Genomic DNA, 56,640 nt, shown 5'->3' on the forward strand with positions numbered 1-56,640 from the left:
CCGTCATGCGTCACGGTCTTCCTGCTCCTCTCCCCGACTCCCCGACCGCCGAGGCCGTTGTGGATGTTGCGGACGTTGCGGACGCCATCCAAGCATCCTCTATTCTCGTACACCGTACGTAAATTGAGGAGGGGCCCACATGCCACCACGCACCCACGACGCCGTGCCAAGGCCGGCCCGGAGAACGCCTTCCCGGAAGCCGCCCCTGTCCTCACGGATGCTGAGGGCGACCTGGCGCGGCCTCCCGGTCAGGCGGTACGACGTCGGGTGGGAACCGGGACTGGTGGTGCCGGCCGCCGACGGCAGCCCGTTGATCACGGATCACTACTTCCCCCGTGCGGAGGGCGACTTCCCCACCCTCCTGGTGCGCTCGCCGTACGGCAGGGGGCTGCCGTGGTCCCCCATGTACGGCGTGCTCTTCGCCGAACAGGGCTTCCACGTGGTCCTGCAGAGCTGCCGCGGCACCGGCGGCTCGGGCGGTGAGTTCCACCTGTGGGGAACGAGGCCGCCGACGGCCGGGCCACGGTGTCCTGGCTGCGCGGGCAGCCCTGGTTCAACGGAACGCTGGGCACGGTCGGCCCCAGTTACCTGGGATACGTGCAGTGGGCGCTCGCCCTGGACCCGCCGCCGGAACTGAGGGCGATGGTGGTGCAGGTGGGGCTGCACGACCCCATGCCCTGTTCCACGCGGACGGTGCCCTCCGGCTGGAGAACGCCCTGGTGGTCGGCGTGGGCATGACGCACCAGCACCGGGGGGGTCGTGCCCTTCGCGAGGGCGACGCTGCGCCTGCGGCGCCGGCTGCGCGACATCACCACCGCGCGGCCGCTGCGCGGGGCGTACTCGTCCGCCATGGGAGACGACGTGCCGTGGCTGGAGGACGCGATGGCGCACCAGGACGCCGACGACCCGTACTGGAGCGGTGCGTCCCTGGCCCGGGCGGCCGAGCAGCCGGGCGTACCCACCGGCCTGATCACCGGATGGCACGACGCCCTGGCCGACCAGACCTTCGAGCAGTACGCCCGGCTGCGTCGGGCCGGATGCGACACCGCCCTGCTCGTCGGCCCCTGGACCCACACCTCCGCACTGCAGCAGGGCTGGCCGGAGGTGTTCACGGAGAGCCTCGCCTGGCTGCGCGCGCACCTGTGCGCCGAGCCGTCCGGCCTGCGCCCCACCCGCGTGCGCGTGCACGTCGGCGGCGAGGACGTGTGGCGGGACCTCGACGACTGGCCGTTCTCCCCGGTCACCACCCCGTGGTTCCCCACCCCGGACGGGCACCTCACCCGGCAGGCCGCCGCGGGCTCCGCGCCACTGGCGTCCTTGCGTTACGACCCGGCCGATCCCACGCCGTCCCTCGGCGGCCCCCTGCTCTCCCCCACGGCCGGACCCCGCGACAACGGCGCCCTGGAGGCCCGGGGAGACGTCCTGACGTTCACCGGCCCTCCCCTGGCCGAGCCCGTGGACGTCCTCGGCCCGGTCTCCGCGCGGCTGAGCGTCTCCACGGACACCGGACACGCCCACGTCTTCACCCGGCTGTGCGATGTGGACGCGCAGGGCCGCTCCACCAACGTCTGTGACGGGCTGGCCCGGCTGGAGACGGTGGGGCAGGCGCCCTCGGAGGTCACCGTGCCGATGAGTTCCACCGCCCACCGCTTTCCGGCCGGCCACCGCGTCCGGTGGCAGATCAGCGGAGGTGCCCATCCGCGCTACGCCCGCAACCCCGGCACCGGGGAGCCTCCGGTCGACGCCACCGGCTTCGCACCGACCCGCATCACGCTCCACACGGGCTCGGCGCTGCTGCTTCCCCGTGGTTCCCGGGCCGCGGACCCCTCTGGCGTGGAGCCCTCTGGCGGCGGACACCCCGAGGCGTAGACGGCGGCGCGCGGCCGAGGAGGCACCCGCCGACGTCACCGGGGCCCTGCGGGACCTGCCCGCCCGTTGAGGGGAGCCGGGCGGACGGCGGTCAGTCCGGGCCGGCCGGGGCCACGGCCCACAGGTCGTCGACGCTGCCGGACATGATCACCCGGATGTGCTCGGTGATGTGCCGGACCGGCCAGTCCCACCAGGCCAGGTCCAGGAGACGGGCGATGTCGGCGTCGTCGAAGCGGCGGCGGACGAGCCTGGCGGGGTTGCCGCCGACGATCCCGTAGTCGGGGACGTCCTCGACGACCACGGAGCCCGTCGCGACGATCGCGCCGTGTCCGATGCGGACGCCGGGCATCACCGTGGCCCGGTACCCGAGCCACACGTCGTTGCCGACCACGGTGTCGCCCCGGCCGGGCAGGCCGGTGATCAGGTCGGCGTGCTCGGCCCAGGAACCGCCCATGATCGGGAAGGGGAACGTCGAGGGGCCGTCCATGCGGTGGTTGGCGCCGTTCATGATGAACCGCACTCCCGTGCCCAGCGCGCAGAACTTCCCGATGACCAGCTTCTCCGGCCCGTAGTGGTACAGCACGTTGCGGGTCTCGAACGCGGTCGGGTCGTCCGGGTCGTCGTAGTAGGAGAACTCCCCGGCCTCGATCAGCGGCGAGGTCACCAGCGGCTTCAGCAGCACCACGCGCGGCTGTCCGGGCACCGGGTGGAGCACCGTCGGATCGGCGGGAACGGCGGGCATCACGCGTCAACTCCTCCGCTGTGCCGCGGCCGGCGCCGCGGACCGGTCCGGCTCGTGGTCGTGGTCCTCCGCCCGGGGCGCGCCGTACCAGCGCCAGGCGGTCCGGCGCGGGCGGCCGGGCAGGTCGCCGCGGCCGGTGGCCCACAGCAGGGCGGGCCAGGGGTCCGTGGCCGCCGGGACGTCCGGGAAGAGCCGGGCGAGCACCCGGGCGCACAGGTCGGCGGGCGGGTGCCACGGGAGCCCGGGCCCGAGGGTCACGTCGTGGGTGTGCACCAGGGTCTCCACGATCCCCATCGCGGCGAAGCCCTCCGGATCCGACGCCCCGAAGACGTGGTGGGCGCGGACGTCCGGGGACGTCGTGCGCACCACGGCGGCCAGCAGCGCGCCGCACGCCTCCAGCACCCGCAGCAGCCCCTCCGGCCCCGCCGCGCGGTCGGCGTGGACGGCGTTCGCCGGGCCGCCGGGCCGCCGGCTCTCCCACGCGAAGGGCACGTTCCCGTCCGGCGGCGATCCCCCGGAGCCCAGTTGGGCGGCGTACGCGAAGAGGTCGTCGCCGAGGTGCTCGACGGTCTCCCAGCGGCTCCACTCCAGCGTCCCGGCCCGGTCGTCCCAGCCGTCCGCGGGCACCTCGCGCAGGGCGGCCGCGGCGAGCCGCACGGCGCGGTCGAGGTCGTCCGCGGTGACGGGAGACGGTGAGGGCGGGGCGGGCGGGGCGGCGCCGGCTGTTCGGTACACGGCGGAGACCGTACCGGTGCCGCGGGCGTCAGGTCGCGGCAATATCCACCAGGTCCAGCAGCTCGTGGAGCGAGTCGATGTGCCAGTCGGCGGGCGCGGCCTCGGGGGTGCCGGCCCACAGGTGGCCCCACGGTCCGCGCCGCAGGTGGGCGACGCGCAGGCCGTACGCCTTGGCCGGTGCCACGTCGTTGACGGGGTGGTCGCCGACGTACACGACGGCGTGCGGGTCGGCCCGGGCGAGGTCGACGACCCGGGCGAAGAACCCGGGCGACGGCTTGGCCACGCCCCACTCGTCCGAGGTGGCGACGGCGTCCACCGGGAGGTCGAGGGCGCGCAGGAGCTGTCCGGCGCGGGCGGTCTGGTTCCCGGCGACGACGACGCGGAGCCCGGCCCGGCGCAGGGCGTCGAGGGCGGGGCGGACGTCGGGGTAGAGGTCGGTGTCGTCCAGGTGCTCGCCGCGTCCGGCGGCCTCCCGGGCGGCGTACTCGGCGCCGACGTCGATGCCGGGGCGCAGGAGGCGGAGGGCGTCGGCGCTGTCCCGTCCCTGGCCGACGACGGCGCCGACCAGGGCGGCGAGGGTGTGCCGCGGCACGCCGAGCCAGTCGGCCCAGCTCCCCCAGTACCGGTCGTCGCGGACCAGGGTCTCGCCGATGTCGAGCGCGATGGTCTTCAGCATCGGGCCAGCCTATGGTGGCCGGCGCCGGCGGCGACGGGTTTCCGCCGCGGGCGGCTCCGGGCGGCGGGCGGCTCCGGGCGGCGGCCGGTCACGTGCCGCCGAGGGCCTGGCGACGGCGGCGCAGGAAGTCGCGTTCGGCCCGGTTGCCGGTGCGGGCGATGGCCGCCTCGTACGCCGACGCCGCCTCCGCCTCGCGCCCCAGGCGCCGGAGCAGGTCGGCGCGGACGGCGTGGAGGACGTGGTAGCCGTCGAGGCGGGGGGCGAGGGCGTCCGCCAGGGCGAGGCCCGCCTCCGGCCCCTCCACCTCGGCCACGGCCACCGCGCGGTTGAGGGCCGCGACCGGGTTCGGGGCGACCGCCAGCAGGTGGTCGTACAGCCGCAGGACCTGCCGCCAGTCGGTGTCGGCCGCGGTCGGCGCGTCGCTGTGCACGGCGTTGATCGCCGCCTGGATCTGGTACGGCCCGGGGCGCCCCAGCCGCAGGCACCGCCGGACGATGGCCTGCCCCTCGGCGATCAGGCCGCGGTCCCACCGGCCGCGGTCCTGCTCGGCGAGCGGTACGAGTTCCCCGTCCGCCGTCGTACGGGCGGCCCGGCGCGCCTGGGTGAGCAGCATCAGCGCCAGCAGCCCCTGGACCTCGGGCTCGTCGGGCATCAGCTCGGCCAGCAGCCGCCCCAGGCGGACGGCCTCCGCGGCGAGGTCCTCGCGGGCGAGCCGGTCGCCCGCGGCGGCCGTGTGCCCCTCGTTGAAGATCAGGTAGACGACGGCCAGCACGGCGCGGAGGCGGTCGGGCAGGTCGGCCTCGCGCGGGACCCGGTAGGGGATGCGCGCGTCGCGGATCTTGGCCTTGGCCCGGACCAGCCGCTGGGCCATGGCCGACTCGGACACCAGGAAGGCGCGCGCGATCTCCGCGGTGGTGAGCCCGCCCAGCAGCCGGAGCGTCAGGGCGACCTGGGCGTGGGTGGCGAGGGCGGGGTGGCAGCAGGTGAAGATCAGGCGTAGCCGGTCGTCGTGCACGGGTCCCTCCTCGGCGGCTCCGCCGGCCGGTTCGCCGGCCGGTCCGCCGGTCTGTTCGCCGTGGGCCCGCAGCAGGGCGGCCCGGGCGTGCCGCTCCTCGCGGACCGCCTCGCGGCGCAGCCGGTCGATCGCCCGGTTGCGGGCGGTGGTGATGATCCAGCCCGCCGGGCTCGGGGGCACTCCGGTGACCGGCCACCGCCGCACCGCCTCGGTGAACGCCTCCTGGACCGCCTCCTCGGCGGTGTCGATGTCCCCGAAGCGCCGGACCAGGGCGGCGACCGCGCGTCCGTACTCGGCACGGAACACGCGGTCGATCTCGCCGGCGGGCAGGACGGGCACGCCGGGGTCAGCCCTCGGCCACGGCGTCGAACGGCCGCACCTCGATCGGGAGGGTGGTGGCGCGGGCGAGCCTGCTCCCCCAGGCGAGGGCGGCGTCCAGGTCGGGCACCCTGATGACCGTGAACCCGCCGAGGTGCTCCTTGCCCTCGATGTACGGGCCGTCGGTGGTGAGCACGCCGTCGCCCTCGGGCCGGAGCACGGTGGCCGTCTCCGGGGCGTTCAGGCCCCCGCCGAAGACCCACACGCCGGCCTCCGCCATCTCCCGGTTCAGGGCGTCGACGTCCCGCATCACCGGCTCCAGGATCTCCGGCGGGGGCGTGCCCCCGTCGGGCTGGTACACGCTGAGCAGGTAGTGCTTCATGGCTGTTCTCCTCGGGTTCTCCACGGGTTCGCCGGCGGCGCCGCGCCGGCTCCTCACCCCCTATACGAACGGCCCCTGCCCGGATCGACACCCTGACACGACCGCGTCCCGGATTTTTTCCGGCGGACGGCAGGGGGCGGGTCCCGGCACCGGCCGGACCCCGGTGGGCCGGCGCCCCGTCCGGTCGCGTCCCTCCGGTGGAACCGGCCGGGGCGGTCCCCCGTCCGGGCGCCCCGAGAACGGGTGACCCGTGGTTAGCGGGCGGTGAGCGGAGGTACTGGGAGCGCTGACCCACGAGGGGAGCGCAACGACGATGAGCACAGCGCAGCGGACGGACGGACACAGGCAACGGAGCGAACGCTCCGTCGGGGAGCTGGTGGCACAGGCCACCGCGCAGGTGTCCCAGCTCGTACGGGAGGAGATGCAGCTCGCCCGGATGGAGATGACCGAGAAGGGCAGGCGGGCCGGGCTGGGCGGCGGGCTGCTGGGCGGCGCCGCGACGGTGGCCTTCCTCGGGATGCAGGCGGGAGTCGCGGCGGCGATCGCCGGTCTGTCCACGGTGTGGCCCGTGTGGCTGTCCGCCCTGGTCGTCATGGCGGCGCTGTTCCTCGTCGCCGGGGTGCTGGCCTACACGGGCCGGCAGCAGGTGCGCAGGGCGACGCCGCCCAAGCCGGAACGGGCGATCCAGGGCGTGCACGAGGACTTCGACGAGATCAGGGCGAGGGTACGGCGATGAGCGTTCCAGAGACTCCGGGCATCCCCCGTGATCCCGACACCCCGACGGAGCTCCGCGCGCGGATCGAGCACACGCGCCGGGAACTGGGCGACACGCTGGAGGAGCTGGCGGCCAAGGCCGACCTCAAGAGCCGTGCGCAGCAGAAGGCCTCGGAGGCGATGCGGACCGGGCGGAGCAAGGCACGGCCGCTGGCCATGGCGGCGGGCGGCGTCGTCCTCGCCCTCGGCCTGGCGGCGGCCCTGGTGCTGTACCGGCGGCAGCAGGGGCACCACTGATCCGGCCCCCGGTCCGGGGTGCCCCACCCGCTGTCCCGGTCCGGTGTCCCGGTCCGGTTCTCAGTCCGGCGCCCGGCCGGAGGGACCGGGGGCGCCGGAGGGATCGGGGGCGCCGGAGCGGGGCTCGCCGGACGCCTTCCGGTCCCGCTCCTCCCGCTTCTCGCGCCGCTTCCGCCCGCGGCGCCCGATCTCCCGCCGCAGCGAGCGCGGCCACCTGGTGGTGTCGCGCGGCTCCACGTACGGCTCCTCGCCCGGCGGGAGCCCGCTCTCGTACGCCTGCCTGCGGGCCAGTTCCGCGTCCAGCTCCAGGCCGAAGAGGATGGCCAGGTTCGACAGCCACAGCCAGACCAGGAAGATCACGACCCCGGCGAGCGTGCCGTAGGTCTTGTTGTACGAGTGGAAGTTCGCGGTGTAGAGCGCGAAGCCGCCCGAGGCGGCCACCCACAGCAGCACGGCCAGCAGGCTGCCGGGCGCCATCCGCAGGCCCCGCAGCCGGGCGTTGGGCGCGGTCCAGTAGAGGATGCTGATCATCGCCGCCACCAGCATCACCAGCACCGGCCACTTGGCGATCGACCACACCAGCAGCGCCTGGTCGCCCAGGCCGACGGCCGTGCCGACCTGCTCGGCCACCCCGCCCGTGAACACCACGATCACCGCGCTCAGTGCGAGCAGCACCATCAGCACCAGCGTGACGCCGATCCGCAGCGGGGTGAGCTTCCACACCGGGCGGCCCTCGGGGATGTCGTAGACGTGGTTGGCGGTGCGGATGAACGCCGCCACGTAGCCGGACGAGGCCCAGACCGCGGCCAGCAGACTGACGGCGGCCAGGAAGCCGCCGCCGGTGCTCTGCCGCAGTTCGCCCACGGCGTTGCGCAGGATCTCGCGGGCCGGGCCGGGGGCGAGCTGCTGCAGGTTGTCCAGGATGTGCTTGGTCGCCTGCTCGCCCACCACGCCGAGCAGCGAGACGAGCAGGAGCAGGGCCGGGAAGATCGACAGCACGCCGTAGTAGGTGAGGGTCGCCGCCCGGTCGGGGATCTCGTCGTCCAGGAACTCCTTGACCGTGCCGCGCAGCAGGCCCCACCACGTCTTCGTCATGCACTACTGGTTTCCTGACCGGGCCCGGTCATGTGCGGGTCACGCGGAGGAGGCGGAGCGGTCCGCCGGCTCAGCCGCCCCCGGGCACGGGGCGCATGCCCCCGTACCAGGCCGGGTCGTACGCGGAACCGGGGTGTCCGCCGGCGAATTCCGCCCATGCGTCCTGCGCCGCCGGGCCGCCGCCGCTGTCGGCGAACAGCAGGAACCACAGCAGGCGCGGCACCACCGCGCGCAGCAGCGTGACGGCGACCGTGGCGGTACCGCCGGGCGGCCGGCGCTCCCCGCGCCGGCCGCCCGTACCGCCCGTACCGCCTCCGCGGCGGATCACAGGATGCGGGTGAGCCGCGCTCCCACGCCCGGTTCGGCCTTCTCGTCCTGCACCGCCACCGGCACCCGCACCTGGCCCGGTCCGCTGCCGACGGTCAGGGTGCCGACGGTCTCGCCCGCCGCCGCCTCGTGCGGCACGCCCTTGCCGCCGTCGGTCAGGGCCAGCTTCACCTTCAGGCCGGGCCAGCCGACCGCCGTGACGTCCTCGGTCGCCACCAGCGGGGTCCGGCCGCCGAAGCCGTCGTCCACGTAGCCCACCACATCGCCCTTCCGGACGATCTTCTCCGTCTCCAGGACGCCCTGCGCGGAGAGCATGAGCTCCTTGCTCTCGGCGATGACCGTGTCGATGATCGCCGGCCGGTACTGCCCGAGGACCGCGCCGACGATGAGCTGCGTGGTGCCGCCGATCTTCTTCTCGGCCGCGAAGAGCAGGTTGCCGCCGGCGGCGGTGCTGGTGCCGGTCTTGATGCCGACCGCGCCGTTGAAGGGGACGAGGCTGTTCCAGTTGCGGTGGTTGGTGCCGTGGCGGTCCTCGTAGGAGGGCAGCTTGACGATCTCCCGGAAGACCTCGTAGTCCATCACCTTCTTGCCGAGCTTCACCTGGTCGGCGGCGGTGCTGACGGTGTCCTTCCGCAGGCCGCTGGGGTCTGTGTAGGTGGTGTTGGTCATCCCGAGTTCCTTGGCGGCGGCGTTCATCTTCTTCACGAACGCCTCCTCGGACCCCGAGTCCCAGCGGGCGAGCAGCCGCGCCACGTTGTTCGCGGATGCGATCATCAGGGCGTTGAGCGCCTCGCGGAGGGTGATCTTCTCGCCCTCCTTGACCTCCACGGTCGACTCGCCCTGGGAGACGAGGCCCGCGTCCTTCTCGGCCTGCCGGTCGACGGGTATCTGCGGGCCCTCCTCGCCCTTCTTCAGCGGGTGCTCGCGCAGGATGACGTAGGCGGTCATCGTCTTCGCCACGCTCGCTATCGGTACCGGCTTCTGCTCCCCGTAGGAGCCGAGCGAGCCGAGCCCCTCGACCTCCACGACGGCCTGGCCCTCCGGCGGCCACGCCATGGACGGCTTCTCGCCGTCGAACGAGTACGTGGCGGCGGCGGTGAGCTTCAGCTCCGGCTCGGGCAGGGGCCGCAGGAGCTGGACGACGGAGAAGATGATCACCAGCAGCACGACGAGCGGCGACCAGATCTTGACCCGCCGCAGGGCGACGCGCAGCGGGGTCTCCGGCGGGGCGGGCTTGTTCGTCAGCTCGGCCAGCAGTTCCAGCGGCTTGTGCGGCGGCAGCGGCTGCTGCTTCGTCCGCTCGGCCTCCGGCAGCTCGGCGGGGCCCGACGACCGCGACCGCTCGGACGACGCGGTGGATTCGGACGCGCGGGGGGCGTCGGTGGACCGCAGCGGTACGAAGCGGCTCGTCCGCTCCGCGTCGCCCTCCTCGCTCCCCTCGCCCTCCTTCCGGTCCTCCGGCTTCCCCGCCGGCTTGGGAGCGGCCGCGGGGCGTACGGCCCGGAACATCGCGGTGGGCTGGTCGCCCGGGTCGGCGTCCGGGGTGTCCTTCCCGGCCTTCTCGGCCTTGCCGGCCTCGTCGTCCTTCTCGGCCTCGTCGTCCTTGTCCGCGGTGTCCCCGGTCGCGCCCTTGGGCACGCGGAACACCGCCGTCGCCTGGTCCACCACCCGCCCGGACTTGGCCTCGGACTCCGCGTCTCCAGCCTTCTCGGTCTTGTCTGCCTTCTCGGTCTTGTCGGCCTTCTCAGCCTCGTCCGCGGCGTCCCCGGTCGCGCCCTTGGGCACACGGAACACCGCCGTCGCCTGGTCCACCACCCGCCCGGACTTGGCCTCGGCCCCGGCTTCCGCGTCCCCGGCCTCCCTGGCCTCCTCCGCCTTGCCGGCCTTGTCCCCGTCGTCCGCGGCGTCCCCGGGCTCCGCATCGCCGTCCGCGCCGTCCGCCTCCCGGGCATCGGCATCGGCATTGTCGTCGGCGTCAGCGTCAGCGGTGACGTCGGCATCGGCATCGTCGGTGGCGCCGTCGCCCGCGGCGTCGTCCGCGCGGTCCTCGTCGCCGGCCTCTCCGTCCGTCTCCTCCGCCGTCTCGGCGGTCCCCCCGGAGCCGCCACCGTCCGGCGACGGCTCCTCGTCGCCGTCGGCCTCCGCGGTGCTCCCGGCGGTCTCCTCGCCGTCCCGGGGCGGTTCGCACAGCGCCACGCGAGGGTCACGAGCCCGTTCGGGAACCGTTTCCACCTTTCCCGTCGTCTCCCCCGACGACATCTTCCGTTCCGACCTGTCGGGGGACTTGCCCGCCACCGAATACCTCCCGCTTGTGTCCGCCACTCGTCGTATCAGTAAACAGTGTCCTGAACACCGGTTCGGACCCGGCGCTCCGGCCCCGTTTCGGACCCGCGAGGGCCCGCTAAATTGCCAGACGGTAACGACATACCTACTGGTTCCATGACAAAGCCCTCAGGCACTCTCGACAGACCTCTGTGAGAGGGGTCACCCTGTCATGCATCCACGCGGGGAGGCATGGATGGGCAGGAGCCGCAGAACACTTCCGGAGGAGCTTCTGCTGCTGGCCCTGGACCCGGCCACGGGTACCACGGCGCAGCCGCAGTCGCTCGACCTCGGCCTGGCCGGGGCCCAGCTCGTCGAGCTGGCTCTCGCAGGACGGATAGCCCCTGACGGGGATCGAATAGCCGTGGTGCTGCCACGGCCGACCGGAGATCCGACCCTGGACTCCGCACTGGAACTGCTGCGCAGGCGCGGCAGCCCCGTGCGGGCGGTCCACTGGATCGGTGGGCCCAGGCTGGGTCTACGCCAAACCTATCTCACGCACCTGGAGCGCTGCGGCATGGTGCACGCCGTATCGAGCCAGATGTGCGGGGTGTTGCCGACGACTCGCTACCAGGCGACGGACACGGCCGTCAGCCGGGAGATCAGGGCCCGGCTCGACAATGCGATCCGCACCGGTGTTCCCCCGGACCCGCGGACCGCCGCGCTCGCCGCGCTGGCCCATGCGGTCGGCCTCGGCAAGCACCTCTATCCCGGCAACGAGGGACGGTCATCCCGTTCCAGACTGCGGGATCTGATCAGGCACGACCCGATGGGCGGCCTCGTCGCGCACGCCGTGATGGACGTGCAGAACGGCGTGGCGGCCCAGCCGCGGCGTGCCGCTCCGGGCAGGGGCGGTGCGGGCGGTTCCGGAGGCCGGTCGGTGGCGCGGTCGTCCGCGTCCCAACCGCTTCCCGGGCAGAGCCGGCGCGGGGGCATGGCCCGCGCGGGCGTCCGCTGACTTCCGCACCCACACGGATTCCACAGTCCGGCCGAGCCCGGTCCGGGAGCCGCGAAGCGCGGGGTGGCGGTCCACACGCCGGAAACGGCGGTGGCACCGCCACCCCGCGCGTGCGTGTGTGCACCCTCTGTGGCTATTTCCCAGCGGAACCGCCATGGTTGGTGGCAACCTGCTTGAGGGGTAGTCGTATTAAGCGTAAGCGGAGGTGTACGCACCGTGGCGTCCAACGTCAATCCCACCGTCAGACGGCGTCGGCTGGGTCAGGAGCTGCGTCGGCTCCGCGAACTCAAGGGCATGACGGCCGAGGAGGTCGCCGACCGGCTGCTGGTCTCCCAGTCCAAGATCAGCAGGCTGGAGAACGGCCGCCGCAGCATCAGCCAGCGCGACGTCCGCGACCTGTGCGGGGTGTACGAGGTCGAGGACCGGCGGATAGTCGAGTCGCTGATGCAGATGGCCAAGGAGTCCAGGCAGCAGGGCTGGTGGCACGCGTTCGGGGACATCCCCTACAGCGTGTACATCGGCCTGGAGACGGACGCGGCGTCCCTGCGGGTGTACGAACCGCAGGTGGTGCCGGGCCTGTTGCAGACCCAGGCGTACGCGGAGGCCGTCGTCGCGGGCGCGCTCCCCGAGGCGTCGGCGGCGGACATCGAGAAACGCGTGAAGGTGCGGCTGCGCAGGCAGGAGCGCATCCACGACACCAAGAACCCGCTGCGGCTGTGGGCGGTGATCGACGAGGCCGCGCTGCGCCGGAGGGTCGGCGGGCGGCAGGTCATGCGGGAGCAGTTGGAGCAGTTGGTCGACCTCTCACAACTCCCCCATGTGACGGTGCAGGTGATGCCCTTCTCCATGGGAGCGCATCCGGGGGTCAACGGCCAGTACGCGATCCTGGAGTTCCCGGACGCGGCGGACTCGACGGTGGTCTACCTGGAGGGCGTCACCAGCGACCTCTACCTGGAGAAGGCCAGTGACGTCCACAGCTACAGCGTGATGTACGAGCACCTGAGGGCGCAGGCGCTCAACGCCGACCAGACGCGGGAGTTCATCGAGGACATCATCAAGGAGTACGCCCGGGGTTGACGGCCGGGCGCCGCACCCGGTGTCGCACTCCGCGCCGGAAGGACGGCGCGACAAGTTACACCGCACGATGTGCCCATGTGAAGAGCTGCTCGGAATATGCCATCCGACCGAGTGAACAGGGGCTTCGGCGAGCCGAGTTGACGGGTACCGTCGGCCGCACGCCGGGCCAGCCCGGCTCTTTCCACCGTCTGGGAGAAACCGGAGCAGACATGGCAATCCGACAGGGCATGACCGATCAGTGGACCAAGTCCAGCTACTCCACCGGGAACGGCGCGTGCGTGGAGGTGAAGTCCCCGGCGCCGCAGGCGGTCGCCGTGCGCGACTCCAAGGTCCCGCAGGGGCCGTCGCTGGCCTTCGTCCCGGGTTCGTGGACGGCCTTCGTGGGGGCCGTCGGCCGGGGCGCGCTCACGCGCGGCTGATCGTTCCTGCACGGACGCGCGGCGCGGCGGTGCACGTACACCTCATGACACCCCTGTGCCCCACCGCCTCGTGACGCGTCCCGTCACCAACCGGAGCCCTCTCGTCTGGTCCGCCGTCCCGGCCGAGAGGGCTCGGCCTCGCCCCGGCCCCGCCCCGGGCGCGTCAGGCCCGCGGATAGCGGGTCAGCCAGCCCGGTGAGCCGGTCGGGGTGGCCGGGCTGTGGAGGGCCGGCCCCTGGGTCATCTCCATGGCGAAGTCGTCGGCCAGTTCCAGGATCGTGGCCCGGCCCTCCAGTTCGGCCACCCAGTTGGGCGGCAGGGCGGTCTCCCCGTGCAGGACGCCCAGCAGGTTGCCGCAGATCGAGCCGGTGGAGTCCGAGTCGCCGCCGTGGTTCACGGCGAGCAGCAGGCCGTGCCGGACGTCCTCGGCGACCAGCGCGCAGTACACGCCGATGGCCAGCGCCTCCTCCGCCGTCCAGCCCTGCCCCAGCGACTCCACGCGCTCCGCGGTCGGCAGCCCCTGGCGCACGGCGCCGAGCGCCTGCTTGAGGGCGTCGGTGGTCTCCTCGTGGCCGGGGTGGGCCGCGAGGTGGACCAGGGCGCGCTGTACGGCGGCGTCCAGGCTCTCGCCGCGGGCGACGGCGTGGACGATGACGGCGAAGGCACCCGCCGCCAGATAGCCGGTCGGGTGGCCGTGGGTCTGGACGGCGCACTCGATCGCGAGCTGGAAGACCAGGTGCGGCTCCCAGCCGACGAGCAGCCCGAAGGGCGCGGAGCGCATCACGGTGCCGCACCCCTTGGAGTCGGGGTTCTTCGGCGACTCGATCGTTCCCATCCGGTTGTCGGCGAGCCCGGTCAGGCAGGCGCGGCCGGGGGCGCGCTGGGAGTACAGCCACTCCTGGCGGGCCAGCCAGCCGTCCTCCTTCCGGCGCTCGTCCGGCCCCCAGTCCCGCTGGGTGGCGGCCCAGCGGCGGTACGCGGCGTGCACGTCGGTCGGCGGGTGCCAGGCGCCGGTGTCGCGGCGCACATGGGCGCGGATGAGCCCGTCGACGGTGAACAGGGTCATCTGCGTGTCGTCGGTGATGGCCCCGCGCCGCCCGTAGGCGGGCACGTAGTCGGTCACCCCCTCGGGGCCGTGGGCGCTGCGGATGGCGTCGAGCGAGTCGAACTCGATGCCCGCACCGAGCGCGTCACCGATGGCCCCGCCGAGCAGGCAGCCGCGGACCCGGCTGCGGAAGTCCTGCTGCTCGGCACGCCCCCATATGCCCCCGCCCGCTGTCGCGGTCACTGCGCCGCCCCCTCCGTACGTCCAGTCCGCACGTGCAGTGCTCTCCTCCGCACTCGGTCCGCACTGTAATCGACCACCGGCGGTCGGGAGGGAACGGAAGCGGACGGGGACCGGGAGATGACCGCGCGGACGGCCGGAAGGCGCCGTACGGCCGCCGGCCGCGCGATCCGGCGGCCGTTCCCGGCGGCGGTCTCAGTCGTCGAGTACCGGCAGCAGCTCCGGGAGGTGACCGTCGGAGGCCAGGGCCGTCCGCACGCGCTCCTCGGGCACCTCGCCGTAGGTGGTGGTGCGGGGGCGGGCCGGGCGGCCGGCGGCCTCGGCGATGGCGACCAGGTCCCGCACGGAGCGGTACGAGCCGTAGGAGGAGCCCGCCATGCGGGAGATGGTCTCCTCCATCAGCGTGCCGCCCAGGTCGTTGGCGCCCGAGCGCAGCATCTCGGCGGCCCCCTCGGCGCCCAGCTTGACCCAGCTCGTCTGGATGTTGGTGATGTGCGGGTGCAGCAGCAGGCGGGCCATGGCGGTCACCGCGCGGTTGTCGCGCACCGTCGGCCCCGGGCGGGCGATGCCCGCGAGGTAGACCGGGGCGTTGGTGTGGACGAACGGCAGCGTGACGAACTCCGTGAAGCCCCCGGTCCGCTGCTGGATCTCGGCCAGGAGGCGCAGGTGGCCCAGCCAGTGGCGCGGCTGGTCCACGTGCCCGTACATCATCGTGGACGAGGAGCGGATGCCCAGCTCGTGCGCGGTGGTGATCACCTCGACCCAGGTGGCGGCCGGCAGCTTGCCCTTGGTGAGGATCCAGCGCACCTCGTCGTCCAGGATCTCGGCCGCCGTGCCGGGGATGGTGTCGAGCCCGGCCTCCTTGGCGGCCGTCAGCCAGTCGCGGATCGACATGCCGGTGCGGGTGGCGCCGTTGACGACCTCCATCGGGGAGAAGGCGTGCACGTGGATGTCCGGCACGCGCTCCTTCACCGCCCGCGCGATGTCGAAGTAGGCGGTGCCGGGCAGGTCCGGGTGGATGCCGCCCTGCATGCACACCTCCACCGCGCCGACCTCCCACGCCTGCTGCGCGCGGTCGGCGACCTGCTCCAGGGAGAGGGTGTAGGCGTCGGCGTCGGTGCGGCGCTGGGCGAAGGCGCAGAAGCGGCAGCCGGTGTAGCAGACGTTGGTGAAGTTGATGTTGCGCGTGACGATGTACGTCACCTCGTCGCCGACGGTGTCGCGGCGCAGGTCGTCCGCGATCCGGCAGAGCGCGTCCAGGGCCGGGCCGTCGGCGTGCAGCAGGGCCAGCGCCTGGTCGTCGGTGAGGCGGGTGGGGTCGTCGGCGGCGGTGGAGAGCGCGGCGCGCACCTCGGCGTCGATGCTCCCTCCCCGCCCGCCGCCGGACGGCGGGGGCTCGGGGGCCATGCCGGGCGCGGCGCGCTCGCGCAGCTCCTCCCAGTCGCCGTACACCTCGTCGAAGTCGGCGCGCCGGTCGCCCGTCCGCCCCTCGGTGTCGATGGTGCGGTGCAGGTCGGTGCGGCCGGTGGCGGTGAACGTCTCGTCGGGCTCCTGCCAGGGCAGGCCCCGGGGCACGGCCCCCTCGCGGGCCAGGCCCGTGTCCGGATCGGCCAGGGCGGTGACGTGCGGCAGCAGCCGGGGATCGAGCCAGGGCTCGCCGCGCCGGACGAACTCCGGGTAGACGCACAGGCGTTCGCGCAGCTCGAACCCGGCCGCGGCGGACCGCTGGGCGAGCAGGTCGATCTGCGGCCAGGGCCGCTCCGGGTTGACGTGGTCGGGCGTCAGGGGCGACACCCCGCCCCAGTCGTCGATGCCGGCGGCGATGAGCCGTCCGTACTCGTCGTCCACCAGGTTCGGCGGGGCCTGGAGGCAGGCGGACGGTCCCATGATGTGCCGGGCGACGGCGACCGTGGCGACGAGGTCGTCGAGTTCGGCGTCGGGCATGCCGCGCATCGCCGTGTCCGGCTTGGCACGGAAGTTCTGGATGATCAGCTCCTGGATGCCGTGGTACGCGCGGGCGACGCGGCGCAGCGCGAACAGCGACTCCGCCCGCTCCTCGTACGTCTCCCCGATCCCGATGAGCAGCCCGCTGGTGAACGGCACGGAGGAGCGGCCCGCGTCCTCCAGGACGCGCAGCCGGACGGCCGGCTCCTTGTCGGGGGAGCCGTGGTGGGGCCCGCCCGGCTCGCTCCACAGCCGCTCGGCGGTGGTCTCCAGCATCATCCCCATGGACGGGGCGACCGGCTTGAGCCGCTGGAAGTCCGTCCAGGACAGCACGCCCGGGTTGAGGTGCGGCAGCAGCCCGGTCTCCTCCAGGATGCGGATGGCCGTGGCCCGCACGTACGCGATGGTGTCGTCGTAGCCGTGCGCGTCCAGCCATGCGCGGGCCTCGGGCCAGCGGTCCTCCGGCTTGTCGCCGAGGGTGATCAGCGCCTCCTTGCAGCCCAGTTCGGCGCCGCGGCGGGCGATGTCCAGGACCTCGTCCGGGGACATGAACATGTCGTGGCCCGCGCGGCGCAACCTGCCGGGGACGGTCGCGAAGGTGCAGTAGTGGCACCTGTCGCGGCACAGGCGGGTGAGCGGGATGAAGACGCTCTTGGAGTAGGTGATCACTCCCGGCCGGCCGGCCGCCTCCAGGCCGGCGTCCCGCACCCGGGCGGCGGAGGCCATCAGGTCGGCGAGGTCGTCGCCGCGCGCCTGGAGCAGCACGGCGGCCTCGGAGACGTCCAGCGCGACCCCGTCGCGGGCGCGTCTGAGCGCGCGCCGCATGGCGTTGGCGGTGGGGGCGGCCGGGGTGCTGCTCGACGTCATGGCCCGAGCATACGAGCGTCCGCCGACAGCGGCCGGAAGCGGCGGCTGCGGGCATTCTCACACCTCGCGGGCGCTCCGCGGCGTTTCACGGGCGCGGACCGGTACGGAGCAGGGCCGGGTGGGGCGCGGGGTCGGGTGGGGCGCGGGAGGAAAACGGGGGTGGTGCCCCGCATCCGCGGGCGCCTCCGGTGGCGTCTACGGTTCCGGATCCCGGACCTCGGGGTCCGTCCGCGTCCGCTCTCCGCCACCCCGGAGGCGGCCGGTTTCCGCTTCCGTCCGCACCCGGGGGATCCTCATGCGCATCGCGACCGTTCTCGCCCTGCTGGGCGCCCTGCTGGTGGGCGCACCCGCCGCCCATGCCGCGTCCAGCGCGTCCACCGCCTCCAGCGCGTCCACCGTGTTCGCCGCGCGGACCGCCGCTGCCGTCGGGGACGCCGGGGACGCCGGCACCCGGGCCGCGGCGCCCGCCCGCTCCTCCGGCGGCAGCGGGGGCAAGAGCAGCACGTCCAGGAGGTCCGGCACCTCCGGGGCCGCCGACACGGCGAACGAGTCCACGGCCACGTCCAAGTCCAAGGGGAAGAAGTCCAGGAAGAAGGGGAAGGGCTGGATCATCGCGGTGGTGGTCGCCGGTCTCCTCCTGCTCGTCCTGCTCCTGGTGCTCCTCCTCGTCCGCAGGGGGAAGGGCGACCGGCGCTGAATCCTTCTCGCCCCGGTGGGTGTGACACGGCGTCACGGGTTGTCGGCCGGGTTATCCACAGGCCTTTCCCCGACCGTCAGGTGCGCGTAGAACAGTGACGCGCACCACATCCGACACGACAGGGCGGGGTTTCGGCATGGAACGGCGCGATGTACTGAGGCTGTCCGCCGCGGCGGGGGCCGCGGGCGTGCTCACGCTCCCGGCGGTGTCCTTCGCGCACGCGGAGAACGACGGCGGGGCGGAGCGGGGGGAGGGCGAGGAGACGCGCACGGTCCGGGGGCACCTGCCCACCGGCGCGCCGGATTTCGTCTACCTGCCCGTCGAAGTCCCGCGCGGAGTGCGGGAGATAGCCGTCTCGTACACCTACGACAAGCCCGCCGTACCCTCCGGCACTCCCGGCAACGCCCTGGACATCGGCATCTTCGACGAGCGCGGCACGGCGCCGCCCGGGCACGGGTTCCGGGGCTGGTCCGGCGGCTTCCGCACCGAGTTCGCCATCAGCGCGGAGAGGGCGACCCCCGGCTATCTGGCCGGCCCGGTGCGGCCCGGCACCTGGCACGTGGTCCTGGGCCCGTACACCGTCGCCCCGCAGGGCATGGAGTACGAGGTCGGCGTCACACTGCGGTACGGCGAGCGGGGCAGCACGCCGAGGCCCGCGTATCCGCCGCACCGGGCGAGGGGCCGGGGGCGCGCCTGGTACCGGGGCGACTGCCACCTGCACACGGTGCACTCCGACGGGCGGCGCACCCCCGAGGAGGTCGCGGCGGCCGCGCGGGCGGCCGGGCTGGACTTCATCGCCACCACCGAGCACAACACCACCTCCGGGCACGGCGCCTGGCAGGGGCTGTGGGGGGAGGACCTGCTCATCCTGTGCGGCGAGGAGGTGACCACCCGCAACGGCCACTACCTGGCGATCGGCACCGATCCGGGCACCTTCGTGGACTGGCGCTACCGGGCGCGCGACGACGCGTACGGCCGCTACGTGCGGACCGTCCACCGGGCGGGCGGGCTGGTGGTCCCGGCGCATCCCAACTGCCCGTACGTGGGCTGCCAGTGGAAGTTCGGCTACGCGGGCGCGGACGCGATCGAGGTGTGGAACGGGCCGTGGACGGCCGACGACGAGCTGGCGCTGGCCGCCTGGGACAACATGCTGGCGGCGGCCGGCCGGGAGCGGGCCGGCGGTGGGGAGGGCCGGTGGACACCGGCGATGGGCAACAGCGACGCCCACCGCGAGCCGCAGGTCGTCGGGCTGCCGCAGACGGTCGTCCACGCCGAGGACCTGTCGCGTGCGGCCGTGCTGGAGGGCATCCGGAGGGGCCGGAGCTGGCTGGCCGAGTCCTCGGGGATCGAGCTGGCGCTGTCGGCCACCGGCCCGCGCGGTGAGCACGCCGGGATCGGCGAGCGGCTGCGCGTGGCGCCGGACGCGGAGGTGACCGTACGGCTGGAGGTCTCGGGCGTTCCGGACGGCACGGCACGGCTGCTGACCGACCAGGGCGAGATGCGCTCGGAGCGGCTGCCCGCCTCCGGCTCCGGCACGGTCGCCTGGCGCACCACCGCGTCGCTGGCCTCGTACGTCCGCGCCGAGATACGCCGCCCCCGGCCGGGCGGCGCCTCCCCGGAACTGCCGGGGCCGATGGCGGCGATGACGAACCCGCTCTGGCTGGATGTGCATTGACCGCACTCCACGGCAGAGTGATATGACGATACGTCAGGCATCGGTGCATCTGTCGGGCCGTCGGCCATCGGTTGTGTCGCGGGTTTGCGGCGACTGTGGGGAGAGGGGGAGACACGGCTGACGCGGCGGTCCTTGACAAGGCACACTGACGGCTGCGGGTCGACACACTTCGCAGGGGGCACCATGGACGGCGAGGAGCACATGGGGCGCGAACTACAGCGTCAGCCGGACAACAGCCACCACCGGCTGCGATTCGCCGTGCTCGGGCCCGTACGCGCCTGGCGTGACGGCGAGGCGGTCAGTGTCGGCTCCCCGCAGCAGCGCGCCCTGCTGGCGGCCCTGCTGCTGCGCGGCGGGCAGACGGCCACCGCGCAGGAGCTGGTGGACGCGCTGTGGGGCGAGGAGCCCCCGCAGCGGGCCCTGGCCGCGCTGCGCACCTATGCCTCGCGGCTGCGCAAGGCGCTGGGCGCCGAGGCGCTGATCAGCGAGTCCGGCGGGTACGCGATCCGGCTGGGCCCGGACACCGAGCTGGACGTGGACGTGGCCACCGCCCATGCCGTCGAGGCGGAGAAGGCGGCCTCCGGCGGGGACCGCCGGCGGGCGCGGGAGCTGTACGGCGCGGCGCTGGCCTGCTGGGACGGCGAGACGCTCGCCTCGGTGCCGGGGCCGTACGCCGAGACCCAGCGGACCCGGCTGGAGGAGTGGCGGCTGTCGATGCTGGAGCACCGCCTGGACCTGGACCTCCAGCTCGGTTCCCACGCGGAGGCGGTCAGCGAGCTGACCGCGCTGACCGCCGCCCACCCGCTGCGGGAGCGGCTGCGCGAACTGTTGATGCTGGCGCTGTACCGCAGCGGCCGCCAGGCCGAGGCGCTGGCCGTCTACGCCGACACCCGCCGGCTGCTCGCCGAGGAGCTGGGCGTGGACCCCCGCCCGGAGCTGGCGGAGCTCCAGCGCCGCATCCTCCAGGCCGACGACGAGTTGGTGAGACCTCCCGAGAACTCCACGCCTCCGGGCACCGCCACCTTCGTACGGCCCGCCCAGCTCCCGGCCACCGTGCCCGACTTCACCGGCCGGGCGACGTTCGTCGCCGAGCTGAGCGACCAGCTCGTGACCGCCGAGAGCCGGATCATGGCCGTCTCGGCGGTCGCGGGCATCGGCGGCGTCGGCAAGACCACCCTGGCGGTCCACGTCGCCCACACCGCGCGGGAGCGCTTCCCCGACGGCCAGCTCTACGTGGACCTCCAGGGCGCGGGCCCGTCCCCCGCCGAGCCGGAGGCCGTCCTGGGCGCCTTCCTGCGCGCCCTGGGCACCCCGGACTCGGCGATCCCCGAGGGAGTGGAGGAGCGGGCCGCGCTCTACCGCTCCCTGCTGGCCGGCCGCCGCATCCTGACCCTGCTGGACAACGCGCGCGACGCCGCCCAGGTCAGGCCCCTGCTGCCGGGCACCGAGGGCTGCGCGGCGCTGATCACCAGCCGGATGCGGATGGTGGACCTGGCCGGCGCGCACCTGGTGGACCTGGACGTCATGAGCCCGGAGGAGGCCATGGCGCTGTTCACCAAGATCGTCGGGGAGGAGCGGGTCGGCGCGGAGCGCGAGGCGGCCATGGACGTGGTCGCCGCCTGCGGCTTCCTGCCGCTGGCCATCCGCATCGCGGCCGCCCGGCTGGCCGCCCGCCGCACCTGGACGGTCTCGGTGCTGGCCCGCAAGCTCGCCGACGAGCGCCGCCGGCTGGACGAGCTCCAGGCCGGGGACCAGGCGGTCAAGGCCACCTTCGAGGTCGGCTACGGCCAGTTGGAGGCCGAGCAGGCCCGCGCCTTCCGCCTGCTGGGCCTGGCCGACGGGCCGGACATCTCCGTGCACGCCGCCGCCGCGATGCTGGACCGCTCCCCGGAGGAGACCGAGGACCTGCTGGAGTCCCTGGTGGACACCTCGCTGCTGGAGTCCGCCGCCCCGGGACGCTACCGCTACCACGACCTGGTGCGCCTGTACGCGCGCGCCTGCGCCGAGCGCGACGAGCACCCGCCCTCGGAACGGGAGGCGGCGCTGTCCCGGCTGCTGGACTTCTACCTGGCCACCGGCCACGGGGTGTTCGCGCTGTCGCGCCCCGGCGACCGGACGGTGGCGCACCTGACGGCCGCCGAGCGGCCCGGGCTGGCCTTCGACGACCGCACCGCCGCGCTGGACTGGCTGTTCACCGAGGCCGACTGCCTGCTGGCCTGCGTGGAGCAGGCGGCGGGCAACGGCGTGCTGCGCCGCGCGGCCGACCTGCTGATCCTCGCCAAGGACCTGGCCGATTCCGGCGTCCACTCGCTGCGCTACGAGCGGGCCGCCACCGCCGTCTGCCGGGCCGCGCGGGCCGCCGGGGACGCCTGGGCCGAGGGCCGGGCCCGGATCATGCTCACCCACGTGGGCACCGTGACGGGCCGTTTCGACCAGGCCGACGACAACGCGCGGCGCGCCATGGAACTGACCCGGTCCACCGGCGATCCACTGGCCGGCGGCTACGCCCCCAACGACCGCGGCATCATCGCCCTCTCCCGCGGCCGTTACGCGGAGGGCGAGACGTACCTGGAGCGGGCGATCGAGGTGTTCCGGGCGGACGGCAACCGCCCCAGCGAGGCCAGCGTGCTGTGCAACCTCTCGCGGACCCATCTGGGGCTGGGCCGGATCGACAGCGCGATCCGGCTCGCCGAGCAGGGCGTGGCCATCTACGCGGACATGGGGATGACCATGCGGCTGGCGAACGCCCGCTACGCCCTGGCGATGGCCCTGACCGGGGCCGGACGCACCACCGAGGCGCTGGACCAGCTCAACCAGGCCCTCGCCCTCTTCCGCGACAGCCGCCAGCCGATGTGGGAGGGAGCGACCCACCTGCGGATGGCCGAGGCCCACCTGGCGGCGCAGCGCCCCGCGCAGGCGGCCGCCCACGCCGAGCGGGCCCTGGCCCTGCGCGTGGTCGGCGGGGAGTGGCGCCGGGGGAACGTGCTGGTGGTGCTGGGCCGCGCGCTGGACGCGCTGGGCCAGACGGGCCGGGCCCGGGCGTGCTGGCAGGACGCGCTGGACGTCTTCGAGTCCCTGGACTCCCCGGAGGCCGCGACGGTGCGGAAGCTGCTGTCGCCGGCCGTGGCCGCGTAGGGCCGAGCGGGCCGCACGGCCGCCGGCAGCGGACGTTCATCGATTGTTTATCGCCCCCCGCCATGCTTATGCATAACGATCCGCCGCGTCGGGGGGCAGGCGGGTCGGGGGCCCAGACCCTGCACCAACGGGATGAGTGGCCCGGAGAGTACGCCTGGCGGCCCACGGGGGAGCCGCCGGGCGTACTCGGGACCTCCCGCCACCAGAACCTAGGAGTTGGCCCGCATGAGCGACACCGCCAAGAAGATCAAGAAGGACGGCCCGCAGCTCGAGAACCACGCTCCGACTCCCGGCGACGGCGCTCCGACGACCCAGGAGAACCACGCGTCGGGCGGTGAGGTCACCACCCTGGAGAACCACGCTCCCAGGGACGGCGCGAAGTAACCCAGGACCACGCCCTACGGGGGACACAGGGGACCGGTCCCGGCGGCGCAGAGGGGGAGCCGCCGTGACCGGTCCCTGTCATGTACATCGAGGCGATTACCGGACAGTCGTGTGCGGGAAAGAGAAACATACGCCCGGAAGAGTTACCTTCGCCCCTGCGAACCACGGAGTTCCCACCCCCCGGCCCATCCCTAGGAGTTGGCATGACCCGCGTGAAGAAGTTCCTGGCCGTCCTGGCGATAGCGACGGCAATGGTGGGCCTCGGTACGGCGCCGGCCCTGGCCGAGAACCACGTGCCGAGCCCCTCGCCGTCCCAGCCCCTCGGCGGCTGAACCAAGGCCCCTGTCCGGGGCGTGAGGAGCCGATCGGGGCGGGACCGCATCACGGTCCCGCCCCGAATCGCGTCGTACGGGCCGTCGTACGGCCCTCGCCTGCGGTCAGTACCTGGTGGCGCTGGTGACCTCGCACCGGGTGACCTCGGAGCCGTCCCGGCCCCCGGTGTACACCCCCTCGGCCTCGACGGTCGAGACCTGCCCGGCGGGCACCCGGTGACCGAAGACCGAGGCGGTGCCCCAGGAGAGGCCCTGTGCGTCCTTGAACTCGACGGTGATGCCGTAGGTCATGGCCGTGCCCGCATCGGGGTTGTCGATCCGCAGCCGTGCGACCACCTTCCGTTCGGCGTTCACCTTGCAGTCCGCGATGGTGACATCCCGCGTGGCGCTGTCGGTGCCGCTGCCCCCGGTGCCGCTGCTACCGCTGGAGGAGCCACCGCTGGTGACCCCTCCCGAGGTGGACGTCGACGAGCTGCCGCTGTCACTGTCGCCGGAGCAGCCGCCCCCGCCCGACCTCCGGGCGCCCGTCAGTGCCACCAGGACCACGGCGGTGACGGCGACCACCCGAACATGGCGAAGCTTCACGCTTCATCCCCCTAGAGAACAGTGCGCTGGGCATGAGTGTCATGCCCATGCCACCCCATGGGGCGCATTGCCCCCGGGTGGCTTCGGACACCCGGAAACCACGCGCCAGAGCCCCCGGCGGTTCCGCCCCGCCCTCACACGACCCGGTCGAGCCGGCAGTCCTCCACCCGGGAGGCCACGCCCGGGGCGCCGGGCTCCACCTCGACACGCTCGGTCCCACCGGCCCTCAGGCGGACGCGTTCCGATCCGGTGTCCACCACGGGGCCGTCCTCGTCCAGGAAGTCGACGTAGACCGTGTACGTCTCGGTCCGGCCGTTGGAGACCGGCCCGACCACGGCCTTCCCGCCCGCGCCGGCGCAGCCGACGACCTCGGCGTCCGGCTCGCGGTCGCGGGAGGAGCCGGACCCCGAACGGGTGCCGCAGGAGCTGCCGCCGCTCGTCGTGTACCGGTGGCCGCCGCCGTCGTGCGACCCGCCGGAGCTGCCGGAACCGTCCTTGCCGCAGCCACAGCCGCAGCCCCCGCCGCCGCTCCCCCGGCCCTTGCCCCCGCCCCCCGAACCGCGGGCGTGGCTGAACCCGGTCAGGCCGGCATGACCACGGTGACGACGGCGATCAGTTTCAGACGGCGGTTCATGCCAGGCCCCCCGATGCGTCCGGGATCCCCCGGCGGCGCACGGCGTGCGCCTGCTCGCGTTCCTGTCGCGAGCGCCCCGACTCTCCACCAGCCCCGTGGAACCCCGGCCACCGGAGCCCGTTCGACGGACCGTCAGGAGCGGTCCTGCCCGGTGCCGTAGACCGCGTCCAGCGCGTAGACGCAGCGGTCCCGGCTGCATGCGTAGACCGCGCCGCCCGCCACGACCGGGGAGCCGGTGATCTCGCCCTCCGTGGCGAGCTTCCAGCGGAGCCGGCCCCCGACCGCGTCCAGCGTGTACAGGCAGTGGTCCGCCGAGCCGAAGTGGACGCGGCCGTCCGCCACCACCGGGGCGCCCACCACCTCGCCGCCCGTGGCGAAGCGCCAGCGCGGGGTGCCGCTGACCGCGTCCAGCGTGTAGAGCGCGCTGCCGCTGCCCAGGTGGACCAGGCCGTCGGCCACCACCACCGGCTCGGTGGACTGGCGCGACTCCGTGGCGATCCGCCAGCGGTCGTGGCCGTTGACCGCGTCCAGCGCGTAGACGGTGCCCAGGTAGTCCGCCAGGTAGACGCCGCCGCCCGCGATCGCCGCGCCCGGCACGAAGGCGGGCGGGCACAGGAACGCGGCGGGCGCGTCGAAGCGCCACCGCTCCGCGCCGCCGGCCGCGTCCAGCGCGAAGACGCGCGAGCCCGCGCTCACGTACACCACGCCGTCGTCGGCGGGCAGCAGCCGCACCGGAACGCCGCCGGTCATCGAGGAGTCCCCGACCGGGTACGACCACCGCTCGGAGCCCGTGCGCGCGTCCAGCGCGTACAGCCGTCCGTCACCCCACACGTAGACCGTGCCCGCCTTGATCACCGGGCCCGCCTCGGGGGTCTCGAAGTCGGTCTGCGCGCCGGACAGCTCCCACAGCCGCTCGCCGGTCGCGGCCTCCCACGCCTGGACGCCGCCGCCCCGGGTGCCCGTGACGACCGTGCCGCGGTCGGCCCGGAGCGCGTACACCCAGCCGTCCGCCGCCTGCCGCCAGTGCTCGGAGCCGTCCCTGGCGCTCAGCGCGTACAGACCGGGGCCGTCGGAGGCGTGGATGCGTCCGCCGCTGACCGCCATCGACCACGCCACCTCGCGGGTCTTGAACTGCCGCCGCCCGGTCGCCACGTCCAGCGCGTGGACCTCGAAGGAGGTGACGTACAGCAGGCCGTCCGCGACGACGGGCGTGCCCCACACGTCGTTCGACATCCGGAACCGCCACGGCCGCCAGCGCGGCGGCGCGGCGGTGTCGCCCGGGGACGGGGTGCGGGTCACGGTGGCGCCGAGCCGCCCGGCACCCCCGGTGCCGGGACCGGTGCCGGGACCGGGGCCGGGGGCGATGCCGGGGCCGGGGGCGGCGCCCGCACCACCGGTGTCGCCCTGGAGGCCCGGCGCGCGCAGCACCCACGACGCACCGCCGCCGATCTCGGGTTCCCGGCCCAGCACCCGCCGCGGACCGGGCCCGATCGGCACCTGGACGCCCGGCAGCCGCACCGGCCCGTCGTGGGGAGCGGGCTGGGGGACCGGGGCGGGGGCGTGCGGGGGCGGCGGAGGTACGGGGGCGCTCCGGGGCGGCGCGGCCACGACCGCGGCGGACGCTCCCCCGCCGCGCGGGTCGGCGGCCGGCGGCCGCCAGTCGGCGCCGGGCCCGGCGGGCGCGGCGGCAGCGGCGGCAGCGGCGGGTGCAGGAGCGGGTGCGGGTTCCGGTGCCCGGTGCCGGGGCTCCGGACGGGGCTCGTGCCGCGGCTGCGGCTCCGGTGCGGGAGGGCGCACGGGCCGCGACCGGCCGCCCCGGTGGCGCTCGATCAGCGCCACCGCACCGGCCGGCAGCCACGCCGACGCCGTACCGCTGTCGTCGCCGCCCGAGGAGAACAGGTGCGGGGCGAGCTGGGCCTGGAGGTCCGCCGGGGTGGGCCGCTGCTCGGGCTCCGGCCGCATGCACGCCTCGATGAGCGGTCTCAGCTCCTCCGGCAGCCCTTCCAGGTCCGGGCTCTCGCGCAGCAGCATGAAGACGGTCTCGACCGGGTTCGCGCCGTGGAAGGGCGGATGGCCGGTGGCGGCGAACACCAAGGTGGAGCCGAGGGAGAAGACGTCGCTGGCGCCCGTCACGCTGCGGGAGTCCCGCGCCTGCTCGGGCGACATGTAGGAGGGGGTGCCGACGGCCACGTTGGTCATCGTCAGCCGGGTGTTGGACACCCCGGAGGCGATGCCGAAGTCGATCACCCGCGGGCCGTCCTCCACCACCAGCACGTTGGAGGGCTTCAGGTCGCGGTGGACCAGGCCCGCCCCGTGGATGGACTGGAGCGCCTCGGCGACTCCGGCGGCCAGCCAGCGGACGGCCTGCACCGGGAGCGGCCCGCACTCGTTGACTATCTCCTCCAGGGACGGCGCGGGCACGTACGCGGTGGCCAGCCACGGCACCGCGGCGCGCGGGTCGGCGTCCACGACGGCGGCGGTGTAGAAGCCGCTGACCGCGCGGGCCGCCTCCACCTCCCGGGTGAAGCGGACGCGGAAGAGCTGGTCCTCGGCGAGTTCGGTGCGCACCGTCTTGATCGCCACGCGCCGCCCGGACGCCGAACGGGCGAGGTAGACCAGCCCCATCCCCCCGGCACCGAGCCGGCCGAGCACCTCGAACGGGCCAATCCGCCGCGGATCGTGCTGCGTCAGCTGCTCCACCACTTGCCTGCCACCTCCCCGTAGGGGCCAACCCATGCCGCCCCGTGCAGCTTCCCACCGCCGTACCGGTCGTCCCGCGGTCCGACTGCGATTCTTCCTGGCGGAGCCCGTGGTTGCGAACCCGGGGGCGGTGAGTCGCCCGATCCGGGTCCGGCGGGGGTCGCCGCCGCGTCCGCCGCGCTCCTCAGGAGGCCGCGGACGTGTCGAGGACCCCGAAGCGCGCCCCCTGGTCGTCCACGAGGACGGCGTAGCGGCCGAAGGGCGTGTCCCGGGGTTCCTCCGCCACCCGGCCGCCCAGGCGCGCGGTCGTACGGGCCGCGGCGTCGCAGTCGGCGACCGCGAAGTAGACGAGGAAGTGGGCGGGCATCTCCACCGGGTACGTGTCGTCGATCATGGCACGGTCGCCGATGGCGTGCTCGTCGTCGGCCGGCTGCCCGGCCGGGACCCAGACCATGACGTCCGGGGGCTCCTCGCCGGCCCCGGTGTCCCCCGCCCCGGAGGTCCCGGTCACCCCGGGCGCCCCGAACTCCCCGGGAACCTCGGACTCCCCGCGAACCCCGGCAGTCCCGGTCGCCTCCGGCGTCCCCGCCTCTCCCGGGGCCGCCGCGGTCTCCCCGCCGCCCGCACCGCCTCCGTGGCCGGCCGGGTACATGCCGTAGCCGAAGACCTCCGCGTAGAAGGCGTCCACGGCCCTCTTCTCCCGGGTGAAGACCTCGGTCCACACGTATGCGCCGGGCCTGCGCAGCGCCTCGAAGCCGGTCAGCGTGCCCGGCTGCCACAGGCCGAAGGCCGCGCCGCCCGGGTCGACGGCGGTCGCCGCGATCCCGGCCCCGCCCATGGGGAGCGGTTCCGTGACGAGCTGTCCGCCCGCCGCGCGGATGCGCTCGGCGGTCGCCGCGGCGTCGGGCGTCGCGAAGTAGACCGTCCAGACCGTCGGCAGCCGGCCGTCCGGCTTGCGCGCGAGCCCGGCCACCCGTTCGCCGTCGAGGCGGGCCAGGGTGTAGGAGCCCTGCTCGGGCGGCGCCGGATCACCGTACGTCCAGCCGAACAGCTCGCCGTAGAAGCGCTTGCCCGCCTCCAGGTCGGGCAGCATCGCGTCGGTCCAGCAGGGCGTGCCCTCGGTGAAGGCGGTGCCGGCGGCGGTCATCGTCCGCTCCTTCCGTGCTGTCCTGTCCCGATACGGGAACGCTATCCGCGGATCACCTCGTGTGCAGGGGATCACCCCATTTGGGGTCGGTCGAATCGCGGGCCGATCATCCCTCGGTAAGCTGACGACATGACAGGACAAGTACGAACTGTTGACGGTCGGGTGGCCGGGCGTCGCGGTCAGGAGACGCGGCAGAAACTGCTCACCTGCCTCGACGAGATGCTCAGCTCGTCGCCGTACCGCGACGTCAGGGTCATCGACGTGGCGCGGCGCGCGGGGACCTCCCCCGCCACCTTCTACCAGTACTTCCCGGACGTGGAGGGCGCCGTCCTGGAGCTGGCCGAGGGGATGGCGAAGGAGGGCGCCTCCCTCGCCGACCTGGCCACCGGACGCTCCTGGGCCGGGAAGGCCGGCTGGCAGGCGGCGGAGGAGCTGGTGGACGGCTTCCTCTCCTTCTGGCAGAAGAACGACGCGATCCTGCGCGTGGTGGACCTGGGCGCGGCGGAGGGCGACAAGCGGTTCTCCAAGATCCGCGCGAAGGTCCTGAACAGCGTCGTGGGTCCGCTGGCCGAGTCCATCGAGCAGCTCCAGGCCAGGGGCCGGGCCGACCGGGGCATCAGCCCGGCCGCCGTCGCCGGCTCCCTGGTGGCGATGCTCGCCGCGGTGGCCGGGCAGCAGAAGAGCGTGCAGAGCTGGGGAGCCAAGCGGGCGGACCTCAGGCCGAACCTCGCCTACCTCCTCTACCTGGGCGTCACGGGCCGCAAGCCCACCAGGTAGGCCGCCGCCCCGCCCCGGCCGTGGCCGCACCCGTTCCGTTATTCCTGTCAGTTCCTGTCACTTGCCTGTCGGCCTCAGTTCCCTCCCCGCCGTTCCCGCCGCCCCCGCCGTCCGGCGCCCCGGACGACCGGCTCCTGTCACCGGTCGTCCGGGGCACCCGGGACGGCCCGCGGGAAGATCCCCGAAGGCCCCGGAGACTCAGAAGCGGCTGTGGAGCAGCCGGTTCGGCGAGCCCGTCCCCGCGTCCGTCACCCGGCCGGCGGTCGCCGCGTCCAGCAGCGCCTTGGTCACCTGCGCGGGAGTGGCGGTCGGGTGCTCCGAGACGTAGAGCGCCGCGGCGCCCGTCACGTGCGGCGCCGACATCGACGTGCCGCTCATCGTCCTCGTCGCCGTGTCCGACTCGATCCCGGCCGAGAGGATGGACGCCCCTGGCGCGAACACGTCAACACAGGAGCCGTAGTTGGACCAGCTCGGCCGCGAGTCGTCCCGGGCCGTCGAGGCGACCGTGATCACGGACGGCTCCCGGGCGGGCGACTGCTCACACGCCTCGACGGCCTTGTTGCCCGCCGAGACCGCGACGGTGAGCCCCGCCCGGACCATGGCGCGCACCGCCGCGTCCTTGGCGTCGCTCGCGCTGCCGCCGATGCTGACGTTGACGACGGCGGGCTTGACGGCGTTCTTGACGACCCAGTCGTACCCGGCCAGCACGCCCTCCGTGGTGCCGGAGTTCTCGCAGTTGAGCACCTTCACCGCGACCAGGTCCACCCCCTTGGCCACGCCGTGGGTCCCGCCGCCCACGGTGCCCGCCACGTGCGTGCCGTGCCCGTGGCAGTCCTCGGCCGTCCGGTTGCCGTCCACGAAGTTGTAGCCGTACGAGGCGCGCCCGCCGAACTCCTCGTGGCTGATGTTGATGCCGGAGTCCACGATGTACGCGGTGACGTTCGACGCCGTGGTGTCGTACGTGTAGCTCGCGTCCAGCGGCAGGTCGCGCTGGTCGATCCGGTCCAGGCCCCAGGTGGCGCCGACCTGCACGTCCAGCAGGCCGTCGCCCCGCTCGACGCGGTTGGCCTCGACGTACGCGACCTCCGGGTGGGCGGCCAGGCGCCGGGCCTGCCGCTCGGTGGCCTTCAGCGAGAAGCCCTTGAGGGCCGAGGCGTACGTGCGCTCCGCCCGGCCGCCGAAGGCGTCGGTCAGCTCCTCCGCCTTCTCCTTCACGCCCGCCGGCGCCCGGAGCGTACGGGCGGCGGCGCCGGAGTCCTTCAGCACCACGATGTACTCGCCGTCCAGTGCGTTCGGCGCCTCGGCGCCCCGGACCACGCCCAGCGGCGCGGGCTCGGGGCCGGGGGCCGCGGCCCCCGCGGTGGCGGCGGTGGTGCCGGTGAGGGCGAGCGCCGCCGCGGCGGCGCCCATGGCTATGCGGGGTCTTCTGGGTCTCTTCACCGTGTGAGTCTCTCTTCGATGGGGTTCCGCTGGGAGAGTGCTCACGGTTGTAGTCCATGACCGGCGCCCGCGGGGCACTGGGGTGCCATGGCACACCCGTGCACACCGTGCACGGCCGGGGCGCGGCTCACAGCCAGCCCCGGCGCTGCGCCTGGAGGGCGAGCTGGAAACGGCTGCCCGCACCGGCCTGCGCCATCAGCAGCTCCATGCGGCGGAAGAACGTACGGCGGCTGACGCCCAGTTCGCGGATGATCTGGCTGTCGGGCACCCCGGCCACGAGCATCGCCAGGATGCGCCGCTCGACCGGGCCGGGCCGCACCCCGCCCGCCGCGGTCCCGCTCTCGGGGTGGATGGGCAGGGCCCGCTCCCAGTACGCCTCGAACAGCGCCCGCAGCGCGGCCAGCAGCGCGCTCGGCCGCACCACCAGCAGGCTGCGGCTGACGTCCACGTCCGCGATGGACATGGACACGAAGCCGACCCGGTCGTCCACGACCATCAGCTTCACCGGCAGCCCGGACACCACGCGCGCCTCCTCGCCCGCGTCCAGGCACGGCTGGACGTTCTCGGTGAGGTAGCCGGGGTGGGCGAGCGAGGCCCGGGTGTACACCACCCGGTAGCGCACGCCGCGGCGGAGCTGCGCCGTCTCGTCCTTGGCGCCGCGCTCGATGTCCCAGAAGTACGGCGGCGAGTCGAACCGCAGCACCTCCTGCCGCGCCCCGCCGAGCGCCTCGCCCAGCACCCGCTCCATGTCGTCCCCGGTCACCTCCTCGGCGACCGTGTCGCCCACGGCCGACGGCGTACGGCGCCGGTACCGCTCGTACGCGCGCGTCACCGCCGAGCGGGCCTCCTCCAGCCGCAGCGCCTCCCGCCGGGTCAGCAGTTCCAGCGCGGAGGCGGGCGGTACGGGGACCAGCCCGGCCGCCGCGCCCGAGCCGCCGTCCCGCCCGCCGGTGTCCGGCACCTCGGCCGCCAGGCCGAGCGCGAGCAGGGTGCGCCGCGCGCCGGGGGACACCGGGGGCGCGGTCCCGCCCGTCAGCAGCGCCACGTACAGGGCGACGGCCTCGTCGTCCACGCCGAGCGCGGACAGATGGGCCGTCAGGGCGTCGGGCCGCGGCTCGTCCGCCGCCGCTGCCCCGCCCGCGTCACGCCTCATGGCGCGGCACCTTAGTGCCGCTGTCCCACAGGTGTCACCAGCCGTCCGCGTCCTGGGGTAGAACGGACGCACGGCCCGCCCGGCGGCCGGCTCGCAACCCCGGCCGGCGGGCGGTGTGCCACCACCTCCGTGCCATCGACCACGGCCCGGCATCCGTCCGGTCTCACCGGGTGCCGCGCAAGCGCGGAGGCCCGGTGGCGACGACCCTGTGTGTCCGGGCTCCAGAGCGTCGGTCCCACGCTCGGGGCACCGGGCGCACGGGGGAGGAAGCGGGGTGCGGGAGCCGCCCCGCGAGCGGTGCGAACGGCGGTGTCTCCCCGCACCACGGGCGGGGGCCGCCGGGGTCTGGCGGCCCCGGCGGCCTCCGGCCGCCCGCACGTCCGCGCGGTCATGCCGGGCGACTGTCCGGATCATGACGGCGGTTCGGGCGGTAATCCTCCCTTTGACGGCCTGTGCGGGCGGGCCGGGTGGCGCCGTGTCGGCCAGTCCGGCACCGGTGCGGCATGCCGGACGCGGTCGCTGAGCACAGAAGAGAAGGTGAGGACGACAGACACGAGTGACGACCGCCGCCCCGCCGAACCGCTTCCGGTGGTACGCCTGCCGGAGTTCACCCGGGCCGATCTGGACGAGCTGTCCGGGAACGCCGACGACCCCTTCGGCATCGCGGAACTGCCCCTGGAGTGGCGGTCCAAGGACGAGCACTTCGGCATCCGCCGCGACGGACGCCTGGTCGCGCACGCGGGCCTGGTGACGGTGCCGGTGTCGGTCGGCGGCGTCCGCACCGACGCGGTGGGCCTCGGCGGCGTGATCGTCGCGCCGGACCTGCGGGGGCGCGGGCTGGCGCGGGCGGTCGTCACGGCCGCCGTGGAGCACGCCCGCGGCATGGGCCCCCGGTTCGGCCTCCTCTTCTGCCTGCCGGACCGGGTTCCGCTGTACGAGCGGCTCGGCTGGCGGGTGCTGGAGCGGGAGGTCCTCGTCGAGCAGCCCGGCGGGCCGGCGGTCATGCCGCTGCGCTGCATGTGGACACCGCTGCGCGAGGGGGCCCACTGGCCGCCCGGCCCGGTGCGCCTGCTGTCCCTGCCCATGTGACGCGCGGGTGGCGCCCATGTGACGCGGCGTCGGCGCGGGTTCCGGTCCGGCGGGGGCGTTGCCGGGCCGGGGCCGGGCGCCGGGCGCGCGGGGGGCGGGAACGGGTCTAAGCTCATCGCCATGCCCATGTCCGACAGCAGCAGACCCGTGCACGTCATCGGAGGAGGGCCGGGGGGACTGGCCACCGCGGCGGCGCTGCGGGAGCACGGCATCCGTTCCCTCGTGCTGGAGAGGTCGGACGCCGTCGGGGCCTCCTGGCGCGGCCACTACGACCGGCTGCGCCTGCACACCACGCGCCGCTGGTCCGCGCTGCCCGGGCTGCCGATCCCCCGCTCGTACGGGCGCTGGGTGGCCCGGGACGACCTGGTGCGCTACCTGGAGGAGTACGCCCGCCACCACGAGCTGGAGGTGGCCACGGGCGTGGAGGTCAGCCGGATCGACCGGGCCGACGGCGGTTCCGGCGGCTGGCTGCTGCGGGCGAACGGCGGGCGGCTGCTGCCCGCCCCGGTGGTCGTGGTGGCCACCGGCTACAACCACACCCCGCGCGTGCCCGACTGGCCGGGCCGCGACTCCTACCGGGGCGAGCTGCTGCACGCCCGCGAGTACCGCAACCCGCGGCCGTACCAGGGCCGGGACGTGCTGGTCGTCGGCACCGGCAACACGGGCACGGAGATAGCCCTGGACCTCGCCCGGGGCGGCGCGGCCCGGGTGCGGCTCGCGGTCCGCACCCCGCCGCACATCGTGCGCCGCTCCACGCTGGGCTGGCCCGCCCAGGCCGGCGGCATCGCGGTGCGGCGGCTGCCGACGCGCCTGGTGGACGGCATGGCCCGGGGCATGGCCAGGGTGGCCGTCCCCGACCTGGCGGCGTACGGCCTGCCGCGCCCGAGGACCGGGCTGTACTCGCGGGTGCGGCAGGGCGCGATCCCGGTCCAGGACACGGGCTTCGTCAAGGCGGTGCGCAAGCGCCTGATAGAGCCGGTGGCGGCCGTGGAGTCCTTCGACGGGCCGAGGGTCGCCCTCGCCGACGGCAGCACGATCACCCCGGACGTCGTCATAGCGGCCACCGGCTACCGGCGCGGACTGGAGGAGCTGGTCGGCCACCTCGGCGTGCTGGACGAGCGCGGGCTGCCCCGCGTCGGGGGGCGCCACACCCTGCCCGAGGCGCCGGGGCTGTACTTCACCGGCTTCACCAACCCCATCAGCGGCATGCTCCGCGAACTGGCCATCGACGCGCGGAGGATCGCCCGGTCCATCGCCCGTACGACGGCCGGCTGAGGCCGGCCGGGCGCCCGCCTCACGCCGTGGCGGCCACCGGGGTCTCCGGGGCTTCCGGGCTCCCCGGGGTCTCCGAGCGCCTGCGGATCACCAGGGCCATCAGGGCCGCCATCGCGCACAGGGCGCCGGAGGCCACCCACACCAGGTCGTAGGAGCCGAAGGCGTCGCGGGCCATGCCGCCGACGACGGCGACGGCTCCGGCGCCGACCTGGTGGGAGGCCAGCACCCAGCCGAAGACGATCGCGCCGTCCTCGCCGTAGTGCTCGCGGCACAGGGCGATGGTGGGCGGGACGGTGGCCACCCAGTCCAGGCCGTAGAAGACGATGAAGAAGATCATCGGCGGGCGGACGTCCGGCGCCAGCAGCAGCGGCAGGAACATCAGCGCCACACCGCGCAGCGCGTAGTAGACGGCCAGCAGCCGGCGGGAGTCGAAGCGGTCGGTGAGCCAGCCGGAGGCCACCGTGCCCGCGATGTCGAAGACGCCGATGACGGCCAGCAGGGAGGCGGCGGCCGTGATCTGCATGCCGTGGTCGTGGGCGGCGGGCACGAAGTGGGTCTTGATCAGGCCGTTGGTGGAGGCCCCGCAGATGGCGAAGGTACCCGCGAGCAGCCAGAAGGGGCCGGTTCCCGCCGCGTCCCGCAGGACGCGCACGGCGCGGGACGCGGCGCCGGACACCGGCGCCGGTCTGGGCACGAACTCCTTCGCCCCGTACGGCGGCAGGCCCACGTCGGCCGGGTGGTCGCGCAGCAGCAGCCAGACGAACGGCACGACCACGAGCGCCGCCAGGGCGACGGTCAGCGCGGCGGGCCGCCAGTCGTGGCGGTCCACGATCCAGGACAGCAGCGGCAGGAAGACGAGCTGGCCGGAGGCGCCCGCCGCGGTGAGGAGACCGGTGACCAGGCCGCGGCGGGCGACGAACCAGCGGTTGGTGACCGTCGCGGAGAACGCCAGCGCCATCGAGCCGCTGCCCAGGCCGACGGCCACGCCCCAGCTCAGCACGAACTGCCAGGGCTCGGTCATCAGGACGGCCGCGCCCGCCCCGGCGGCGATGAGGGTGAGGGCGCAGACCACCACGCGGCGGATGCCGAAGCGGTCCATCAGGGCGGCGGCGAAGGGCGCGGTCAGCCCGTAGAGGGCGAGGTTGACGGAGACGGCGAGGCCGATCGTGCCGCGCGACCAGCCGAACTCCGCGTGCAGCGGGTCGATCAGCAGGCCCGGCAGGGAGGCGAAGGCCGCCGCGCCGACGATGGTCACGAAGGTGACGGCGGCCACGTACCAGGCGGGGTGCACGCGCGGGGGGCGACGGACGGGATGCACGGGGAGGGCGCCCGTCCCGTTCTTCGGGGACAGTGTCTGGGTCACGCCCCCACCCTGGTCCGCGGAGCGGAGCGGAACGAGTGGCCCGAAGGACATGATGTGCAAGGATCGGGCCATGAGCCCCGCCGAAACCGCCGCCTCCCCGGCCACTCCTCCCGCCGAGACCGCCGCCCCTCCCGCATCCCGCACCGGCACGGCCTTCCGCCACCCCGGGCGCCACCGGGTCGCCGTCCTCGTCCGCCACGGCCTGCTGCCGATCGAACTCGGCATCCCGCACCGGATCCTGGGCAAGGCGCGGTCGGACGGGGGCGAGCCGCTGTACGAGGTCGTCACCTGCGCCATCGAACCCGGCCAGGTGCGCACCGAGGCCGACTTCACCGTCACCGTCGAGCACGGTCCCGAGGTGCTGGCCGAGGCCGACACCGTGATCGTCCCGGCCTCCCACGAGGACGACGCGCCCCACACCGAGGGCCGCCTGACGCCCGCTCAGGAGGACGCGTTCGCCCGCATCCGGCCCGGCACCCGCATCGCCTCGATCTGCACCGGCGCCTTCGTGCTGGCCGCGGCCGGGCTGCTCGACGGGCGCCGGGCGACGACGCACTGGGCCTCCTGCGACCACCTCCAGCGGCTCCACCCGGCCGTGAAGGTCGATCCGGACGTGCTGTACGTGGACGAGGGCGACGTCCTGACCTCGGCCGGGGTCGCCTCCGGCATCGACATGTGCCTGCACCTCGTCCGCAGGGACCACGGCGCGGCGGTGGCCAACGACGTGGCCCGCCGCTCCCTGGTGCCGCCGCACCGCGACGGCGGCCAGGCGCAGTTCGTCCCGCGGCCCGTGCCCGAGCCGCAGATCCACACCACCGGGACCGCCCGGGAGTGGGCGCTGCGGCACCTCCACCGGCCCGTCACCCTGCGGGAACTGGCCGAGAAGGAGTCGATGAGCGTGCGGACCTTCACCCGCCGCTTCCGCGAGGAGGTCGGCATGAGCCCGCTGCGGTGGCTCACCCAGCAGCGGATCGAACGTGCCCGGCACCTGCTGGAGAGCAGCGACCTGCCGGTGGACCGGGTGGCGGCGGAGGCGGGCTTCGGTACGGCGGCCTCGTTCCGCCAGCACTTCCAGGCGGCCGTGGGCGTGTCCCCCAGCGCGTACCGCCGCACCTTCCGCGCGACCGCCGACCGGTGACGGGCGACCGGTGACGGCCGCGGGGAACGGCGAGGCGGGTGGCGGCGCGCCCCTGCGCACCCCGAGCGCGGCACGGCGGACCGCCACCCGGCTCCGGCGCTCAGGCCCTGCCCCTCCTGCCGGAGCGGCTGGCGCCGGACCGCGGACCCGTACTCGCCAAGGCGCCGCCACGGGCGCTTCGGCGTCCCCTCGCGACGGGACCGCTCATCCCAAGGGTGAGCAAAACGGACTGTTTCGTCAACACCCGCCCAAAGACGGGGAGTTGTCCGGTCGTCAGGCGCGGAGCGCCCGGGTGCGCGATTGTTCGCGGGCCGCGTCCAGAAGCGTTTCAGCAGATCCGGACCTCCCGGTGTCCGCGGCGCCCGCGCCCGCCGCCCGGGCGTCGCGGCCCCGGTCCAGCTCGCACCAGACGCGCTTGCCGGTGCCCTCCTGTCGCCAGCCCCAGCGGTCGGCCAGCCCGCAGACCAGCTCCAGACCGCGGCCGCCGGTGTCGTCGCCGTCGGCCCGCCTCCGCCGCGGCGGACTGCTTCCGGTGTCGACGACCTCGATCCGCACGGTCCCCCCGCCCGCCACGAGGCAGCCGGAGAGGGCCATGCGCAGCAGGGCGGGGCGGCCGGTGTGGACGACGGCGTTGGTGACCAGCTCGGAGACCAGCAGGACCAGCGTCTCCAGCAGGGAGTCGTCCGCCTCCACACCGAACCCGGCGAGCCGCGCCCGGGCCCACTCGCGGGCCCTTCCCACCTCCCTGGGATCGGTTCCGACCTCCAACTGCACCTGAAGCATCTGCACCTTTCACACCACCCATGCCCGGGAGCACATGGCCGCGCTTCGGCGCGCGGCCACCGTCCGTTCCCCCGGTGCAGGACAGCCTGAAGGACCCGTGATACGGCAACAAGCGCTTCGGGCATATTCCGGCGCAAAGGATTAGCGACACCGCATACTGTGCGACGCCCGGGGCGGCGAGTCGAACACCCGAGCCCGGTCGCCAAGGTCGCGGCCCGTGGGGCGGCGCCCCGCGCGACGGCCGGCGGTCGCCGGCGCACCGGTGGTCCGCGGCGTACGGAGGGCCCGGCGGGAAAGCGCCGGGGAAACGGCTCCTGACCGGGCGTCAGTCGACCGGAACCGGACCGCGGCCGGCCGTCAGGCGCTGAGGGGGCTCGCGGCGTCGTCCGTGGCGGCGGCGAGGTCCGGGTAGCAGTCGAAGAGCCGCCGGACGCCGAGAGCGGTGAGCACGCGGTTGACGTGGGAGCCCTCCACCGCGCCCTGGGCGGGGAGGATCAGCCGCAGGCGCCCCGCGCACGAGCGCATCAGGCGGCGCGAGGCTATGAGGACGCCGACGCCGCTGGAGTCGCAGAACAGCACCTGCGACAGGTCGAGCACGAGGCTGCGGCGGCCGTCGGCCACGGCGTCGTGCACATGCTGACGGACCGCCGGGGAGGTGACGAGGTCCAGCTCGCCCGACACCCGCAGGACGGCCCACTCCCCCCGCTCCTCCTCGATCACCTTCAACGACACGTGTCCGAAGTCCCTTCATCCGTCGCCGACACCGAGCGGAACAGTCCCTTCCCGCACTCTCCCCCGCCTCGGCAGTGCTGCCGATCCCCGTCCGACCAGGTATAGAGCACGACCCTATGCCGAAACAGGTCTCCACCTCGCCCCACTTCCGGTCACACCCGCGTAACGCGGCACCGGATTCGGACAGGAACGAACCCGACCATCCTCAGGAAGGCGCACAAAGTGATGGTGCTGCCACCATGCGCTACCACTCCGGTGGGCAGATTGCCGTAAAGAGAGGCATCTTGTCAGCCACTGCCATTACATTCGAGATGAGCGAGAGGGCTGGGGGTGGGAATGCCGGACGAGACGCCGAACCAGGCACCGATCGAGACACAGCCTCAGGGAGACCGCGCGATGCGCAGGCGGCTGGTGCGGGGCGAGGAGTCCGCCCTGGGCGAGCTGTACGACCGGCACGCCCCGCTGGTGCACGGCCTCGCCCTCCGCTTCCTGGCCGACGAGGAGGCCGCGGAACGGGTCACGGGCGAGGTCTTCGCCGAGGCGTGGGAGCACCCCCTGGCGTACGAGCCGGCGCGGGGCTCCCTCCGCTCGTGGCTCACCGAACTCACCCACCGGCGGGCCGAGCGGCACCTGCGCGAGCGCATCCGCGGCGAGGAGTCCTACGCGCGGTTCGAGGAGCGGCTCCGCACGGCGTCCGCCGCCGCCCGCGCGGACCGGATGGTCACCGCCATGCCCGGACCGCTGCGGACCGCACTGGAGCTGGCGTACGTCCGGCGCCGGGACTACCGCGCGGCGGCCGCCGAGTTGGGCGTGAGCGCGGACGAGGCGCGGCGGCGGCTGCGGCTCGTGCTGCAGATGCTGTCCACGGCCGTGGCGCGCACGGTCGCGGAGCCCGGCACCGGGAGGGCCTCGTGAGCCGTCCCGGAAACCGGTGGTCCGGCGGCGGCCGCGGCGGGGACGTCCCGCGCATACCGCTGCCGCGCCCGGCCGCCGACGACCTGCCGGCCGGGGCGGACGCCCCCTCCGCCGGCGGCGACCCGGTGGACGGCGCTCCGGTGGACGGCGGCCCCGCGGACGGCGAACCTCCGGATGCCGGGAGCGGTCCGCACCGGCACGGCCGCCCCGACCACTTCACCCTCAAGTCGCTGCTCGGCGTGTGGGCACTGGCCGTCTGCTCGCCCGAGGAGACCGCCGCCGTCGAGGCGCACCTGGCCGACTGCGCGGCCTGCGCCGACGAGGCGGTGCGGCTGCGCGAGGCCGTGGAGCTGATGCACCGCGAGGAGACCCTCGACCTCGACCCGCTGCTGCGCTCCCGGGTGCTGGAGGAGTGCCTGAGCCGCCGGCCGGCCGCCCTGCCCCTGCCGCGCTGGGCGGCGCCGTACGACGCGGAGACCGCGCGGCTCGACGCGCTGCTGGGCGACATGGGCGACGCCGAGTGGAACACCCCGGTGCGGCTGCGCTGGGCGACGGGCGAGCGGACGCTGTCGCTGTGCGGGGTCCTCGCCCACCTCGGCTCGGTGGACGGCATCGTGGCCACCGCGCTCGGCCTGGCCGATCCGCTCGGCCCCGGCGCCCCGCGCACCATGGGCGACCGCACGGAGGCGGCGATCGAGCGCTGCCGGCGGCACGGGCCGCCGTTCGTCCGGGACAGGTGGCGGACCCAGACCCGGGACATCGTCCGCGCGGTGGGCCTCGGGGCGCCGGAGGCGGCCGGTCTGCCGGTGGACTTCGTCGAGTTCCGGCGGCCGGTGCGCGACGCGCTGGTCGGCCGGGCGTTCGCGTGCTGGATCCACGCGGAGGACATCGCGGCGGCGATCGACTACCCGTACGAGCCGCCCGCGCCCGAACACCTCGCCCGCATGGTCGACCTGGCCGCCCGGCGCCTGCCCGTGGCCCTCGCGGACCGCCGCCGCGCCGGACTGGCCGCCCCGCCGCGCCGCCTGACGGCGGCGGGCTCGCCGGGCCGCACCCTCCACCTGGAGGTCGAGGGCCGCGGCGGCGGCGACTGGTACATCCCCCTGGACTCCCCGGCCGCCGTCGGCACCCCGGAGCGGACGGTCGCCCGCCTGGCGCTGGAGGACACGGAGTTCTGCCACCTGGCGGCGGGGCACGTACCGCCCCAGGAGGCGGCCGCGGGCCAGGAGGGCGACCGCGAGGCGATCCGCGACGCCCTGTGGGCCACGGCGTCCCTCTCGCGCATGTAGCCCGCCCGGCCGGGGTCCGGTCGGGCGGGGAGGCTCAGGCGAAGACCACCGTGCGCCGGCCGTTGAGCAGGACGCGGTGCTCGCTGTGCCACTTCACCGCGCGGGCCAGCGCCTGGCACTCCACGTCGCGGCCGATCGCCACGAGCTGCTCGGGCGTGACCTCGTGCCCCACGCGTTCCACCTCCTGCTCGATGATCGGCCCCTCGTCCAGTTCGGCGGTGACGTAGTGCGCCGTGGCGCCGATCAGCTTCACGCCGCGCGCGTGGGCCTGGTGGTACGGCCGGGCGCCCTTGAAGCTCGGCAGGAACGAGTGGTGGATGTTGATGATCCGGCCCGACAGCTCCTTGCACAGGTCGTCCGAGAGGACCTGCATGTAGCGGGCCAGCACCACCAGTTCCACGCCCTCGTCCCGCACGAGCCGCAGCAGGCGCGCCTCCGCCTCCGGCTTGGTGTCCTTGGTGACCGGGATGTGGTGGAAGGGGATGTTGTAGGAGGAGACCAGCTCCTCGAAGTCCGTGTGGTTGGAGACCACGGCCGCGATCTCGATCGGCAGCGCGCCGATGCGCGTGCGGAACAGCAGGTCGTTCAGGCAGTGGCCGAACCTGCTGACCATCAGGATCACGCGCATCTTCTCGTCGGCGCGGTGGATCTGCCAGTCCATCTGGAAGGAGTCGCCCACCGCCGCGAAGCTCGCCCGCAGCTTCTCCAGGGTCACCGGCGCCCCGGCGCTGAAGTGCACCCGCATGAAGAACAGTCCGGTGTCGCGGTCCCCGAACTGCTGGCTGTCCTCGATGTTGCAGCCGGTCATGAAGAGGTAACTGGAGACGGCGTGCACGATGCCCTGTTTGTCCGGGCAGGAGAGCGTCAGGACGTACTGCTCGGACTGCTCGGGCGCTGCGGCGGATTGCGGCTGGGTCATGTGCACAAGCCTGGCACACCCGGAAGGGTGATCAGGCCGCCCTCAACATCATCGCCAGCACGTCGAGCGAGTGGGGCGGCCCGTCCGGGTCCTCGCCGTCGTTCGTGGCCAGCAGCACGTGGGCGTCGCGCGCCGCGCGGACCGCCTCCGGCCAGCCGGGGTGCTCCAGGTACGCCGCCACCGGGGCGTCCGCCCCCACCTGGTGCATGATCCGCAGGACGCGCAGCACCGCGACGTCGACGAGCGCGGCCTCCTGGGCGTCGCGGAAGATCGTGCCTATGTACTTCTCGGCGGACCAGTTGTCCAGCCAGGTGTCCTCGACCAACCGGTAGACGGCATCCGTCACGTCGCCGTACCCCGGGCGGCCCGCCAGCCAGCACTCCCGCTGGAACACCGGGTCGGAGAGCATGTGCAGCGCGGAGCGCACGTTGCTGCGCCAGCGCCACCACGGCATGTCTTTGCACGGCATGCCGTCCATGGTGCTGGAACGACCGCCACGGCGGGAAGACCTCTCCGAATCGTGCACGGTCACCGATCGTACGTTCCGCCCGGGAACGATCTTCAGACCCCCCTCTGTTCACCCCTCCGTTGCTCTGGGTTGGGTCTTCATCACTCGTCCGTTACAGCCGGGGCGGAATCGTGTGGGCCCATGACCGCATGGCGCCGCAAACGTTCCGCCAGGACCATGACCGCCCTCGCGGCCGCCGCGGGGGCCTGTGCGTCGCTGCTCACCGGCTGCGGCATGCTGCCCGGTGACGCGAGGGCCGACGAGGGCACCGTCACCGTGATGACGTGGGCCCCGCAGGACACCAAGGCCACCAACATGCCGGGCATGCCCGCCATGGCGGAGGCATATGCGCGCTGGGTCAACGCCACCGGGGGCATCAACGGCCGCAGGCTCCGTGTTCTCACCTGCAACGACCACAACAATTCGGTGAGCGCCGCCCGGTGCGCCAACCGCGCCCGCGCCGAGGGGGCGGTCGCGGTCGTCGGCTCGTACAGCCAGCACGGCCGTACGTTCATGGCGGCCCTGGAGTCCGCCGGCATCCCCTACATCGGCGGATACGGCATCGCGGACGAGGAGTTCACCAGCCCGCTGTCGTACCCCGTCAACGGCGGCCAGGTCTCCCTGCTCGCCGGGAACGGCCACCAGCTCGCGGACCACTGCGCGCGGGTCTCCCTCGTCCGCCCCGACACCGTCGCGGGCGACCAGCTCCCCGAGCTGCTGAACGCAGGCCTGGCGGCGGGCGGACGCGGCCCGGCCGCGGACATCCGTGCCCCGGAGGACGCCTCCGACTACACCCGGCACGCCGGGCGCGCGCTGGCCGGCGTGGGCCTGGCGGCCGACGGGCGGACCGGGAGCGCCGGCGGTGCCTGCGTCACGGCCGTGCTCGGCGGACGCACCGACACCTTCTTCGACTCCTTCCGGCGGCTGCGCCAGGACGGCCCGCCGGTGCGGATCGCCTCGGTGCTCGGCAGCGTGCAGCAGTCGCTCGTGGACCGCACGGGCGGCCCGGAGAGCCAGTGGGAGGGCGCGTACGCCACCGGCTGGTACCCGGTCCCCTCCGACCCGCGCTGGGCGCAGATGAAGAGCGTCGTCCGCGAACACGCCTTCGGCGACAACCGGATCGACCCGGCCGACCCGGGCGTCCAGACGACGTGGATCGCGTACACCGTGCTGCGGGCCGCGCTGGAGCACGTGGACGGGGCGGTCACGGCCAGGACGGTGCAGCGCGCCATGGAGACCATGCCGCCGGTGGACACCGGCGGTCTGACGCCGCAACTGAGCTGGGGCTACGACGACATGCTGGCCGTCCGCGACCATCCGCGGCTGGTCAACACGACGGTGACCTTCCAGCAGGTCAGGGACGGCACGCTGGTCCCGGTGCGGAAGGGCTTCGTCGACGTGCAGGGCACCCTGGAGGCCGCGTCGGCCGATGGCTGAGGTCCGCGTCGGCCGATGGCTGAGGTCCGCGTCGGCCGACGGCTGAGGTCCGCGGTTCCCGCACGACGGCGGGCCCACCGGCCGTTGACGGCGATCGCCGCCCGGTTGCCGCGCAGGCCGGGGGCGAAGGCGCCGATGCGCGGCCCCGGTTGCTCGGGTTGCTCGCCGGGGGTGGCGGCGGTGCCGCGTGCCCCCTGCGCGGCCCGGTCGATCCGCGGGGAGACCTCGGAGTTGTACGGGGCCGCCGCCTCCGGGGGAGGCGGCGGTCTCCCCGGAGGCGGTGATCCCGCTTCCGCCCGGGGAGAGAGGCTCCTGCGGCCCCTGCGAGGGACTTAGAGTTCGCTGAACTGGCGCTCGGGCAGCCCGTACTGGCGGGCAGTCGGGTTCCACAGCCCGGCCGCCTGCTTCTTGGCCGCCGTGGCCTCGCCGCTGGCGCGGTTGCCCTGGGCGGTCTGGCCGGTGTTGCGCGCCTTGCCCTTGTGGCAGCCCTTCTTGCCCGCGACCTGGTCGGCCCATGCCGCGTAGTGGTTGTCCGCCGCGGCCGACGCCTTCCACGCCTTGGTGAGGGAGTCGGCCAGCGCCTGGTGGTTGGGCAGCTCGTCGATCTCGATCTGGCCCAGCCGGGTCACCAGGTCGTTGCGCTGGCGGGCGGCGTCGCGCAGGTCGGTGGCGGCCTTGGCGAGGTTCTTGCACTGCCTGATGTTCTCCACCGACCGGATGACCGTGGTGCGGCTGTTGTTGCTGTCGGCGAGCAGCTTGTCCAGCTCCTTCGCCTGCGCCTCGGCCGGGTCGGCGGAGGGGGACGGCGCCGCTCCGTCCGGTGCGGAGGGCGACGCCTTCGCCTCCTGCCGCTGCCCGGCGGGACGGTCGTCGTCGCCGCCGCTGAGCGCCGCCCCGGCGGCCAGTCCGGCGACGGCGCAGCCCGCGACGACGATCCCGACGACCGCGGCGCGCGGCAGGCCGCGCCGCCCGCCGGAGCGGCCGGAGCGACCGGGCCCGCCGGGTCCGCCGTGCCCGCCGCCGTACGGCGGCGGGGCCGGCTGCGCCGGGGGCGGGGCGGAGGCCGGGTTGTAGGGGGGCAGTTGCTGGGTGGCGTCGGCGGGCTGTGCGCCCGGCGACCGGAACAGGCCCTCGAAGTCCGCGTGCGGGGGACGGTCGGCGGGGGTGCCGGGCCGTATCCCGTACGGGGCGCCGGCGGGCGGCGGCGGGGCCGCGCGCCGCGGGGCGGCGGGAGCGGCGGACGCGGAGCCGGCGGCGGGCGCGGGCGCCCCCTCGGGCGGCAGCGGCCTGCGGAGCAGCGTCGTGCTCTCGGTGTCCCGCTCCGGGGTGGCGCCGGAGACGGGCCGCAGGACCCGGGTGGCGTCGTCACCCGGACCCGCCGGACCCGCGGGGCCTGTCGGGGCCATCGGCGGCAGGAGCTGGGTCTCGTCGGCGGCCCCGGGCACAGCGCCCGCCGCCGGGGGCTGCTGCGGCGCGTGCGGGGGCATCTGCTGCGGCTGCGGTGCGTGCTGGGCCGGGGCCGCCGGCTGCCCGGGCGGCGACTCGGGTCCCCACGGCTGCCCCCAGGGCTGTCCTGCCGGCGGGCTCACCTGGGAGTCGCCGCGGCCGGGAATCCACGGCTCACCATTCGACGGCAGGACAACACCCTCACGCGCCTCGTCGCCCTGTCGGCTGTGCGTCGTCACCGGGACTCCTCGTTCGCCTGACTGTCACGATCGTCGGCTCACGCTACCCGGTCACTCGCACACTCGACCACGTCCCCGGACGTGACGGCGCATCCTTCCCGTTCCCGGCCGGGGCGAAACCCCCAAGATCACCACGTGTTCACGCCGGAACCGCCTCCGACTCCAGCCGTTCCGAGAACTCCCTGACCACCGCCTCGTCCCGGTACGGCTCCAGACGTCCCCGGAAGTCGTCCAGGTACTCCGAACCCCGCTCCGAACGCAGCCCGTTCAGCAGCTCGGCCGCCTGCGCGCCCACGTGGCAGGCGTGTTCGAGTTCACGCTGCTGCACCCGCGCCGTGGCGAGCAGCAGCATGTCGATCGCGCGCCGCCGCGTCCGCTGCTCCGGATGGCCCGCCAGGGCCTCCTCGGCACGGCGCTGGGCGGGTATGGGCTGGTTCAGGTCCCGGTGGCAGTGGGCGAGTTCGTCGGCCAGGTAGGCGGCGTCGAAGTGGGCGATCCAGTCCGGGTCGTCGCCCGCGTCCGTCGCCGACTCGGCCCGGTCGAACGCCGCCAGGGCCCGCCCGGCGGCGAGCTGGCAGGTGCGGGCGTCGCCCAGCAGGGCGTGGCCGCGCGCCTCCGCCGCGTGGAACATCGCCTGCACCCGCGGGGTCACCCGTCCCCGCGTGCCCTCCTGCGCGGCGCGCGCGAGCTGGGCTATCTCCCGCGGGGTGCCGAGCGAGACCGCGAGGTGGCTCATGCCCGCGGCCAGGACGTAGCCGCCGTACGCCCGGTCGTCCGCGGCCTGGGCCAGGCGCAGCGCCTGGATGTAGTACCGCTGTGCCAGGCCGGGCTGGCCGGTGTCCACGGCCATGTAGCCCGCCAGTTCGGTGAGCCGGGCGACCGCGCCGAACAGCTCGCGCCCCACCGACTCGCTGTAGGAGCCCGCCAGTAACCCGGAGACCACGCTGTTGAGGTAGTGGACGACGACCGGCCGCACGTGGCCGCTGCCGTAGCGGTGGTCCAGCTCCGACAGGGCCGCGGTGGTGTCCCGTACGGCCGCGACGTCCGACGCCCCGACCCGGGGCCCGGAGGCGCGCGCCACCTGGGGGTCGGGGCCGGTGATGAGCCAGTCGCGGCTGGGTTCGACCAGCGCGGAGAAGGTCGCCGGCTGGGCGGTGAGGAGGTCGCGGCGCCCCACGTCGCTGCGCCACAGCTCACACGCCTGCTCGATGGCGCCGGACACGGTGGGCGCGAACTGCAGGCCGACGCCCGCGGCCATGTTCCGGCCGCTGGCCATGCCGATCTCCTCGACCGTGACGGTCCGGCCGAGCTTTCGGCCCAGGGCCTCGGCGATGATGGCCGGCGCCCGGCCGCGCGGCTGCTGACCGCGCAGCCAGCGGGCGACGGAGGTCTTGTCGTAGCGCAGGTCGAGCCCGTGCTCGGCGCCGCACATGTTGACGCGGCGGGCCAGTCCCGCGTTGGAACAGCCCGCTTCCTGGATGAGCGCCTGCAACCGTTCGTTCGGCTGCCGCGCGACCAACGGCCTTGCGGCCATGCGGTCCCCCTCCTGGTTCTGCTGGTGGCCGGTGCCCCGGGAGCACGCGGGGCGCCCTCCGGGACGACTGGGACGGCCGGACGACGGGGACGCTCCCCACACGTCCCGCCCGCCCTGCCGGGCGCATATGCCAAGATTTCCGGCGTTGCGCCCGGCAGGGAACTACCCATTCGCGGCCGTCCGTTCATGCACGCGCCCCCGCCCGTGCACCCGTGCGCCCCGCGTGCGGGAACGATGCTTCTCCGCGAATCGATCCCCAGGCCGTAACCCTTGGTCACCGGTAAAGTTGTGATGGTCGTGGAGGAGGCCATGAACATCACAACAACGACAACGTCCGTCACGACTGATCCGCAGCTCCCCCAGCAGCGCGGCGAACCCCTGACCGGCCAGATGGTCGACCATGCGGTGCGCTACGCGGGCGAGCGGCACTGGGACGTGTTCCCCGGCGCGTGGCTGGAGTACGAAGGGGGCGTGCCGCGCTGCTCCTGCGGCGAGGCGGACTGCGAGGCGCCCGGCGCCCACCCCGTGGAAGAGGACTGGGCGGCGCAGGCGACCGGCAGCGTGACGGTCGTGCGCCGCATGTGGTCGGAGCATCCGCAGGCGTCGGTGCTGCTGCCGGTCGGACGGACTTTCGACGTCATAGAGGTGCCGGAGACCACCGGCTGCCTGGCCCTGGCGCGGATGGAGCGGATGGAGGTGCAGCTCGGTCCCGTCGTCAGCACACCGGACGGGCGGATGTTCTTCTTCGTCCTGCCGGGCGTCGCCGCCAAGGTGCCCGGCCTGGTGCGGCAACTGGGCTGGTCGCCCGACGGTCTCGGGATGACCCCCCGGGGCGAGGGCGACTGGCTGGCGGCGCCGCCGAGCCGGCTGGGCACCCGCGGCCCGGTGCTGTGGGTACGGGAGCCCACGGCGGCCAACCGCTGGCTGCCCGACGCCGAGGAGATCGTCCCGCCGCTGGCGTACGCCTGCGGCCGGGACGCCGCCGCGGCGCGCGAACGCTAGGGGCGGCGGCCGTCGTGCCGCCGTCCGGACACCCTCTCCGGTCTGGGCGCCCGCACCGGGCGTTCAGGCCGGGAGCGCGTCCTGGAGGAAGGGCTCGACGACCTCCCGCCACCGTTCCGGCTGGTCGTAGTGGACGAGGTGGCCCGCGTCGGGCACCTCGGCGTAGACGCCGCGGGGCAGGACGCGGACCATCTCCTGCGCCTCTGCGCGCCCCAGTTCGCCGTCGATGCCGCGGACCACCAGGGCCGGGCACTGCACCAGGGCCAGCTCCTCCCAGTGGGCGTCGTGGACCCAGGTCTCCCGGATCATCAGCACCTGGCGGCGGGAGAACACCGGCCGCCAGCCGTCCATGCGCTCGGCCATCACCTCGGCGAAGAAGTCGCCGCGCGAGGGGGAGGGGCGCTCCAGGACGGGATCCTCCTCGCCGAACCACCTGCGGACGTCCGCGAGCGTGGCGAAGGGCACCGGCCAGGTCGCGAGCCACTGCTCCCACTCGCGCTGCGAGCGGGCGCCCAGCGCCGAGGCCCGCATGTCGCAGAGCACCACGGCGCGGACCAGGTCGGGGCGCTTGGCGGCGAGCTGCCAGGCGGTCAGCGCGCCCATGGCGTGGCCGACGAGCGCCACGGGGGCGAGGCCGAGCTGCTCGATCGCGGCCTCGGCGTCGGCGACGTACGCCTCGCGGTCGAACGGACCGTCAGTCGGCTTGTCGCTGCGGCCGTGACCGCGCTGGTCCAGGCCGACGGCGCGGTAACTCCCGGAGAGCCAGCGGGCGGTGACCGCCCAGTGCGAGGCCCGGCCCATCAGACCGTGCAACAGCAGTACGCCCGGCACCTTCCGGTCGCCCCCCGCCTGCACGCCCTTGGGCGGGTCGGCGAACTCCCAGGCCGCGAGCCGCAGACCGCCCGCTCCCCTGATGTTGATGCGTCGAACCATGCGTCCTGGCACCCCCATTCCTCCTGTCCGCTCGTCCGCTTGCCTCGTCGCCTGCCGGCGACCACGCTATCGAACCTTTATTCGAACAAGCCCATCTGACGTGCAACACCCCTCTTTTGAGTGACGCTCAGCGAGTGTCGTCCGGTCGGACCGAGGGGAGACAGCTACCGGGAGGCGGACCACTCGGGGACAGGGGTCCGCGGGGAGCGACCCTGGGAGTTCGGGGCTCAGGGTCGCACCGGGGGGCAGCGGGAAGGGGGGACACGGGGAGGCGGGATCCCGGCGGCCCACGCCGCCGGGATCCCGGTGGCCCGGCAGGTCCCGGGGGTCCGGCAGGCCCATGGACGGCCCCTTCCGTCTGCTTCCGTCCGCGCATCCGTCCGGGAAAGCGTGTCACGAGGCGGCCCCCCGCCGCTCACGTTCCGGCAACTCCGGCGACGCCATGGCGCCGGAGACCGGGTGCGCACGGGGAGACAACGCGTCGGAGCCGCCCGGAGTGCCCAGGGCGGCGGCCGGCGGACGCTGCGGACGCGGGACGGCCGGTACGGGAGCGAGGGCCGGTGCGGGGCTGCCGGTACGGGACGGGCCGTCGCTCAGCGCTTGGCGACGAACACGTGCGTGGCGACCTCGGGGGACAGCTCCGCGGTCTCCCCGCTGCTGCCGACGTGCACGCCGCCGCCCGCGCCCGCCGTCACGCTGACCACCGCGCCCGGCTGCACACCGGCCCGCCGCAGCGTGTACATGAGCTGGGCGTCCGTCTGGATCGGCTCGCCGATCCGGCGCACCACGACCGTCTTGCCGTCGGGGCCCGCGTCCAGCTCGGACAGGCTCACCATGTCGTCGCTCAGGAACGGCGCGGCCTCCGACGTCTCGCCCAGCTCCTCCAGGCCCGGGATCGGGTTGCCGTACGGCGACTCGGTGGGGTGCCGCAGCAGCTCCAGCACGCGGCGCTCGACCGCTTCGCTCATCACGTGCTCCCAGCGGCAGGCCTCGGCGTGCACCTGCTCCCACTCCAGGCCGATCACGTCGACGAGCAGGCACTCCGCCAGCCGGTGCTTGCGCATCACGCGCGTCGCCAGCCGCCGGCCCTCCTCCGTCAGCTCCAGGTGTCGGTCGCCGGCCACCGTGAGCAGCCCGTCACGCTCCATGCGCGCGACCGTCTGGCTCACCGTCGGACCACTCTGGTCGAGCCGCTCGGCGATGCGGGCACGCATGGGGACCACGCCCTCCTCCTCCAGCTCCAGGATGGTGCGGAGATACATCTCCGTGGTGTCGATGAGTCCGGACATGCGTGCCCCTCGTCGGTTCGTGCGGTGGCCCTGGACTCAATTCTGACGCATGGCGCGGACAACCGGATCCGATCCGTCGAACGCCGCCCGCACGGTCACGCGGTGTTGACAGCGCAGTGGTCCAGACCTCACCGTGATCGCCGTGTCCCGGGGGCTCCGGGACGTGTGCCGGGGCATGTGCCGGGGCGTGGTGCGACGACGGGAGGCCGTACGGGATGAGCGGGAACGGGCTGGCGGAGCGGTTCATCGACGCGGCCATCGGTCTGCTGCGGCGGGTCCGGGAGGAGGAGGCCGACAGCATCGCGGCGGCCGGGAAGCTGATCGCCGACGCCTTCGCCTCCGGCGGCCGCGTCTTCGCCTTCGGCGCGGGACACTCCTCGCTGCCCGCCCAGGACGTGGTCTACCGGGCCGGCGGCCTCGCCGTGATGAACCTCCTCCCCGTCCCCGGCACCGTCGGCGTCGACGTCGTGCCCGCCACGCTGGGCAGCGCGCTGGAGCGGGTGGAGGGCCTGGCGTCCGCCGCGCTGGAGGCCGGCCCGGTGCGGGCCGGCGACGTCCTGGTGGTCATCTCCCTGTCCGGCCGCAACGCGCTGCCCGTGGAGATGGCCTCGCGCGCCCGGGAGCTCGGCCTGAAGGTGATCGGCGTGACCTCGGTGGCGTACGCGGACGCCACGACCCCGCAGAACCCCTCGGGCACCTTCCTGAAGGACCACTGCGACGTCGTCGTCGACAGCAAGATCGCGGTGGGCGACGCGGAGCTGACCGCGGAGGGCATCGGCGCCCCCTTCGCCCCCGCCTCGACCGTCGTGACGAGCGCGGTCATGCAGGCGGTCGTCGCCACGGCGGCGGGCGAGCTGGCCGCCCGCGGCATCACCCCGCCGCTGCTGCGCTCGGGGAACGTGGACGGCGGCCACGAGTGGAACGGCCGCGTCATGGAGGAGTACGCGGACCGCATCTTCTACCGCCGCTGACGGCGCCGGCCGCGCCGCCCGCACCGCGTCCCGGCCCCGCCCGCGGGGCCGGGACGTCAGGACAGGGCCCGGGCGAGGTCGACCGCCGCGGCGACGCGGTCCGCGACGCCCTCCGCGTAGACGGCGTCCGAGCGGTCGAACGCGCGGCGGCTCGGACCGCGCAGGAAGGTGAGCACGCCCAGCGAGCGGCCCCGGCTGCGCAGCACCACGCACAGGCCGTGCACCGTGCCCTCCGGCCACTTGCGGACCCGCGCCCACTCCGGGGCCGCCGGGCCGCCCACGCTGGTGCGGACCGGGCCGCACCGCTCGTACGCCTGGAACGCCGGATGGTCCTCCGGGTAGCGCACCGGGACGCCCGTCGCCGTCGTGCCCGGGGCCGGGGCCTCCGCCACCCGCACCAGCCGGACCGGCGGGTCGCCGGACGCCACGTCCAGCAGGGCGTGGTCGGCGAAGCCCGCCAGGGCGAAGTCCAGGTGGACCGCCGCCGCCTCCATCGGGTCCTCGCACTCGGCCGCGGCCCGGGTCGCCCGGTGGAGCTGGTTGCCGCGGAAGCGGGAGCGCGCCGCGTCCTGCTCGGCCCGCTTGGCGTCGGTGACGTCCTGGAAGAACCACGCCACGCCCAGCGGCACCGGCGTGTCCTCCGCCATCGGGGAGACCAGCCGCAGGAAGCCGCTGCGCCAGCAGCGGCGCGCGTCCCCGCCGCCCCTGCTCCCCCGGTCCCCCCTGCCGGGCTCCCCGCGCAGCGTCACCCACAGCTCCGCCGGGGCGGGCGGCGGGCCCTCCGCCAGCACGTGCTGGAGCGCGCTCTCCAGCTCCTCCAGCCCCTGCTCCACCAGCTCGCCCAGCGGCCGCCCGAGCATCGCCGTGCGGCCGACCCGCAGCGCGCGGGCGGCGTGGACGTTGACGACGGCCGGGCGCAGATCGGCGTCGACGAGGACCACCCCCCAGGAGGCGTCCTTGAACAGCGCCTCGCTCAGGGCGATCGACCGCTCCAGGTCGATCTGCGTGTGCACCTCGCTGAACGCGCAGTACACGCCGGTCGGCCGGCCGTCCGCGCCGCGCACCCCGGAGGACTGGGTGCGCACCAGCACCCGTCCGCCGTCCTTGCGCAGCAGCGCGAACTCGTGGACCTGACGGCCGGACGCGGTCATCGCGCCGAGCAGCCGCGCCTGGACGTCCGCGGCGTCGGCCGGACGGACCGCCCAGCCCGCCAGCCCGCGGCGGCCCACCGCCTCCTCCTGCGTCCAGCCCAGGATGCGCTCGGCCTCGCGGTTCCAGTGGGTGACGACGCCGTCGGCGTCGAAGGCGCACAGGGCCGCGTCCATGCCGTCCAGGAGGGCCGCGAGCAGCAGCTCGCCGTCGGTGCCCCCGGCGGCCCCGGGGCCGGGGGGCGGCGGCACGGACCCGGTGGGACCGCTGCGGACGTCACCCCCGTCACCGGCGCCGTGGTCGAAGTGGATCTCGGAGTGAGCGGTCACCTGACACCCCCAGCCGGACGCTGTGCACAACCGCGCTCCCGATCATTCAACTCGAACGTGACGCAGCCCACACGGGATTCCGGGAAATCGTTGCGGCCCCGAAATTCGCTTGTGGGCGGCGCCGGGGGCGCCTAACGTTCCAGGTACACGAGAAGGGAGGTGGTTCGGCAGATGAGTGAAAACCGGACGCGTGAGGTGGCTGCGGCCTAGGGGCCGACGTCACGACGTGATGCCGGCACCGCCGGCCAATCCCAAGCAGTCACCCGACCCGCGGGCTGTCGGTACGTCCGACCGACCCCCGTCGCGCAGCGCGCGACCGGGGCCAGGCCCGCGGGTCGTCTGCGTCCCCGGCGCCTCGCGCCGGGGCGCCGGGGACGCCTGAACATCAGGGGCAGAGGCGTTCGACCGCCCAGGCCGTGCCCCTCCTGACGTAGCGCAGCCGGTCGTGGAGGCGGTTCTCGCGGCCCTGCCAGAACTCCACCGTCTCCGCCGCGACGCGGTAGCCGCCCCACTGCGGCGGCACCGGGACGTCCTCGGTCTCGGGGTAGCGGGCCGCCAGCTCCTCGTACGTGCGGTCCAGCTCCTCGCGGGAGGCCACCTTCGAGGACTGCTCGCTGGCCCACGCGCCGAGCTGCGAACCGTGCGGGCGGGTGCGGAAGTAGGCCGCCGTCTCGTCCCGGCCGGTGCGCTCCGCCGTGCCCGAGACGATCACCTGGCGGGCGATGGCGTGCCAGGGGAAGAGCAGCGAGACGTAGGGATTCGCCTCGATCTCGCGCCCCTTGCGGGAGCCGTAATTGGTGTAGAAGACGAAGCCGCGCTCGTCGAACTGCTTGAGCAGCACCGTGCGGGAGCTGGGACGGCCGCGGCCGTCCGCCGTCGAGACGACCATCGCGTTCGGTTCGTGCAGCCCGGCGGTCACCGCCTCCTCGAACCAGCGCAGGAACTGCCGGTACGGGTCGTCGGCGAGGTCGTGCTCGTCGAGGCCCTCCGCGCGGTACTGGGCCCGCATCGTGGCGGGGTCCAGGTGGGGGCGGTGGGCGAGGGCTTCGCGGGCTGCGTCGTCGGCTTGGGGCACGCGTTCATCTTGCAACATGGCCGTCACACGACCGCGGGCGGCGGCGGACGAGTTTGCCCGTTCCGCGTCCCGCGTACACCTGGGCCCGGGTAAACGCGGAGTGTGCCGCATCTCACCCTTCCCCGCACCTGCCGGACCCGACAGAATCGCTCGCTGGACCACTGTGGCCTTCGCACATCGCGGGCTATCGTGTCCGACCACCCGCTGCCGGTGACCACCAGCAGCTTGGGCACGACCGGGGACCGGCCCGGACCGCCGGCCCCCCGTGACGGCGGAACCGCTCCGGTGGACCCGTCGAGAGCCGATCGGCCCCCTCGGGTCACCCGCCGTCGCCCTCCCGCCGAACCACATACGAGGAGCCGCCTGATGTCCGACTTCGTACCCGGCCTCGAGGGTGTCGTCGCGTTCGAGACGGAGATCGCAGAACCCGACAAGGAGGGCGGCGCCCTCCGCTACCGGGGCGTGGACATCGAGGACCTGGTGGGCCACGTCTCCTTCGGGAACGTGTGGGGTCTGCTGGTGGACGGCAGCTTCAACCCCGGCCTGCCCCCGGCCGAGCCCTTCCCCATCCCGGTGCACTCCGGGGACATCCGGGTGGACGTGCAGTCCGCGCTGGCGATGCTCGCGCCCGTGTGGGGTCTGAAACCGCTGCTCGACATCGACGAGGAGCAGGCCCGCGAGGACCTGGCGCGCGCCGCGGTGATGGCGCTGTCCTACGTCGCCCAGTCGGCGCGCGGGCAGGGCCTGCCGATGGTCCCGCAGAAGGAGATCGACAAGGCCGAGACCGTCGTGGAGCGCTTCATGCGCCGCTGGCGGGGCGAGCCCGACCCCAAGCACGTCGCGGCCGTGGACGCCTACTGGACGTCGGCCGCCGAGCACGGCATGAACGCCTCCACCTTCACCGCCCGCGTCATCGCCTCCACCGGCGCCGACGTGGCGGCGGCGCTGTCGGGCGCGGTCGGCGCGATGTCCGGCCCGCTGCACGGCGGCGCGCCCTCCCGGGTGCTCGGCATGATCGAGGAGATCGAGCGGACCGGGGACGCCGTGGCGTACGTCAAGCGGGCCCTGGACCGCGGCGAGCGCCTGATGGGCTTCGGCCACCGCGTCTACCGCGCGGAGGACCCGCGGGCGCGCGTGCTGCGCCGTACGGCGAAGGAGCTGGGCGCGCCGCGCTACGAGGTCGCCGAGGCGCTGGAGAAGGCGGCGCTGGAGGAGCTGCACAACCGGCGCCCGGACCGGGTGCTGGCCACCAACGTGGAGTTCTGGGCGGCCATCGTGCTGGACTTCGCCGAGGTCCCGGCGCACATGTTCACCTCGATGTTCACCTGCGCCCGCACCGCCGGCTGGGCCGCGCACATCCTGGAACAGAAGCGCACCGGGCGCCTGGTGCGTCCCTCCGCGCGCTACGTCGGCCCCGGGCCGCGCAGCCCGCAGGAGGTCGAGGGCTACGCGGACATAGTCCGCCGCTGACCAGGCGGCCGCGTCCCGCCGGTCACCCCTTCCGAAGGGACCGGCCGCCGCGCCCGTACGCCCGCCGGCCCCGGCGGCGGAGGTGTCCGCCGCCGGGGCCGGCGGGTTCCGGGGCGTGGCCGTCGGCACGGGCCTGCTCCCGCGCGGTCCCGCGCCGCCCCGTCCCTCTCCCGCGCAACCGGCTTGACCTCAAGTCGGCATGAGGTTCTACGGTCCTGTCGTGTCCCGGCGAACACGCAGCGGATGGTGTGCCGGGAGAAGTGTCGGGAGAAGGAGCAGAACATGACCGTCCTGGTGACGGGGGCCACGGGGAACGTCGGCCGCCATCTGATCGCCGAGCTCCTCGCCGCCGGCCGGCCCGTACGCGCCCTGACCCGGCACCCGGAGCGGGCGGACCTGCCCGACGGGGTGGAGGTCGTGGAGGGCGACCTCACCGTTCCGGAGTCCCTCGGCCCGGCGCTGGACGGGGCCACCGCCCTGCACCTGATCACGACCGGCGGCGACGGCTTCGCCCCGCTGCGGACCGGGCCGGACCTCGTGAAGCTGGCCACCGGGGCCGGGGTGCGGCGGGTCACGGTCCTGTGGAGCGGCGTGAAGGGGCCCGTGGAGGAGGCGGTGGAGGCGTCCGGCCTGGAGTGGACGCTGCTCCAGCCGGTCGAGTTCATGTCCAACGCGCTGCAGTGGGCCGAGTCGATCCGCACCGAGGGCGTGGCACGGGAGCCGTTCGGCCGGCAGCGCGCCGCCGTGGTCCACGAGGCGGACATCGCCGGCGTCGCGGCGACCGCCCTGCTGGAGGGCGGCCACGGCGGCAGGAGCTACACGCTGACCGGCCCCGAGGCGCTGACGGTGCCCGAGCGGGTCGCCGCCATCGGGGCGGCCATCGGCCGGGAGCTCCGGTACGTCGAACTGACCGAGGAGGAGGCCCGCGAACGGATGCGGCGGCTGGGCGCCACGGAGGAGGTCGTCGACTTCGTCGTCGGCTGGCACGCCGACCCGCCCGCGTCGGCGTACACGGTGGTCCCGACCGTCGAGGAGGTCACCGGCCGCCCCGCGCGCACGTTCGCGCAGTGGGCCGCCGAGCACGCCGACGCGTTCCGCGCCTGAGGCCCGCCCCTCACCCCGGCGGGGCGTCCCCCAGCGCCTCCGCCAGGACCTCCGCCAGGTGGCGGGCGCGGTGGCCGCCGAGCTGGGCGAGCTGGGTGCGGCAGGAGTAGCCGTCGGCCAGGAGTACGGTGCCGGGGGCGGCGGCGCGCACCGAGGGCAGCAGCTTCTCCTCGGCGCAGGCCCGGGAGACCTCGAAGTGTCCCTTCTCGAAGCCGAAGTTGCCCGCCAGGCCGCAGCAGCCGTCGCTGAGTTCGCCCGTCAGCCCGGCCCGTTCCCGCAGCCGCCGCTCCGCCGCGTCGCCCAGGACGGCGTGCTGGTGGCAGTGCGTCTGGCCGGCGACCGGGCGGTCCAGGCGCGGCGGGGTCCAGTCGGGGGCGCACTCCTCCAGGACCTGCGCGAAGGTGCGGACGGCGGCGGCGAGCCGCTTGGCGCGCGGGTCGTCCGGCAGCAGGTCGGGGGCGTCGGTGCGGAGCGCCGCCGCGCACGGCGGCTCCAGGACGGCCACCGGCAGGCCCGCGTCCAGGACCGGCTCCAGCCGGTCCAGGGTGCGGCGCAGCACCGTGCGGGCGCGGTCGAGCTGGCCGGTGGAGATCCAGGTCAGGGCGCAGCAGATCCGGCCCGCGCCCGGCGGCGGCACCACCTCCAGGCCGGCCGCCTCCAGGACGCGGACGGCGGCGGCGCCCGCCTCCGGTGAGAGGTGGTTGGTGAAGGTGTCCGGCCACAGCACGACGCGCCGCCCGCCGCGTCCCGCCCCGCCGCCGCGCGTCCGGCGCCGGTGCCCGCGCCACCAGCGGACGAACGGGGTGCGCGGCAGCGGCGGGAGGTCCCGCTCCGGGGCGATGCCGCCCAGCCGTTTGGCCAGGGCCGCCGGCGGGGTGCGGGCGGCGGCGTTCAGCAGCGGCGCGGTGCGGGTGGCGGCCACCGCGCGCAGCCACACCGGCAGCCAGCCC

General features: G+C 74.6%; 49 protein-coding genes and 1 pseudogene (1 of these 50 only partly in view). 22 read left to right on the forward strand and 28 right to left on the reverse strand.

Annotated elements, in window-relative coordinates; all coding sequences use genetic code 11:
* Positions 1 to 217 precede the first annotated feature (217 nt).
* Positions 218 to 1,869: pseudogene (locus tag VE546_RS25850) on the forward strand (CocE/NonD family hydrolase).
* Between the two features lie 91 nt (positions 1,870 to 1,960).
* Here VE546_RS25850 and VE546_RS25855 read toward each other — a convergent pair.
* The 5 genes from VE546_RS25855 to VE546_RS25875 form a co-directional block, all read right to left on the reverse strand.
* Entirely contained in the window at positions 1,961 to 2,611 is a 651-nt protein-coding gene (locus VE546_RS25855; RefSeq protein ID WP_324926446.1) for a CatB-related O-acetyltransferase, read from the reverse strand.
* Positions 2,612 to 2,617: 6 nt separating this feature from the next.
* Positions 2,618 to 3,346 (reverse strand): DinB family protein, encoded by a 729-nt coding sequence (locus VE546_RS25860; RefSeq protein ID WP_324926448.1) that lies wholly within the window; start codon positions 3,344 to 3,346, stop codon positions 2,618 to 2,620.
* Between the two features lie 28 nt (positions 3,347 to 3,374).
* The gene (locus VE546_RS25865; RefSeq protein WP_324926450.1) at positions 3,375 to 4,022 is read right to left on the reverse strand and encodes an HAD family hydrolase; all 648 of its coding nucleotides are present in this window, start codon (positions 4,020 to 4,022) and stop codon (positions 3,375 to 3,377) included.
* 88 nt (positions 4,023 to 4,110) lie between these two features.
* On the reverse strand, positions 4,111 to 5,376 hold the full coding sequence (locus VE546_RS25870; RefSeq protein WP_414720589.1) for an RNA polymerase sigma factor: 1,266 nt from the start codon (positions 5,374 to 5,376) through the stop codon (positions 4,111 to 4,113).
* 7 nt (positions 5,377 to 5,383) lie between these two features.
* Entirely contained in the window at positions 5,384 to 5,737 is a 354-nt protein-coding gene (locus VE546_RS25875) for a YciI family protein (RefSeq protein ID WP_324926452.1), read from the reverse strand.
* A gap of 313 nt (positions 5,738 to 6,050) precedes the next feature.
* Here VE546_RS25875 and VE546_RS25880 point away from each other — a divergent pair, with 313 nt between their 5' ends.
* Together VE546_RS25880 and VE546_RS25885 are read left to right on the forward strand one after the other, a co-directional pair.
* Positions 6,051 to 6,473: a phage holin family protein gene (locus VE546_RS25880; RefSeq protein WP_324926454.1), complete on the forward strand. Its 423-nt coding sequence runs from the start codon at positions 6,051 to 6,053 to the stop codon at positions 6,471 to 6,473.
* Positions 6,470 to 6,748, forward strand: coding sequence for a DUF3618 domain-containing protein (locus VE546_RS25885; protein WP_324926456.1), 279 nt, complete (start codon positions 6,470 to 6,472; stop codon positions 6,746 to 6,748). The genes VE546_RS25880 and VE546_RS25885 overlap by 4 nt, the downstream gene beginning before the upstream one ends.
* A 60-nt stretch (positions 6,749 to 6,808) precedes the next feature.
* On the opposite strand, the gene VE546_RS25890 is transcribed toward VE546_RS25885, so the two are convergent.
* The 3 genes from VE546_RS25890 to VE546_RS25900 form a co-directional block, all read right to left on the reverse strand.
* A complete protein-coding gene (locus VE546_RS25890; protein ID WP_324926458.1) occupies positions 6,809 to 7,843 on the reverse strand; it encodes a YihY/virulence factor BrkB family protein in 1,035 nt (344 codons plus the stop codon).
* A gap of 70 nt (positions 7,844 to 7,913) precedes the next feature.
* On the reverse strand, positions 7,914 to 8,171 hold the full coding sequence (locus VE546_RS25895; protein WP_324926460.1) for a hypothetical protein: 258 nt from the start codon (positions 8,169 to 8,171) through the stop codon (positions 7,914 to 7,916).
* Positions 8,168 to 10,429, reverse strand: a complete 2,262-nt coding sequence (locus VE546_RS25900) for a serine hydrolase (protein WP_414720592.1) — start codon at positions 10,427 to 10,429, stop codon at positions 8,168 to 8,170. Before VE546_RS25900 ends, VE546_RS25895 begins: the two co-directional genes overlap by 4 nt.
* A 259-nt stretch (positions 10,430 to 10,688) precedes the next feature.
* On the opposite strand from VE546_RS25900, the gene VE546_RS25905 reads away from it, so the two are divergent.
* The 3 genes from VE546_RS25905 (at position 10,689) to VE546_RS25915 (ending at position 12,946) form a co-directional block, all read left to right on the forward strand.
* The gene (locus VE546_RS25905; RefSeq protein ID WP_324926579.1) at positions 10,689 to 11,450 is read left to right on the forward strand and encodes a GOLPH3/VPS74 family protein; all 762 of its coding nucleotides are present in this window, start codon (positions 10,689 to 10,691) and stop codon (positions 11,448 to 11,450) included.
* Between the two features lie 216 nt (positions 11,451 to 11,666).
* A complete protein-coding gene (locus tag VE546_RS25910; protein ID WP_324926464.1) occupies positions 11,667 to 12,527 on the forward strand; it encodes a helix-turn-helix transcriptional regulator in 861 nt (286 codons plus the stop codon).
* Positions 12,528 to 12,736: 209 nt separating this feature from the next.
* A complete protein-coding gene (locus VE546_RS25915; RefSeq protein ID WP_324926466.1) occupies positions 12,737 to 12,946 on the forward strand; it encodes a DUF397 domain-containing protein in 210 nt (69 codons plus the stop codon).
* 163 nt (positions 12,947 to 13,109) lie between these two features.
* Here VE546_RS25915 and VE546_RS25920 read toward each other — a convergent pair whose 3' ends face one another.
* Both VE546_RS25920 and VE546_RS25925 read right to left on the reverse strand, forming a co-directional pair.
* Positions 13,110 to 14,234 (reverse strand): ADP-ribosylglycohydrolase family protein, encoded by a 1,125-nt coding sequence (locus VE546_RS25920; RefSeq protein WP_324926468.1) that lies wholly within the window; start codon positions 14,232 to 14,234, stop codon positions 13,110 to 13,112.
* A 192-nt stretch (positions 14,235 to 14,426) separates the two neighbouring features.
* Positions 14,427 to 17,042 (reverse strand): bifunctional FO biosynthesis protein CofGH, encoded by a 2,616-nt coding sequence (locus tag VE546_RS25925; RefSeq protein ID WP_324926470.1) that lies wholly within the window; start codon positions 17,040 to 17,042, stop codon positions 14,427 to 14,429.
* Positions 17,043 to 17,337: 295 nt separating this feature from the next.
* On the opposite strand from VE546_RS25925, the gene VE546_RS25930 reads away from it, so the two are divergent.
* The 5 genes from VE546_RS25930 (at position 17,338) to VE546_RS25950 (ending at position 23,265) form a co-directional block, all read left to right on the forward strand.
* The gene (locus VE546_RS25930) at positions 17,338 to 17,739 is read left to right on the forward strand and encodes a hypothetical protein (RefSeq protein WP_324926472.1); all 402 of its coding nucleotides are present in this window, start codon (positions 17,338 to 17,340) and stop codon (positions 17,737 to 17,739) included.
* Between the two features lie 136 nt (positions 17,740 to 17,875).
* On the forward strand, positions 17,876 to 19,414 hold the full coding sequence (locus VE546_RS25935) for a CehA/McbA family metallohydrolase (protein ID WP_324926474.1): 1,539 nt from the start codon (positions 17,876 to 17,878) through the stop codon (positions 19,412 to 19,414).
* Positions 19,415 to 19,615: 201 nt separating this feature from the next.
* Positions 19,616 to 22,549 (forward strand): AfsR/SARP family transcriptional regulator, encoded by a 2,934-nt coding sequence (locus VE546_RS25940; RefSeq protein ID WP_324926581.1) that lies wholly within the window; start codon positions 19,616 to 19,618, stop codon positions 22,547 to 22,549.
* 225 nt (positions 22,550 to 22,774) lie between these two features.
* Positions 22,775 to 22,933, forward strand: a complete 159-nt coding sequence (locus VE546_RS25945; RefSeq protein WP_324926476.1) for a sigma-like protein — start codon at positions 22,775 to 22,777, stop codon at positions 22,931 to 22,933.
* 203 nt (positions 22,934 to 23,136) lie between these two features.
* Entirely contained in the window at positions 23,137 to 23,265 is a 129-nt protein-coding gene (locus VE546_RS25950; protein ID WP_324926478.1) for a hypothetical protein, read from the forward strand.
* A gap of 105 nt (positions 23,266 to 23,370) precedes the next feature.
* Here the strand turns inward: VE546_RS25950 and VE546_RS25955 are convergent, their stop codons facing one another.
* The 4 genes from VE546_RS25955 to VE546_RS25970 all read right to left on the reverse strand — a co-directional run bounded on the left by VE546_RS25955 (position 23,371) and on the right by VE546_RS25970 (position 28,331).
* Positions 23,371 to 23,850 (reverse strand): hypothetical protein, encoded by a 480-nt coding sequence (locus VE546_RS25955; protein WP_324926480.1) that lies wholly within the window; start codon positions 23,848 to 23,850, stop codon positions 23,371 to 23,373.
* 134 nt (positions 23,851 to 23,984) lie between these two features.
* A complete protein-coding gene (locus VE546_RS25960; RefSeq protein ID WP_324926482.1) occupies positions 23,985 to 24,185 on the reverse strand; it encodes a hypothetical protein in 201 nt (66 codons plus the stop codon).
* Between the two features lie 431 nt (positions 24,186 to 24,616).
* The gene (locus tag VE546_RS25965) at positions 24,617 to 27,187 is read right to left on the reverse strand and encodes a PQQ-binding-like beta-propeller repeat protein (protein WP_324926484.1); all 2,571 of its coding nucleotides are present in this window, start codon (positions 27,185 to 27,187) and stop codon (positions 24,617 to 24,619) included.
* A gap of 181 nt (positions 27,188 to 27,368) precedes the next feature.
* The gene (locus tag VE546_RS25970) at positions 27,369 to 28,331 is read right to left on the reverse strand and encodes a VOC family protein (RefSeq protein WP_324926486.1); all 963 of its coding nucleotides are present in this window, start codon (positions 28,329 to 28,331) and stop codon (positions 27,369 to 27,371) included.
* Between the two features lie 129 nt (positions 28,332 to 28,460).
* Between VE546_RS25970 and VE546_RS25975 the strand changes: the two genes are divergently transcribed.
* Entirely contained in the window at positions 28,461 to 29,108 is a 648-nt protein-coding gene (locus tag VE546_RS25975; protein ID WP_324926488.1) for a TetR family transcriptional regulator, read from the forward strand.
* 198 nt (positions 29,109 to 29,306) lie between these two features.
* Here VE546_RS25975 and VE546_RS25980 read toward each other — a convergent pair whose 3' ends face one another.
* Positions 29,307 to 30,548 (reverse strand): S8 family peptidase, encoded by a 1,242-nt coding sequence (locus VE546_RS25980; RefSeq protein ID WP_324926490.1) that lies wholly within the window; start codon positions 30,546 to 30,548, stop codon positions 29,307 to 29,309.
* Positions 30,549 to 30,675: 127 nt separating this feature from the next.
* Entirely contained in the window at positions 30,676 to 31,701 is a 1,026-nt protein-coding gene (locus VE546_RS25985; protein WP_324926492.1) for a LuxR family transcriptional regulator, read from the reverse strand.
* A gap of 537 nt (positions 31,702 to 32,238) precedes the next feature.
* On the opposite strand from VE546_RS25985, the gene VE546_RS25990 reads away from it, so the two are divergent.
* Together VE546_RS25990 and VE546_RS25995 are read left to right on the forward strand one after the other, a co-directional pair.
* Entirely contained in the window at positions 32,239 to 32,790 is a 552-nt protein-coding gene (locus VE546_RS25990) for a GNAT family N-acetyltransferase (RefSeq protein WP_324926494.1), read from the forward strand.
* A 126-nt stretch (positions 32,791 to 32,916) separates the two neighbouring features.
* Positions 32,917 to 34,065 carry an NAD(P)/FAD-dependent oxidoreductase gene (locus tag VE546_RS25995; protein ID WP_324926583.1) on the forward strand — a complete coding sequence of 383 codons (1,149 nt, stop codon included), beginning with the start codon at positions 32,917 to 32,919 and terminating at the stop codon, positions 34,063 to 34,065.
* 19 nt (positions 34,066 to 34,084) lie between these two features.
* On the opposite strand, the gene VE546_RS26000 is transcribed toward VE546_RS25995, so the two are convergent.
* Positions 34,085 to 35,479, reverse strand: a complete 1,395-nt coding sequence (locus tag VE546_RS26000; protein ID WP_324926496.1) for an MFS transporter — start codon at positions 35,477 to 35,479, stop codon at positions 34,085 to 34,087.
* Positions 35,480 to 35,498: 19 nt separating this feature from the next.
* Here VE546_RS26000 and VE546_RS26005 point away from each other — a divergent pair, with 19 nt between their 5' ends.
* Positions 35,499 to 36,566 carry a GlxA family transcriptional regulator gene (locus tag VE546_RS26005; RefSeq protein ID WP_324926498.1) on the forward strand — a complete coding sequence of 356 codons (1,068 nt, stop codon included), beginning with the start codon at positions 35,499 to 35,501 and terminating at the stop codon, positions 36,564 to 36,566.
* 273 nt (positions 36,567 to 36,839) lie between these two features.
* Here VE546_RS26005 and VE546_RS26010 read toward each other — a convergent pair whose 3' ends face one another.
* Both VE546_RS26010 and VE546_RS26015 read right to left on the reverse strand, forming a co-directional pair.
* Complete coding sequence (locus VE546_RS26010) at positions 36,840 to 37,355, reverse strand: ATP-binding protein (protein ID WP_324926500.1); 516 nt, start codon at positions 37,353 to 37,355, stop codon at positions 36,840 to 36,842.
* 351 nt (positions 37,356 to 37,706) lie between these two features.
* On the reverse strand, positions 37,707 to 38,081 hold the full coding sequence (locus VE546_RS26015) for an STAS domain-containing protein (protein WP_324926502.1): 375 nt from the start codon (positions 38,079 to 38,081) through the stop codon (positions 37,707 to 37,709).
* A 396-nt stretch (positions 38,082 to 38,477) separates the two neighbouring features.
* On the opposite strand from VE546_RS26015, the gene VE546_RS26020 reads away from it, so the two are divergent.
* Positions 38,478 to 38,996: a sigma-70 family RNA polymerase sigma factor gene (locus VE546_RS26020; protein ID WP_324926503.1), complete on the forward strand. Its 519-nt coding sequence runs from the start codon at positions 38,478 to 38,480 to the stop codon at positions 38,994 to 38,996.
* Positions 38,993 to 40,285, forward strand: coding sequence for a maleylpyruvate isomerase family mycothiol-dependent enzyme (locus VE546_RS26025; protein WP_324926505.1), 1,293 nt, complete (start codon positions 38,993 to 38,995; stop codon positions 40,283 to 40,285). The genes VE546_RS26020 and VE546_RS26025 overlap by 4 nt, the downstream gene beginning before the upstream one ends.
* Before the next feature lie 34 nt (positions 40,286 to 40,319).
* On the opposite strand, the gene purU is transcribed toward VE546_RS26025, so the two are convergent.
* Both purU and VE546_RS26035 read right to left on the reverse strand, forming a co-directional pair.
* A complete protein-coding gene (gene purU, locus VE546_RS26030) occupies positions 40,320 to 41,204 on the reverse strand; it encodes a formyltetrahydrofolate deformylase (protein WP_324926507.1) in 885 nt (294 codons plus the stop codon).
* 31 nt (positions 41,205 to 41,235) lie between these two features.
* Positions 41,236 to 41,736, reverse strand: a complete 501-nt coding sequence (locus tag VE546_RS26035; RefSeq protein WP_414720590.1) for an SCO4402 family protein — start codon at positions 41,734 to 41,736, stop codon at positions 41,236 to 41,238.
* A 117-nt stretch (positions 41,737 to 41,853) separates the two neighbouring features.
* Here VE546_RS26035 and VE546_RS26040 point away from each other — a divergent pair, with 117 nt between their 5' ends.
* Complete coding sequence (locus VE546_RS26040) at positions 41,854 to 43,149, forward strand: ABC transporter substrate-binding protein (RefSeq protein WP_324926509.1); 1,296 nt, start codon at positions 41,854 to 41,856, stop codon at positions 43,147 to 43,149.
* A gap of 332 nt (positions 43,150 to 43,481) precedes the next feature.
* Here VE546_RS26040 and VE546_RS26045 read toward each other — a convergent pair whose 3' ends face one another.
* On the reverse strand, positions 43,482 to 44,834 hold the full coding sequence (locus VE546_RS26045; protein ID WP_324926511.1) for a hypothetical protein: 1,353 nt from the start codon (positions 44,832 to 44,834) through the stop codon (positions 43,482 to 43,484).
* Positions 44,835 to 44,973: 139 nt separating this feature from the next.
* Positions 44,974 to 46,368, reverse strand: a complete 1,395-nt coding sequence (locus tag VE546_RS26050; protein ID WP_324926512.1) for a transcriptional regulator — start codon at positions 46,366 to 46,368, stop codon at positions 44,974 to 44,976.
* A gap of 309 nt (positions 46,369 to 46,677) precedes the next feature.
* Here VE546_RS26050 and VE546_RS26055 point away from each other — a divergent pair, with 309 nt between their 5' ends.
* Positions 46,678 to 47,370, forward strand: a complete 693-nt coding sequence (locus tag VE546_RS26055; protein WP_324926514.1) for a bifunctional DNA primase/polymerase — start codon at positions 46,678 to 46,680, stop codon at positions 47,368 to 47,370.
* A 63-nt stretch (positions 47,371 to 47,433) separates the two neighbouring features.
* Here the strand turns inward: VE546_RS26055 and VE546_RS26060 are convergent, their stop codons facing one another.
* Both VE546_RS26060 and VE546_RS26065 read right to left on the reverse strand, forming a co-directional pair.
* Positions 47,434 to 48,303, reverse strand: coding sequence for an alpha/beta hydrolase (locus VE546_RS26060; RefSeq protein WP_324926515.1), 870 nt, complete (start codon positions 48,301 to 48,303; stop codon positions 47,434 to 47,436).
* 593 nt (positions 48,304 to 48,896) lie between these two features.
* Positions 48,897 to 49,592, reverse strand: coding sequence for a metal-dependent transcriptional regulator (locus tag VE546_RS26065; RefSeq protein ID WP_324926517.1), 696 nt, complete (start codon positions 49,590 to 49,592; stop codon positions 48,897 to 48,899).
* Between the two features lie 215 nt (positions 49,593 to 49,807).
* Between VE546_RS26065 and VE546_RS26070 the strand changes: the two genes are divergently transcribed.
* Positions 49,808 to 50,563: an SIS domain-containing protein gene (locus VE546_RS26070; protein ID WP_324926519.1), complete on the forward strand. Its 756-nt coding sequence runs from the start codon at positions 49,808 to 49,810 to the stop codon at positions 50,561 to 50,563.
* Between the two features lie 56 nt (positions 50,564 to 50,619).
* On the opposite strand, the gene VE546_RS26075 is transcribed toward VE546_RS26070, so the two are convergent.
* Entirely contained in the window at positions 50,620 to 52,041 is a 1,422-nt protein-coding gene (locus VE546_RS26075) for a PAS domain-containing protein (RefSeq protein WP_414720591.1), read from the reverse strand.
* 385 nt (positions 52,042 to 52,426) lie between these two features.
* Entirely contained in the window at positions 52,427 to 53,050 is a 624-nt protein-coding gene (gene pdxH / locus VE546_RS26080; protein ID WP_324926589.1) for a pyridoxamine 5'-phosphate oxidase, read from the reverse strand.
* 432 nt (positions 53,051 to 53,482) lie between these two features.
* Here pdxH and VE546_RS26085 point away from each other — a divergent pair, with 432 nt between their 5' ends.
* Together VE546_RS26085 and VE546_RS26090 are read left to right on the forward strand one after the other, a co-directional pair.
* Positions 53,483 to 54,586: a citrate synthase 2 gene (locus VE546_RS26085; RefSeq protein WP_324926521.1), complete on the forward strand. Its 1,104-nt coding sequence runs from the start codon at positions 53,483 to 53,485 to the stop codon at positions 54,584 to 54,586.
* 282 nt (positions 54,587 to 54,868) lie between these two features.
* On the forward strand, positions 54,869 to 55,690 hold the full coding sequence (locus VE546_RS26090) for an NAD(P)H-binding protein (protein WP_324926523.1): 822 nt from the start codon (positions 54,869 to 54,871) through the stop codon (positions 55,688 to 55,690).
* 10 nt (positions 55,691 to 55,700) lie between these two features.
* On the opposite strand, the gene VE546_RS26095 is transcribed toward VE546_RS26090, so the two are convergent.
* Positions 55,701 to 56,640: the end of an FAD-binding and (Fe-S)-binding domain-containing protein gene (locus VE546_RS26095; protein WP_324926524.1), read on the reverse strand. 1,964 nt of this gene lie beyond the right edge of the window; only the last 940 of its 2,904 coding nucleotides appear in the window; its start codon lies off the right edge, out of view; it ends in the stop codon at positions 55,701 to 55,703.

Source organism: Streptomyces sp. (assembly GCF_035644915.1).
GTDB lineage: Bacteria > Actinomycetota > Actinomycetes > Streptomycetales > Streptomycetaceae > Streptomyces.

What these genes read in the sequence shown, in the direction of transcription:
- VE546_RS25880 (WP_324926454.1), top strand. Translation starts at nt 6,051, where the DNA reads ATGAGCACAGCGCAGCGGACGGACGGACACAGGCAACGGAGCGAACGC.
- VE546_RS26000 (WP_324926496.1), bottom strand. Translation starts at nt 35,479, where the DNA reads ATGTCCTTCGGGCCACTCGTTCCGCTCCGCTCCGCGGACCAGGGTGGG.
- VE546_RS26005 (WP_324926498.1), top strand. Translation starts at nt 35,499, where the DNA reads ATGAGCCCCGCCGAAACCGCCGCCTCCCCGGCCACTCCTCCCGCCGAG.
- VE546_RS25905 (WP_324926579.1), top strand. Translation starts at nt 10,689, where the DNA reads ATGGGCAGGAGCCGCAGAACACTTCCGGAGGAGCTTCTGCTGCTGGCC.
- VE546_RS26055 (WP_324926514.1), top strand. Translation starts at nt 46,678, where the DNA reads ATGAACATCACAACAACGACAACGTCCGTCACGACTGATCCGCAGCTC.
- VE546_RS26070 (WP_324926519.1), top strand. Translation starts at nt 49,808, where the DNA reads ATGAGCGGGAACGGGCTGGCGGAGCGGTTCATCGACGCGGCCATCGGT.
- VE546_RS25940 (WP_324926581.1), top strand. Translation starts at nt 19,616, where the DNA reads ATGGGGCGCGAACTACAGCGTCAGCCGGACAACAGCCACCACCGGCTG.
- VE546_RS25950 (WP_324926478.1), top strand. Translation starts at nt 23,137, where the DNA reads ATGACCCGCGTGAAGAAGTTCCTGGCCGTCCTGGCGATAGCGACGGCA.
- pdxH (WP_324926589.1), bottom strand. Translation starts at nt 53,050, where the DNA reads ATGCGGGCCCAGTACCGCGCGGAGGGCCTCGACGAGCACGACCTCGCC.
- VE546_RS25975 (WP_324926488.1), top strand. Translation starts at nt 28,461, where the DNA reads ATGACAGGACAAGTACGAACTGTTGACGGTCGGGTGGCCGGGCGTCGC.
- VE546_RS26020 (WP_324926503.1), top strand. Translation starts at nt 38,478, where the DNA reads ATGCGCAGGCGGCTGGTGCGGGGCGAGGAGTCCGCCCTGGGCGAGCTG.
- VE546_RS25925 (WP_324926470.1), bottom strand. Translation starts at nt 17,042, where the DNA reads ATGACGTCGAGCAGCACCCCGGCCGCCCCCACCGCCAACGCCATGCGG.
- VE546_RS26065 (WP_324926517.1), bottom strand. Translation starts at nt 49,592, where the DNA reads ATGTCCGGACTCATCGACACCACGGAGATGTATCTCCGCACCATCCTG.
- VE546_RS25915 (WP_324926466.1), top strand. Translation starts at nt 12,737, where the DNA reads ATGGCAATCCGACAGGGCATGACCGATCAGTGGACCAAGTCCAGCTAC.
- VE546_RS26090 (WP_324926523.1), top strand. Translation starts at nt 54,869, where the DNA reads ATGACCGTCCTGGTGACGGGGGCCACGGGGAACGTCGGCCGCCATCTG.
- VE546_RS26085 (WP_324926521.1), top strand. Translation starts at nt 53,483, where the DNA reads ATGTCCGACTTCGTACCCGGCCTCGAGGGTGTCGTCGCGTTCGAGACG.
- purU (WP_324926507.1), bottom strand. Translation starts at nt 41,204, where the DNA reads ATGACCCAGCCGCAATCCGCCGCAGCGCCCGAGCAGTCCGAGCAGTAC.
- VE546_RS25885 (WP_324926456.1), top strand. Translation starts at nt 6,470, where the DNA reads ATGAGCGTTCCAGAGACTCCGGGCATCCCCCGTGATCCCGACACCCCG.
- VE546_RS25930 (WP_324926472.1), top strand. Translation starts at nt 17,338, where the DNA reads ATGCGCATCGCGACCGTTCTCGCCCTGCTGGGCGCCCTGCTGGTGGGC.
- VE546_RS25995 (WP_324926583.1), top strand. Translation starts at nt 32,917, where the DNA reads ATGTCCGACAGCAGCAGACCCGTGCACGTCATCGGAGGAGGGCCGGGG.
- VE546_RS25970 (WP_324926486.1), bottom strand. Translation starts at nt 28,331, where the DNA reads ATGACCGCCGCCGGCACCGCCTTCACCGAGGGCACGCCCTGCTGGACC.
- VE546_RS25855 (WP_324926446.1), bottom strand. Translation starts at nt 2,611, where the DNA reads ATGCCCGCCGTTCCCGCCGATCCGACGGTGCTCCACCCGGTGCCCGGA.
- VE546_RS26040 (WP_324926509.1), top strand. Translation starts at nt 41,854, where the DNA reads ATGACCGCATGGCGCCGCAAACGTTCCGCCAGGACCATGACCGCCCTC.
- VE546_RS26050 (WP_324926512.1), bottom strand. Translation starts at nt 46,368, where the DNA reads ATGGCCGCAAGGCCGTTGGTCGCGCGGCAGCCGAACGAACGGTTGCAG.
- VE546_RS25900 (WP_414720592.1), bottom strand. Translation starts at nt 10,429, where the DNA reads ATGTCGTCGGGGGAGACGACGGGAAAGGTGGAAACGGTTCCCGAACGG.
- VE546_RS25875 (WP_324926452.1), bottom strand. Translation starts at nt 5,737, where the DNA reads ATGAAGCACTACCTGCTCAGCGTGTACCAGCCCGACGGGGGCACGCCC.
- VE546_RS25865 (WP_324926450.1), bottom strand. Translation starts at nt 4,022, where the DNA reads ATGCTGAAGACCATCGCGCTCGACATCGGCGAGACCCTGGTCCGCGAC.
- VE546_RS25945 (WP_324926476.1), top strand. Translation starts at nt 22,775, where the DNA reads ATGAGCGACACCGCCAAGAAGATCAAGAAGGACGGCCCGCAGCTCGAG.
- VE546_RS25985 (WP_324926492.1), bottom strand. Translation starts at nt 31,701, where the DNA reads ATGAGGCGTGACGCGGGCGGGGCAGCGGCGGCGGACGAGCCGCGGCCC.
- VE546_RS25890 (WP_324926458.1), bottom strand. Translation starts at nt 7,843, where the DNA reads ATGACGAAGACGTGGTGGGGCCTGCTGCGCGGCACGGTCAAGGAGTTC.
- VE546_RS26060 (WP_324926515.1), bottom strand. Translation starts at nt 48,303, where the DNA reads ATGGTTCGACGCATCAACATCAGGGGAGCGGGCGGTCTGCGGCTCGCG.
- VE546_RS25935 (WP_324926474.1), top strand. Translation starts at nt 17,876, where the DNA reads ATGGAACGGCGCGATGTACTGAGGCTGTCCGCCGCGGCGGGGGCCGCG.